The sequence below is a fragment of the Arthrobacter sp. FW306-2-2C-D06B genome, assembly GCF_021789175.1.
In the GTDB taxonomy this organism is placed as follows: Bacteria; Actinomycetota; Actinomycetes; order Actinomycetales; family Micrococcaceae; genus Arthrobacter.
Genome location: NZ_CP084560.1, coordinates 2,682,716 through 2,740,386 on the forward strand (window position 1 = coordinate 2,682,716; position 57,671 = coordinate 2,740,386).

Here is a 57,671-nt window from a genome sequence, read left to right on the forward strand (position 1 = left end):
CGTGATCCCCCTGGCGGGATTCCTCTCGGACCGTTTCGGACGACGGCTTAGCTACCGCATATTCTGCCTCCTGTTGGTTCTTTACGCCGTGCCCGCTTTCGCGTTATTGGACACCCGCGAGCCGGCGATTGTCATGGGCGTCATCATCGTGGGCATGTGCCTGGCCTCGTTGGGAATCTTCGGCGTCCAGGCCGCGTACGGCGTCGAACTGTTCGGGGTCAACCACCGCTATTCTCAGATGGCCTTGGCCAAGGAACTCGGCTCCATCGTTTCCGGCGGCACGGCCCCGTTGGTGGCGGCCGCATTGCTGGCAGGTTTCGGGCACTGGTGGCCCATCGCGGTGTACTTCATCCTGATGGCTGGGATCGGCTTGGTCACGACCTTCTATGCCCCCGAGACCAAGGGCCGTGACCTCAACGAGTTCGAAGACGCCATCTGAACGATTGCTAGAGTAACCGCCGGAGGGACATGAAACAGTCAGGTGCTATGGGACTAAATATCGGCAAGGTAACCCGCAGGGAAGTTGCGCTTGCAGCCGGGACGTCGGAAGCGGTTGTGAGTTACGTGGTCAATAACGGACCCCGTCCGGTATCGGCCTCAACGAGGCAGAAAGTATTGGACGCTATTGCCGAAACCGGTTACCGCCCGAACACCATAGCGCGGTCTTTGGCTGCGGGTTCGACCAAGACCTATGGCTTGATCGTCCCCAATATCCGCAACCCCTTCCTGGCGGCGCTGGCCCACGCATTACAGCAGGAAATGTTCTCCACTGGCAGGGTTCTCCTGCTTGGCGATTCCAATGACAACAAGGAACGCGAGCGAGAGATTTTGCGGACCTTCATCGAACGCCGGGTTGACGGCATTATTTGGTACGGCGTCGACAGGGATGTGGATATGCGCGATGCCCATGCTGCGGGAGTTCCCATCGTTGTCCTCGACAAAGCACCAAGCGGCTCGGAGGCTGCCTCGGTTTTCATCAATGAGACCGAGGCGGCCTTCGCAGCCACGAAGCATTTGCTTGAACACGGCAGGAATTCAGTGGGCATCATTTCAGGGCCACGGAAGAATTTGAATTCCCAAGACCGCATCGACGGCTGGAGGCAGGCATTGACGCTGAACAAGATCGCAGCATCCGATCGTCTGATCTTCGAGGCTGGCTACACACGGGGCGGCGGATATGCTGCGGGGAAGGCAATGTTTTCCGGTGCGGTCCAAACGGACGCTGTTTTCGTGTCAAACGAACTACAGGCCCTCGGCTTGCTCGCGGCTGCGACAGAATTCGGGGTGCGTATCCCCGAGGATCTGGCCATTGTTTGCTTCAACGGCACGATCAATTCCGCTTTTAGCAATCCCACGCTGTCGGCCATAGAACAACCCATTGAAACCATCGCCAAATCCTCCATCAATTTACTTCTACGATCTGCCCCTTTCGCGGGGGAATCGATCGAATGCGATTTCCGTCTGCGGAGACGGGCATCATGCGGGTGCGATTACGAAAGAGACACTTTTGACAGAGATGAATGACAACCGGATCCGCGTCATCTTGGACTGCGACCCCGGGAACGGCGTTCCCGGGGCCAACGTTGACGATGGCCTGGCCATTGCCCTGGCCATCGCCGCAGAAACCCGGATCGACCTAGCGGCCATCACCACCGTTTCAGGCAACACGCCCAGCCGCACGGGGTATTCAGTGGCACGCACCATGTTGGAGGACCTCGGCGTGGACATACCGATCTGTTGCGGCGCCGAACGCGCCCTTCAGGAGCCGGACGGTCCGTGGAGGTCACTCCTTGACGCCCCCATTGCCGACCCGTCCCTGGCCGGGCTATGGGATGGCGTCCCCCCAGTTCGGGACTTCGAGCCACAGGGGTCCGTCTCCGCCGCCGCCGTCATTGCTCAGCTCGCATTCGCAGACCCCGGCAACGTCACCATTGTTGCGATCGGTCCGTTGACCAACATCGCCCATGCAATGCTCGTCCACCCACAACTGGCAAGCGCCCTCAAAGAGATCGTCGTCATGGGCGGCTCATTCAACATCGACGGCACTCTCAAAGACACCAATTTCGGGGTAGACCCCGAGGCTGCCCGCATCGTTCTCAGGAGCGGGGCCCCGATCACCTTGGTTCCCCTGGATGCCTCGGAGCAGACGATGCTCACCCCCGACGACCTGACGGAACTGGAAAGCATCGATAACCATCTCTCACGGTGCATTCTTCCCTGGACGCGAGCCTGGCTGCAATACTCTTCAAGAACCCGCGGCATACCCGGCTGTTGGCTCCACGACCCCCTCGCTGTCGCAATCTTGCTTGACAGATCCATCGCGCATAGCAAGGAATACATGGTCGACGTCGAATTGAGTGGCACGCTGACCCGCGGACGAAGCATTCGCTGGGTACGCGACACTTTGCGGACGGCCGTAGGCGTAGATACAAGCGGCGCCCACCCAATCAATGTTCTGACTCAAGTGGACAACAGGAAACTCGTCAAAACGCTCATCGACGCAATCAGGGGCTACGGAACATGAACAAGAACCGGCTCGAGGCATTCAGCGACGGCGTCCTCGCCATTGTCATCACCATCATGGTGCTTGAGCTGCGCGTGCCCGCGGAACCGAGCTGGCATGCGTTGCTCAGCGTCTTTCCCACGTTCCTCAGCTACTTGCTCAGCTTCGTCTACGTGGGGATCTACTGGAACAACCACCACCACATGATCCATCTGGCGGATCGGGTCAACGGCAGAATACTGTGGGCTAACCTGCACCTGTTGTTCTGGATATCCCTCTTCCCGTTCAGCACACGCTGGATGGATGAGTCGAGCTTCGCCGAGGTCCCGGTGCTGGCTTACGGGTTCAACCTGCTCTGCGCCGCGATTGCCTACTTCGTCCTGCAGCAGTCGTTGATCCGGCACCAGGGGCGCCAGGGTGCACTCGCTCAAGCGATTGGCCGGGACTGGAAGGGAAAGACGTCGCCGCTCATCTACCTGGCCGGTCTTGGCCTCTGCCTTCTGCATCCCTTCCTCGCTGTCGTCGCCTACACCGTCGTGGCGCTGATCTGGCTGGTTCCCGACCGACGGGTGGAGCACTTTGTCACCCGCGCGCACGAGGACAGGGCAGGGTAGCGCTTCAGACCCGGCGTGAGCGCCGTTCAAGCAGGAGCGTGTCCCGCCATTGGCCGTCCAGGGGCCCGGCACTCATGCGCCCGATGCGTTCGCGCCGGCCAACGATGGTGAAGCCATTGGCTTGGTGAAGGCGGATGCTGGCCTGGTTTTCGGGGAAAATGCTGGACTGGATGGTCCAGATGCCCTGCTCTTCGGTCGACGCAGCCAGCGCTTTCAGCAGCAAACTTCCGACACCCTGTCCGCGGGCAGAACCGGCGACATAGACGGAGTGTTCGACGACCCCGGCATAGGCCTGGCGCGCGGACACGGGGGAAACGGCCGTCCATCCCACCACGCGGCCGGATACTTCGGCAACGAAGCGGTGATCAGGAAGGCGGCTCGCGTCGAATCGTTCCCAGTCAGGAGCTGCCGCCTCAAAGGATGCTTGCCCGGTCTCGATACCTTCGGTGAAAATCGCACGGACCTCGGGCCAATCCTCGGGACTCATGGGTCGGATCAGGACCGCTCTGGCTTCGCTGGACATTCACCCATTATGCACTCGGATTGTCGAGCCCTTGATTGAAGTCCTCGTCCTTGTTGCACTTGTCCCATGAGCAAAGAACAGCTGATCATCGTCGGATCCGGCCCTGCCGGATACACCGCGGCAATCTACGCCGCGCGGGCGGGCCTGAGCCCCCTCGTCCTTGCGGGATCGGTCACCGCCGGCGGGGCGTTGATGAACACCACGGAGGTGGAGAACTTCCCCGGCTTCCCCGCTGGAATCCAGGGCCCCGAGCTCATGGACGGCCTCCAGGAGCAGGCCGGGCGCTTCGGCGCCAAGATAGCGTTCGACGACGTCACTGAAGTCCAGCTGCATGGCCACCTCAAGCGCGTGGTCACCGGCTCGGGCGACACCCACGAGGCCCCGGCCGTGATCCTTGCGACCGGTTCCGCCTACAAGGAACTCGGCTTGCCCGAAGAGAAGAGGTTGAGCGGGCACGGCGTTTCGTGGTGCGCCACGTGCGACGGCTTCTTCTTCCGCGATCAGGAAATCATCGTGGTGGGTGGCGGTGATTCGGCCATGGAAGAAGCGATTTTCCTGACCCGGTTCGCGAAGACCGTGACCGTCGTCGTCCGCAGGGAAGAGCTCCGGGCCTCCCGGATCATGGCCCAACGGGCCAAGGACAATCCGAAAATCCGCTTCGCGTGGAACTCCGCGGTCACCGCAATCCACGGCGACACCAAGGTCACCGGCGTAACCCTGGCTGACACACGTTCCGGCGAACCGCGCGAACATGCGGCTACGGGAATATTCGTGGCCATTGGACATGTCCCCCGGACGGAGCTGGTTGCGGGACAGGTGGAGCTCGACGCCGAGGGCTACATCAAGGTCGACTCCCCCACGACGGTCACCAATCTGTCTGGCGTCTTCGCTTGCGGTGACGCCGTGGACCACCGCTATCGCCAGGCCATTACGGCCGCCGGCACGGGTTGCGCCGCAGCCTTGGATGCCGAACGCTACCTCGCCGCGCTCGAGGATGCGGACAGCATCGCGACCGCGCTGGTGGAAGAACCCACCCACGCCTGAACCCACCCAACCGACTCGCAGTTAATGTCGTTTAGAGGGCTCAGAACGACATCTAGTGCTAGTCAGTTGGGCCAGCATGTGATCAAGCTATACCTAAAAACGACTTTTCGGCGTGCCTAACTTAACGGTATCCTCATCATGTCCGTATCCCCGATGTTGAGGAAACCATGGCTGCGACTATCGCGGAGCGACCGGCGAGCAAGACCCGGTGGAAGTCCCGGCTGCTTTTTTTGGGTCCGGCTTTCGTGGCTGCGATCGCATACGTGGATCCGGGAAACGTCGCGGCGAACCTCACTGCCGGAGCCAACTACGGCTACCTGCTCGTGTGGGTCCTGGTAGCGGCAAACATCATGGCGGTCCTGGTGCAGTACCAGTCCGCAAAACTTGGCTTGGCCACCGGACATAGCCTTCCGGAACTCCTGGGCAAACGCTTGGGAACCCACCGCCGCAGACTGTTCTGGGTCCAGGCAGAGGTAGTTGCCGGGGCTACCGACATGGCCGAAGTCATCGGCGGAGCGGTAGCCCTCAACCTTCTCTTCGGACTGCCGCTCCTCATGGGCGGAATCATCATCGGCGTGGCATCCATGTTGCTCCTGGCGCTCCAGTCGTCACGGGGCCAGAAGTCCTTTGAGTACGCCATCATGATGCTCCTGGCGGTCATCGCCGTCGGTTTCGTTTCGGGCCTCTTCGTCAATCCCCCCGAGACCGGTGGAGTATTGGCTGGTTTGGTGCCGCGGTTCCAAGGCACGGACACTGTCCTCCTCGCTGCGAGCATGCTCGGCGCCACCGTCATGCCGCATGCCATCTACCTGCATTCGGCCCTCGCCCGTGACCGGCATGGCTTCTCGGAAGATCCCGCTGTGCGGACAAGGCTCATCAGGACCACTCGCGTTGATGTCGCGGGCGCTTTGATGCTGGCCGGAGTCGTGAACATCGCCATGCTCCTTTTGGCCGCGTCCAGCCTGCGGGGGGTCGAAGGAACCGACACCATCGCCGGGGCCCATGCCGCCGTGACATCTGCCCTTGGCCCAGTCATCGGAGTGGCTTTCGGCGTCGGCTTGCTTGCCTCGGGCCTCGCTTCGACCTCCGTCGGATGCTACGCCGGCGCAACGGTCATGGGCGGACTCCTCAAGATCCGGGTGCCCTTGCTGCTCCGCCGGGTAGTCACGCTGGTCCCTGCCCTCGCCGTTCTCGGCGCCGGCATAGAACCCACCCTGGCGCTCGTCTTGAGCCAAGTCCTGCTGAGCTTCGGCATCCCTTTCGCCTTGATTCCGCTCATCCGGCTCACCGGCAAGCGCGAGGTCATGGGCATCCACACGGATTCCACGGCATTGAAGATCGCCGGGTGGACCAGCGCCGCATTGATTGTGGGCCTCAACTGTGTCCTCATTGTCTTGACCGTCACAGGGAAGTCCTAGGTCCATGAGCAGCCCCCAGGCCCTGGCCCGTCGGCTGGGTACCTTTGACGCGGTTGTGATCGGGTTGGGCTCCATGATCGGCGCCGGCGTGTTCGCGGCCTTCACTCCGGCCGCTGCCGCCGCGGGATCAGGATTGCTGGTTGGACTCGTCATCGCTGCGGCGGTGGCATTCTGCAACGCGACGTCCTCCGCCCAGCTCGCCGCCGCATACCCGACGTCGGGCGGGACCTACGTTTACGGTCGTGAACGGCTAGGACCGTGGTCCGGATATCTGGCCGGTTGGGGATTCGTCATCGGGAAGACCGCCAGCGCGGCGGCCATGGCCATGACCTTCGCCGCCTATGCGGCCCCTCCGGGGTGGGAACGTCCCGTGGCGATCGCCGCCGTCGTCGTCCTCGCCACCGTGAACTACCACGGGGTGACCCGCACAGCCGGCCTCACACGCATCCTGGTTTTCGCAGTACTGGCGGCCCTCGCCATTGGCGTGGCAGCCTGCTGGGGCGGTTCCGCTCCGTCCCCGGCCAACATCCCCGGCGATGGACTGCTTGCACACGGCTGGTACGGGATCCTCCAATCCGCCGGGTTGCTGTTCTTCGCCTTCGCCGGCTACGCGAGGATCGCGACCATGGGAGAGGAAGTCCGCGACCCCCGGCACTCCATTCCACGGGCCATAGGGATCGCGCTGGGCATCGCCGTCGTCCTCTATGCGATCATCGCGGTGACCCTTCTCGCCACTCTCGGCCCGGACCGTGTGGCCGGCACCCCGACGCCGCTCGCTGCCGCAGTTGGAGGCGGGATTTTCGACTGGGCCGTTCCGGTGGTCCGCGTGGGAGCCGCCCTCGCCTCCCTCGGGGCCCTGCTGGCACTCATCGCCGGGTTGGGCCGGACCACCCTGGCAATGGCCAGGCACCACGACCAGCCGCACTGGCTAGCCGCGGTCCATCACCGCTACCGTGTCCCGCACCGCGCCGAAGTCACCCTCGCTGTCGTGATCTGCGTGATCGTCGCGGTCGCAGATTTGCGCGGCGCAATCGGCTTCTCTTCTTTCGGTGTGCTCATCTACTACCTGGTCGCCAATATTGCGGCGTTCACCCAGCCGGCCGAAGACCGCCGATACCCCAAAGCGCTCCAAGTGTTCGGAGCACTGGCTTGCGTGGTCCTCGTGGCGACGCTTCCGCCGCTATCGGCGGCCTTGGGCGTGCTCATGTTCGCGGCGGGCATCATCCTGCGCTTGGTCAGGCTCAAGCGATAGCGTCATGTGCGGGCGCGGAGGCAGCAGGCCGTTCCTTCCGCGGTATCCGCCGTGGCGGCCGCCCGGCCAACCCAATGACAAGCAGCGCCAGCACAGTGAGGACTGCGCAAGCGGCGAAGACGCCTTGGTAGCCGAACGCCGTCGTCGATCCCCAAGCGATGATCGGGCCAGAAACGATCGCGCCGACGCGCCTCGTGTTGGTGTAGAGCCCGGAAGCCAGGCCCGGACGCGGAATCAGCCGCTGGAACAAGGTCAGCCCCACACCCGCCACGATCCCGAAGAACCAGGCATTCAGGACCTGGAGCGCAATCAGGGTGGCCGGGTTGGAGACAAACGCCATGGCCGCGTAGTAGGCGATCCCGGCTGTGCATCCCGACGCAATGAGCGCCCGGCTGGAGTAGCGGCGCGAGAGCCGCCCGATCAGGAAGAGCGCCGGGATCTCGAGCGCGGCAGACACGCCGAGCGCGATGCCCGCCCAGATGATGTCCACGCCGAGCCCCTGGGTCACGAAAAGGCCCATGATGGACACAGCGGCGCTGTTGGTTGCCTGCAGGGCGATAAAGCCGAGGACGACGGCGGCGACCCCCGTTTTCGAGAACGGGTGCCCGTCCTCTTCGCCATGAGCCTTGGGCCCATCCTCGACGGCGCCAGCGCGCCGCCGGGAAATCATGGCAGCAGTGGTGGCGACATTGAGGACGGCGACCGCACCGAGGGCGAGCAGGATGGCCCGGTTGCCCAGCGCACCCATGATGAATGTCGCGAGGGGCGGCCCGGCCACCCAGGCGAAGGAGACAATCGCGCGCGTGTTCACCACGTCGCTCGCTCCGGCACCAGAGTGCCTGAGGTGCGCGAACAAGAGCGAGCTGCCGACCCCCGCCGGGCCGCCCAGGACGATCAAGCCCACGACGGCGATCGGCAGCGAGGTGCTCACGGCCAGGAGGGCTGACAACGCCAAGGTCAGGACGCCGCAGGCCAGCATGGGACGCAGGTAGTCGTTTGCGCGGTCCGCATAAGCCGGCACGACAAGGGACGCGACGAAGCCGCTGGCATTGTAGACGGCGAGGACCCACCCCACCTCGGCCGGGGTGGCGTCAAAGAGGGCCACCAGCAGGAGTGCCAGGGCAGGGTTGAGGAACGCGAACTGGAGCCCCCATAACAGCGCCGCAGAGGGGACGAGCAAACGCTTCATGCTTCCATTCCGTTTATCCACGCCCTCAACCATAGAAGCCTTCCTGGCCGCGAGGGAGGCCCTGCCGTTACCTGTATCAGCAGGTCTTCCGGCTGGTCAGGGCTGATTTTGGACGTCCGCCCGATCAGATCCGGCGGACGGGCGAGCTCTGACAAAACCCGAATCAGGGGTGGACGGCGGAGGTCGCACAGAGCAGGATTGAGCCATGAGCATCCATGAGGCACTTCTGAAGCAGGCCAGCATTACCGCCACGGAAGCCACGCTCGTGGCGAAGTTCGAGATCGAGGGCAACATCCCTGGTTCCGGCGCCTTTGTCGTCGGCCTGGTCGCGGCGACTCCGGACTATTCCTCTCAACGAAGACTGGGCATCGAGTTCATGAACGGGGAGGCGATTGCCTTCTTCTCGTTCAACCATGACCAAAGCGCCGAAGAGAACTACGACCTCAAGGGTGTTGAACACTCGGGGAACACCATTACGGGCCATTTCCCTCTCTCTGCGATCAATGGCCTTGGCAAGGGACACGTGATGACGGCCTTCAGCGAAGCCGACGGCCGCGAGTTCCAATCGGGCGTCGCCGTCGAGGAGTCGCTCTAGCCGGGCGGCCAAATCCATGCCCGATTCGCCCTTGCGTGTCATGTGACACATGCGCGCGAAGGAATAGTGCCTGCCGGGTTACCGTTGACGCGAGTAGTTCAAAACAACGACGGCAGGAGAATCCGTGGACTTCACTCCCGAATCCGGCACTATCACTATGTTCTCGACCACTTGGTGCGGTTATTGCAACCGACTGAAGAAGCAGCTGGACGCCAAGGGCATCGGCTACAACGAGGTCAACATCGAAGAGGTTGAGGGCACCGCTGAACTGGTGGAGAAGCTGAACGGCGGCAACCAAACCGTGCCCACGGTCCTTTTCCCGGACGGCACCGCTGCCACCAACCCTTCCGCAGCCGAGGTCGAAGCGCGCCTCGCCGCCTGAACCCCGCAGCTGAGTTATCCCGGTGGTGCGGCTGGTTCCAGGCGCACCACCACGGACTTGGACACGGGAGTATTGCTGCCTTCGGCGGTCGAATCCAGCGGTACAAGGACGTTTGCTTCCGGGTAATACGCAGTCACGCAACCGCGGGCTGTGGGGTACGCGATCAACCGCAACTGACGCAGGACCCGGTCCACGCCGTCGCCGGCCTCGCTGTGGACGTCCACATAGCCGCCGTCGGCAAGGCCCAGGTCAGCCAGGTCGTCGCGGTGCGCAAAAAGCACCATGCGGCCTTTCTTCACGCCCCGGTAGCGGTCGTTCATGCTGTAGGTGGTCGTGTTGAATTGATCGTGGGAGCGCACGGTCTGGAGCAACAGGCGCCCCTGCGGGACGTGGATAGTCTCAAGGTCGTTGACCGTGAACATCGCTTTCCCGGTGGCGGTGGGAAACTTCCGCTCGTCCCTGGGGCCGTGGGGCAGGACGAAACCGTCACGGCTCCTGGCTTTTTGGTTGAAGTTCTCGAAGCCCGGCACCACATGGGAAATATGCTCGCGCACTGAGTCGTAGTTCGCCTCGAATCCTGCCCAGTCAACCGGGACTTTGCCGCCGAGTACCGTGCCTGCCATGCGGCACACGATCGCGACTTCGGACAAGGCTTTGTCGGAGATCGGCTCGAGCCTTCCCGCCGAACGGTGTACCGCGCAGACGGTGTCTTCGACCGTGACGAACTGCTCGCCGCTGGCCTGGCGGTCTATTTCCGTGCGGCCCATCGTCGGCAGGATCATCGCTTGTTCCCCCACCACGGCATGGGAACGGTTGAGCTTCGTGGAGATCTGGACGGACAAACGGGTCTTGCGGACGGCTGCCTCAGCCGCAGTGGTGTCCGACATTGCGTGCACGAGGTTTCCACCGAGCGCGACGAGCACCTTGATCCGGCCGTCCCGCATGCCGCGGATGCTGTCCACGGAATCGACGCCCGGGTGCCGCGGCGGGTCGAAGCCGAATTCCTGCTGCAGGGCGTTGAGGAACGGTTCGGGCATTTTCTCCCAAATACCCATGGTCCGATCGCCCTGGACGTTGCTGTGCCCGCGGATCGGCGAAGGGCCGGCGCCGGGTTTGCCGATGTTCCCCCGGAGCAGGAGCAGATTGACGATCTCCTTGATGGTCGCCACAGCCTTCTTGTGCTGGGTCAGGCCCATGGCCCAGGTAATGATGACCTTCTCCGCACGCAGGTAGCGGGAGGCGAGCTCATCGATTTCCTCCGCCCTCAAGCCCGTTGCGGCGAGGACGTCCTGATCATCAAGCTTTTCGATGTGGGCTTGGAACTCCTCGAGCCCCTGGCAATGCTCCTCGATGAACGCATGGTCGAGGACTGCCCCCGGTGCCGCCTTCGCTGCCTCCAGGACCCGCTTGGAGACGGCTTGAAGCAACGCCATGTCACCTGCGAGGCGGATCTGCAGGAACTGGTCCGCCAAGTCCGTTCCCTTGCCCACCAGCCCACGGGGCCGCTGCGGGTTCTTGAAGTTGATGAGTCCGGCTTCCGGAAGAGGGTTCACCGCGACAATGCCGGCACCGGCGAGCTTTGCCTCTTCCAAGGCGGTGAGCATCCGGGGATGGCAGGTCCCCGGGTTTTGGCCCATGATGATGATCAAATCGGCCTTGGCGAAGTCCGTGTAGCTGACGGCGGACTTGCCCACGCCGAGTGTCTCACCGAGGGCCAGCCCTGTGGACTCATGGCACATGTTCGAGCAATCGGGCAGGTTGTTGGTCCCGAAGGCCCGGACGAAGAGCTGGTAGACGAACGCGGCTTCGTTGCTCGTCCGGCCGCTCGTGTAGAAGGTGGCTTCGTCGGGCGATTCCAGGGCATTCAGTTCACGGGCAACAATCCGGAACGCATTGTCCCAACTGATGGGACGGTAGTGGTTCGAACCGGCAGGTTTGTAGACCGGCTCCACGAGCCTGCCCTGCTGGCCCAGCCAGTACTCCGAGCGCTCGGCGAGGGAATCGACGTCGTTCTCGTCCCAGAAACCGGACGGAACCTTGAGCTGATCAGCCTCCCACCCGACGGCCTTCGCGCCGTTCTCACAGAACTCGGCCAGCTTCCGCTCCGGAGGATCCGGCCAGGCGCAGCTCATGCAGTCGAAGCCGTCCTTCTGGTTCATGGCCAGCAAGGACTTCCACGTGCGGGACGGCCCCATCTGGCTCAACGCATGGGGCAAGGAGTCCACCAGGCTGGGGAAACCCGCGGCGGATCGCTTCGGCGGTCCGACCGTGAGGTCCGCCTCGGAATCGTGGACAACGGATGGCTTCTTGTCCATTGCTCTACCTCGGTCCGCTTGGTTGTGGCCTCAAGCGTAGTCCCGGCGGTATTCGTCTACAACGGCGTGCTGGTGCTCGTCACAGGGAGCAGGCTCTGGAAATCGCCGTCGATGAGTTCGGCGTATTCTGCGTAAGCCGCGACGACGGCGTCTTCCACGGTGGGTACGTCCAGCTGTGGCAAGAGGTCATTGGCCGCCCCCGCCGTGGCGGGATCCCACTCCAGTCCGAGGGCGCCATAGCTGGCAGTGAGGACTTCGCGGATGGGCGCCGAATTCTCGACGACGATCACCGAGCTGAACAGCCATCCCCCGGAGACCACCCTCTGGGCGGTGCCGACGAGCTTGATCTGGTGTGTTGGAAAATCCGGATCCAGGCCGTGGACGCTGAACTCGCCCGGGCAGTACTCGCCGGGGATCTCCCCGACGGCGGCCTGGACGCCGACGCGGCGGAGCGCACCCGCGAGCAGCTCGCCAAAAAAGGAGAAACGGGCCTTCGCCCCGGCAATCGCGTCGGTGTGCGGCTCCACGTGGTCGATCACCAAGGTGCCCCGGTGGTAGGCCGCTGCCCGGCCCCCGGCCTTGCGGATCAACGGCTCGAAACCCAGGTCCCGGCAAGCCTCGGACGCGGCCTGGAATCCCGGCAGCTTGGCATCGCGTTGCCCGAAGGCCACGGTAGGGCGGGGCCGGTACAATCGCAGCGTCGGCGCCAGCAGCCCCCTGCGGGCACGGTTGAGGAGCTCGATCCCGAAGTCCAGGTCATCAGCGACGCCGAGCGACTCTTCCTGGCGCACCACCGTGAGCGTGCGCTGTGTCCGGGCGAGATCCTCAACCATCAGCTTTTCCTCAGCGTGAGGATTTGCTCCGCGCGGCCGAAGGGGCCGTTGATGTCGTGAAGCACCGTGGACGTCAGGCCGATGCCGTCATTGCCGAAGGAGACCATGTTGTCCAGGCCCAGCCATTCGCCTGCAGGTTCACGGTACATGTGGATCTGCAGGTCAAGGTTGGGGAAGATGTAGCTGTTCTTGCCCGGCGAAACGCGGGCGGCAATACCGTTGGCTGTGTCCACGAGTCCAACGAGCCTCGCGATATCGCGGCTGTCCGCCGCATCGGTGAGGGGATGCTCCGTGCGGATCCAGACTTTGCCCGAGCCTGCCCGGTGTCCCTCCGCCATCCGCATTTCCAAGGACCGGATATAGCCACCCGGCCAGACGCTCGCGCCGTCCCACGGCTTGCATTCGTCCGGGGCCGGCATTTCAACGTCTTCAATGGCGGCCACGGCACTCGTGTCGCTCGTCGCCATGCGCCAGGCGGTGGCACGGATAGCCACGCGTCCTGCCGCCGAGAGTTCCGCTTGGATCAGTTCAATGGTCCTGCCGGGGCGGACCGTGGCGGTGGTGATTTCGAATTCTCCGCCCGGGATCAATCCAAGGATTTCGTAGCTGAGGCGGGCCATCCGGACGTCGTCGCGCGGCTCATGGCGGAGCAAGGCATCAGCCATAATGCCCGACGCGGGCGCCATGTGCTGCTCGTGCGGATTCCATGCGCCTTGGGCGTGGATGGTGGAGCGGAACCGCCCGTTCCCGAGCGATTCGTAGTAGAAGTCGCCTTCCGCAAGGTCCGGAAGCTCAATACTCAACGCCTGCCCTTTCGCCGGTCCGGTAATGGAACTCAGACCACTGTATCTTCTGGCGCCACGGCCGTCCGACGTCGACGCCGCATGACCAGGCAGACTGCTAGTCCGGCAAGTGAGAGGGCCAGGAGAGCGGCAGCCAAAGGGGAGGCCGCCATGACTGCGAGCCAGGCATCTATCGCCGCCAGGCCGATGGTCGCGTAGGCGAAAGCCCAGATGCCCGAGCCGACTATTGCCGCAGGGAGATACCGGCTGAGCGGCATTCTCGCAGCCCCGGCAGCCAGGTTGACGGCGGTTTGGAGTCCGATCGTCAGGAACGTCAGCACGACGGCGTAGGGGCCAAAGCGCTGAATCAAGGCCTGCGCTTTGCCGGCTTGGGGGCGATGCAAGGCGCGTGCGAAACGCGTGCGTTCGAGTCCAGCCGCCGCGCCACGGCCGATCCAGTACGTCGCGTTGACCCGGACCATCACGATGGCGAAGAGTGCCACAAGTGCCACCTCAAAGGGGAGGTCCAGGATCTGGTCCACGCGTCCCTCCCTGGTCGTCTCCGCAGCTAAGTCTTACCTTAGCTGAACGCGGCGGCCGGTCCGCGGGTTACGAACTCCCGACTGCGCGGTCGATCGTGAAATCACCACCCGGATACAGGATGGTCTCGTGGCCATCGTCAAAGCGCACGAAATACGGCGGCGCACCGTTTGCACCGCGGACTTCGATGATCTCGCCGTGCCGGTCGGCCGCCCCGACCGTCCTGCCATGAATGATGATCCGATCTCCCTGGGCTGCTTCCACAGGAACCACCTCCCAGCATTCAGATTACGAGTGTTGGGCCGTCGTGGGAACAGGCCGCAGGCGACCCGAGGAACGGGCCGGGCGGTGGCACGCCGCGGCGCCTAAAGTGTCAGTCCCCTCCCCTAGCTTTGACGAAATGGTCGCCGTACCGGCGGCCGTAACTTAGTCGCTTAAGAAGAGGTTCGCCAGTGCAGAGTCAAGAATTGAAACCGGAACAGACCACGCCGGCGGCAGCAGCGTCGTCGTTCATGACTCCCCCGGCGCCAACCTCAATGCCGGACTGGTACCCCGAGCTGCTTGCAAGTGTCTCCAAAGAAGTCGGCGCGGGGCGTTCGCGGGCTATTTCCTCAGCGAACAAGGCTCTGCTTGCCTCCTATTGGTCCATCGGCCGGCAGCTGGCACAGCGGGAGTCAGAGCAAGGCTGGGGTTCCAAAGTCGTCACCCGCCTATCGGCGGACGTACAGGCCCGGTTCCCTGGTTCCAAGGGATTCTCGCCACGGAACCTCCGCTACATGAAGACTTTCGCCCAAGCTTGGCCGGAGTTCCCAATGTTGCAAGCGCCGCTTGCAACATTGCCCTGGTACCACCAGATCGCGCTGCTTGAGAAGCTCGACGACGCCGCGACCCGCCTCTGGTACGCAGCGGCCGCCGTCGAACACGGATGGTCGCGCAACGTTCTTGCCCATCAGATCGAAACTCGTCTCCACGAGCGCTCCGGGCAAGCGATTACCAATTTCAAAACCACCATGATGCCGGCGGACTCGGACCTTGCCCAACAAGCCACCAGGGACCCGTATGTGTTCGACTTCGTCGCAATGACTGACCGCCGCAACGAGCGGGAGCTGGAGCTTCAGCTCGTCCAGCATGTGGAGAAGTTCCTCCTGGAACTGGGACAAGGGTTCGCCTTTGTCGGCGAGCAAGTCAGATTGGAAATCAGCGGCGATGAGTTCTTCGCCGATCTCCTCTTCTATCACTTGAAGCTCCGCTGCTATGTGGTGATCGAGCTCAAGGCGGTGAAGTTCGAACCTGGATTTGTTGGCCAGCTAGGCATGTACATGTCAGCCGTGGACGATCTTCTGGCGCATCCCGATGACAAGCCAACCATCGGGCTCCTGCTCTGCAAGGAGAAGAACAACGTGGTGGCCGAGTACGCGCTGCGGGGAATCAACCTGCCCATCGGCGTCTCGGAGTGGCAAAGCAAAATCATCGAATCGCTGCCAGAAGAACTCGCTTCAAGCCTGCCAAGCATCGAACTCCTTGAGGCCGAACTGGCTGACGAACCGGCAAGCGTCGCGGCCACAGGACGCGCCCTGCCGTAGACGCCGAACGCAATCTGTGAATTCGGCCGATGCCCGTTTTTTGGGTTCAACCTCAACGATTCAAGGCGTATCCTGCACTCATACGCGTCTGGGGGCCCTCGTCTCGTGGAGGAGCCATGCGCAACCCAAAAAAGAACAAGCGGCTGACGTCCATTGTGGGCGTCCTGTTACTCACGGCGGGCGCCCTCGGCGGAATCACCGTTCCTGCCCATGCCGCAGCCCCTACTGTCGTGAGCCTGACGTTCGATGACGGCAACGACAATCAACTCGCTGCCGAACAGGTACTCAAGGCCCACGGGCTGGTGGGAACCTTCTTCATCACCACCAGCTGGATCGGATCTCCGGCGTACCTGACCCAGGAAAATCTGCAAACCATCGCGGGGGACGGAAACGAAATCGGCGGCCATACCGTCACCCACCCGGATCTGACGACGCTCGACCCCTCGGCCGCAAGCGCGGAAATCTGCAACGGCAAATCGAGGCTGGAAAGCTGGGGATTCCAGGTGAGCGACTTCGCCTATCCCTTTGCAGCGGAAAACGCCGCTGTCCAGGCTGCGGTCAAGAACTGCGGATTTGCGAGCGGACGGGGCCTGGGAGACATCCGTTCCCCGGCGAGCTGCCCGGACTGCCCGTTCGCTGAGACCCTTCCTCCGGCAAACCCGTTGGTCACCAAGGCCCCGGACGAAGTGGACAGCACCTGGACCCTTCAGAACCTTGAGGATCTGGTCACCAATGCCGAAAGCACGGGAGGATGGCTTGAACTGACTTTCCACCACATCGCGGTCGGAACCGATCCCACGCTGACCATCGACCCCACCCTCTTTGACACATTCGTCACTTGGCTGGCTGCGCGGACGGCTAACGGAACGACTTCGGTCAAGACCGTTTCCCAGGCCTTGGGCGTAACAAGCTCAAGCGGCTGACGGCTCAAGGGACTGGCGAGGGGAATTGAAGCTCAGGCCGTCGCTTGGCAACCTCGTTGAGAACGGAGGAAACCGCTTCTCTAACCACCTCGGCCTCCGTGGAAATTGCCCGAGCGGTGTCGAGCGCCACGGTGGCGCGGCGTACAAACGCTTCCCAGTCGCCTCCCCCGGCACGGAGCGCCCTCAGCGGCGACATCAGGGCGGCACGGCACAGCCACTCGTCACGCTCCCGCGCCCATCGATCCATCACAATTTCAGCCCGCGCCTTGGCCTGCCCTTCGAGCCCGGAAATCAAGGGTCCGATCACGTCGACCGCCAGCGGATCGACCAGTTCACGCAGCCTTCCTTCACGGACAAATCCCTCAAGGCGCGTCAGATCGGTATTCGCCAGCAAATGGACTTTGGACTGCAGAAGGACGATTGCCGCGAGCCGGCGCTCGAATACCGGAACCTCCCACAATTCCGAGCTCAACGCAGTGACCTCATCGTGCGCAAGCCTCGGGTGGCGGCGGAGGGCGTCCCGGACCGTTCCACGGATAGCCCCGATCGATGATCCGTAATGATGTAGCCCGATTCCCAGCCGCGCTTGTGCCTGTTCTGCCCGGATCCAAGAGCTTTCACGGCGCAAGGCCTCATCGATGAACTCAGCGGCGTCACTCATGCGAACATTCTTCCGCAAGAGCGTCCACTCAGACGTGCTCGCCAAACCAGGCCAGCATGTCTTGCCAGGCAGCTGTCGCCTGTGTTTCGTTGTACCGCTGACTGGTGTCGTTGTGGAAGGCGTGGTCGACGCCGGGATAGACAGTGAGCTTGTGGCGGACGTCGGCGGCTTCGAGCGCATCCCGAAGTGCCGGCATTGCGCCGGTGATGCGCTGGTCGAGTTCGGCATAGACCCCAAACACGGCCGGCTTGATGGATGGAACCTTGTCCAGCTCGGGTGCGGGGCCATAGAAGGCCGCCGTGGCTTTCAGGCCGGGTAACTCGGTCGCGGATTGCCAGGTGATGCCGCCGCCAAAACAATAGCCGTTCATCGCGATCCGCTCCCCGTCCACGAAATCCAGTGACCGGAGGTAATCGAGCGCCGCGGAAAAGTCGGAAACATGGCGTCCGGCCCCTGCCCTTGTCAGCGCTCCGGGCACGGCGTCGGCATCCACGCTCGGCGTGCCTCCCTCCCGGCTCAGGAGATCCGGTGCCAAAGCGACGTACCCGGCCTTGGCAAACCGGCGGGCCACGTCCTGGATGTGCGGGGTAAGTCCGCGATTCTCATGGCAGACGAGCACCGCCGGTCCCGCATCTGCCCCCTCAGGCCTGGCAAGGTAGGCGCTGATGCCGGTTCCGCGGGCGGGGAACCGGACGGTGGCGGTCACAAGGCCAGACGCTCCCTCAGGTACGGAAAGTGGACTCTTCGCCCCCGGTACCGGCCCGGCTGTCGCCGTCGCCGCGGGTCGGGCGGATGAAGGTTCGGGGCTTGGCATGGAGTCGGTGCTTCGCGGGACTTCATCCGGAGCACATCCGAGCTGCAGCATCGTCGAGGAGGCGGCGGCCATGCTCCCGGTGATGAATGCGAGCCGGCGAATGAACGCTCGCTGCGACATGTCCCCCGAGCGGTAGTCGTCGAAGAATTCCTCGACCAGGTACTTTTCAAATTTCCCGAGCTGGACCATCGCAGGCCTCCTGAGTGTGCCGCATATCCTCCTCCGAAGACCGTCAGCGGGCAAGGGTGGCCAGGATGGTGGGTACAGGCGCCAAGTAGTGAGACACTCGGTTCCATGCGTGAATTCGTGGTTCTCGGTACCGCCTCCCAGGTCCCGACAAGGACCCGCAACCACAACGGATACGTGCTTCATTGGGATGGCGAGGGCCTGCTCTTCGATCCTGGAGAAGGCACCCAGCGGCAGATGATCCAAGCCGGCGTCTCGGCCAGCCAGATCACGCGTATCTGTATTACCCACGTCCACGGCGACCACTGTTTCGGGCTGCCGGGCGTGCTCTCGCGCATGGCGCTGGACCGGGTGGAGCATGCAATCCATTTGCACTATCCCGCATCCGGCGAGGACATGATCCGCGCCCTCGTGGCTGTCGCGTCGCCAGGCATCGACCTTCGGCTTCATCCGCACGGCGCCCCCGGTCCTATCGCCGCAGGACTGGAGGTGCGCCCGCTGCTCCATCGAATCGAGACATACGGCTACAGGGTTGTCGAGCCCGAAGGCCGCAGCCTTCTGCCTGAGCGGCTTGCGGCAGCCGGGATTACAGGATCGGATATCAGCCTCCTGCAGCGGGACGGGAGCCTGGGCGGCGTGCGCTTGGAAGACGTGAGCGTGCCGAGGCCCGCTCAGAGCTTCGCCTTCGTCATGGACACGGCACCATGTGACGGTGCCGGGGAACTCGCCGAGAGTGTGGACCTTCTCGTGGCCGAGTCCACTTTCAGCGACGACGACGGCGCCCTGGCCGCGCAGTACCGCCACCTCACCGCCGGGCAGGCAGGTGAGCTGGCTGCCGCCGCCGAAGCGGGCATGCTCATCCTTACGCATTTCTCCTCGCGCTATCCCGACGTCGGACAGCTCGCGGAGCAAGCGCGGGCGCGGTCAGGCGCGGCTGCCGTCATGGCCGCGAACGACCTGGACCGGGTTCCCTTCCCCAAGCGCCAGCGGTGGTTGTAGGGGACTCGAAGTATCTGGCAATTTTGTGATGCTTTCGGGTAGGTTCCCGGATACTCTGTCCGTGGGGAGGGCCACGCCGGCACACCCACGCGTCCGCCGATGTGGGCGGGCTTGTCATCTATTCAGCTCTGGGGGCCGAAATGACAAACGAAATGCGGCCGCTGGATCACGTCGGCTCTTTCAGGGGCCTGTCTTTTAGCGGACTGGTCGAGGCCGTGCCGGATGCTTTGCTCGTGATCGACGCGGACGGTCAGATCACGTTCGGCAATGCCTATTCAGAGCAGCTCTTCGGTTATTCGCGTAGCGAACTGCTGGGCAAGCACTATGAGATGCTGCTTCCGGCGCGGTTCAAGGGCCAGGGTGGCGCCATCCGGGATCTCTTTGACCGCGATCCCGGGGTACGCAGGGCCGGGACTGACCTGAAACTGTTCGGCCGCCACCGTGACAGCACAGAGTTCCCTATTGAGGTCAGCTTCGCTTCCCTAGGCGACCCCCCGGGCATGCAACTCGTCGCCTCCATCCGGGAAGTAAGTGACCGCGTCCGCGTCGACGCCGAACTCCGCGATGCCCTCTCCCTTCTCAGTGCCACCCTTGAGTCCACGGCCGACGGCATTCTGGTCGTCGCGGCGGACGGGACTATCGCGGGGGCGAATGAGCGCTTTGCCGAGCTGTGGGGCATCCCCGCGGATCTCTTGGAGTCCCACGACGATGGCCGGCTGTTGGCTTTCGTCCTCGACCAGCTCACGGATCCCGCTGGCTTCATAGGCAAGGTCCAGGAACTGTACGCCGATCCGGGGGCGGAGAGCCTGGACATGTTGGAATTCCGTGACGGACGGACGTTTGAGCGGTACTCCCGGCCCCAAAAAGTCGGGGATGAGATCGTGGGACGGGTCTGGAGTTTCCGTGACGTCACTTCCCGTCAGCGCGCTCAGGACCAGGCGCGGGAGGCGCTCGCCCAAGTGGAGGGCCTGGCCGCCATCGTTGAGTCCTCGGCTGACGCGATCATCGGCATGACCCCCGAGGGCGTCATCACTAGCTGGAACCCGGGTGCGGAGAAGCTGTACGGATACGCCGCCGCCGAAGCGACCGGGCAGAACGTCCGGATTCTCATTCCGGACTACCTCCGGCCCGAGGACGAGGTGCTGGCCGCGGTCCAGAATGGCGGACCGGCCCGTAGCTTCGAGACAGACCGGATGCGTAAGGATGGCTCCATCGTGCCCGTGTCCCTGACGGTCTCCCCGATCCGCGGCAAACACGGCGTTATTGGACTTGCGACCATCGGGCAGGACATTACCGCCCGGCGTGCCACAGAAGCGGAACTGTTGGCTGCCCGGGAGGAGGCCCTGGAATCGAGCAGGTTGAAGTCGGAGTTCCTCGCGACGATGAGCCATGAGATCCGCACCCCCATGAACGGCGTCATCGGCTTGACAGCGCTCTTGTTGGACACGCCGCTGGATGAAACGCAACGCAAATACGCCGAAGGGGTTCAGACCGCCGCCGGAGCTTTGTTGACCCTGATTAACGACATCCTGGATTTCTCGAAGTTGGAGGCGGGGAAAATCGACCTGGACATCACGTCCTTCGATCCGCAATACCTGATGGAGGAAGTCGCCTCGCTCTTGGCCGAAGCAGCCCAGGGCAAGGGCCTGGAACTCATCGCGTACTGCCACCCCGATGTTCCCGCACAGCTGGCCGGTGATGCCGGCCGGATCCGGCAGATCCTGTTGAACCTGGCTTCGAACGCCGTAAAGTTCACCGCGTCCGGTGAAGTCGCCATCCGGGTGAACGTCGCGGACCAGGACGCAAGAACCGCGCTAGTGCGATTCGAAGTCAGCGATACCGGTATTGGCATCCATGCTGCGGATCATTTGCGCTTGTTCGATTCGTTTTCCCAAGCAGACGCCTCCACCACGCGTCGGTACGGTGGAACCGGTCTGGGCTTGGCCATCTGCCGGCGCCTGACGCAAGTAATGGGCGGCGACATTGGTGTAACCAGTGCCCCTGGCGAGGGAAGCACGTTCTGGTTCTCTCTGCGATTGCCGCTGGCCAAGGAATCCGGGCGGGTTCCCGACCGCACGGTCCCGAGCCTATTGGCGGGTCTGCGCGTGTTGGTGGTCGACGATAATGCCACCAACAGGTTCGTGTTGGAATCGCAGTTGAACACGTGGGGGCTGCGGCCGGACGCGGTAGCGGACGCGCGCACGGCCCTCGACCGCTCACGGACGGCAGCCTCCGCAGGGAAACCCTTCGACATTGCGGTGCTCGACATGTGCATGCCGGACATGGACGGCCTTGAACTTGCCCACGAGTTCTCGAGGGACCCCGCCCTGCGGGGCATCCCGCTCATGATGCTGACGTCCGCGTCCCAGGTATCCAAGACCGATATGGCTGATGCGGGAATCAGCGAATGGCTCACGAAACCTGTACGTGGCTCAGAACTCTACGACCGCCTGATGCGGCTGGTGGCTGGCAAGCCGGCGACCGACGCGGTGTCCGCACGTGCACTGCCCCTGAGGCTGGACAGGCCTTCCAAAGGAAGGATCCTTGTCGTGGAGGACAACGCGGTGAACCAGCTCGTCGCCCGTGAAATGGTTGCCAAACTGGGCTACGAAGCCGAGGTGGCCGCCGATGGCGCAGAAGCTGTCTCCGCCATCGGCGCCCGCTCCTATGCGGCTGTGCTCATGGATTGCCACATGCCCGTCATGGACGGCTTCGAGGCCACCAGAAGCATTCGCGCCAGGGAAAACGGCGGCGTCCGCTTGCCCATCATCGCCATGACCGCCGGAGCCCAGGACGAAGACCGCGAGCGCTGCATCGCAGCCGGGATGGATGATTACCTCAGCAAACCGGTCGATCTGGCTGCGCTGGATGAAGCCTTGAATCGGTGGATTGCCCGCGGTGGCCCTTCATCCGCCATTGGATGATGCGCTGCTTACGTAGGGTTCTCAGCGTGTTTGGCCGTCCGTGTTTGGAAAACGAGTAGGCGGCACTCGTGCCTCAGGGCCGGGAAAGATGTTGAATTAACACAGGAATACATCCGCGGCTTGAGACAGACCAGCCGGCCCTCCGGGACCGGCGTTGAACGGGGCCGACGGCGGGAGGGCCCCTGGAGCCCGGGGCTCGGGGCTCTCTACCCCAGACGCCGCCGGCCCCCCCCCGGGGTTGCCCAAAGGAACCCTCCCTCGCCGCATCGGGTTTGTGCGCCGTCTGTTCTTTTCCGCGCCTGCCGGAGCACAATTGAGAAATGTTGGACCGTGGGCGGTGCGGCATGTCAACTCCGTTACACTGTCCGGGCCCTCCTTTCATCAGCCTGTTGTGAAAGGACTCCGAGATGTTCCAGCCAAGCAAACGACTAACAGCGTTGTGTTCCGCACTCGTGCTGTTTCTGGGAATACCTGCGGTGGCGTCGTGTTCCGGGCCAAGCGGTACGCCTTCCCCGGCGACGTCCAGCGGGACGGCGACAGGGCCGACGTCGGGATCCGCCTCGCCGACGGCGACCTCTACAGTGACGTCGGACGCCGCAGAGTTCTGCGGGGCAGGGTCCGCCATCCACTATGACCGCTCCTCCTTCCAGCCGACGCCCAGGATTGACAACAAGTGGTTTCCGCTGAAGCCCGGCATGCAGTACACGACGAAGGGCACGGTGAAGAGTGCCGATGGCACCTCGGAGCGCACTGTGGTCCACTCCGTGACTGGACTGACAAAGGTAATAGACGGCGTGAAGACCCTCGTGATGTGGGACCGGGACTACTTCGACGGGCAGCTCGTGGAATCCGAACTGGCTTTCTTCGCCCAGACGGAAAAGGGCGCGGTCTGGCTCTTCGGGGAGTATCCGGAAGAGTACGAGAACGGCACTTTCACCGGCGCCCCCCGCACTTTCATTAGTGGCATTTCCAAGGCCCAGGCAGGGATCGCCATGCAGGATCAGCCGGTGACCGGTACCCCGGGGTACGTCCAGGCCCACGCACCCGACGTGGGCTTCCTGGATTGTGGAACCGTATTCAAGCAGAACGAGCGGGTATGCGTCCCCGCCGCGTGCTATGACGGAGTGTTGGTCGTTGATGAATACAACCCGCTGGAACCGTCTGTGGGCCACCAGCAAAAGCTCTATTCAGCGGGCACGGGGCTAGTGAAAGTGACAGCGGTTGGGGGTGTGGACCAGGAGTCGTTGGACCTCGTCAAAGCGGAGGCCCTCGGAGACTCCGCGCTGAGTGAGATCAATCGGCAGGCACTGGAATTGGACGGGCACGCCTACCAGGTCAGTGCAAGTGTTTACGGCACCACGCCCCACGCCGAGGTTGCGGCCCCGAGCTCCGGCGGCTAGGGCAAATACCACCATCACTCGCGAAAAGGCAGTAAATTCCCTGTCATTATCCTGAGAATCCTTGCGGTGAGCGTTGACCCGGGGTTTGCCGGAGGCTCATTATTGACGTACACGTCTGGGGGCGCTTTGGCACTGTTCCAGGGAGCGGCGTGGTGGACAGGTACCGGGGATCTAACGCTTTCATCAGGCACTCATCGGACATCGATTCTGGAGTGTCTCCTCCCCCCTACGGCTTCTCTACCGTCACACCCCAAGAACCGGGTGAGCTGCCGTGATGGGCACGATCCTCAAGTTGGTACTCCAGTTCCGGTTTCTGGTCCTTGCATTGGCAGTGGGGATCCTGGGTTTCGGCTTCACGAGCCTGCCGGGCACGGCAGTGGATGCCTTCCCGGAATTCGCCCCTCCACAGGTTGAAATCCAGACTGAGGCCCTGGGGCTCTCCGCCGCGGAAGTTGAACAGCTGATCACTTCCCCCATGGAGGCAGACCTGTTGAACGGTGTGGCGTGGGTGGAAGCCATTCATTCCAGATCCGTCCCTGGCCTGTCATCGATCCAGATGGTATTCAAGCCGGGGACCGACCTTTTTCGGGCCCGCCAGCTGGTGTCTGAGCGTCTGACCCAGGCACGAGCGTTGCCGAACGTGTCTGCCGCGCCCGTCCTGATGCAGCCGCTCTCATCGACGAGCCGGGTCATGATGATTCGGCTGACCTCGAAAGAGATGTCGGCCATTGACATGTCTGTTCTGGCCCGCTGGACCATGAAGCCCGGTCTTCTGGCGGTGCCCGGCGTCGCGAACGTGGCTATTTGGGGCCTCCGCGACCAGCAACTGCAGGTCCTGGTCGATCCTGGCGAACTTGAAGCCAAGGGCGTGACGCTGGACGAGGTCATCACTACCACCGGCAACGCCGTGTGGGTGTCGCCCTTGAGTTACCTTGAGGCGTCCACACCCGGCACCGGCGGCTTTCTGGAGACCGGCCACCAGCGGCTCGGAGTTCAGCACGTCCTGCCGATCACCACGCCTGAGGATCTGGGCCAAATCAGCCTGGAGGGGCCGGCCGGAAAGCTGGTGCTAGGCGATGTCGCCCACGTCGTGATGGATCACCAGCCGCTGATCGGGGATGCCCTTTCCGGCAAGGACGCCGAATTGCTCCTCGTCATCGAGAAGTTCCCGGGGACGAACACGATGGACGTGACCCGGGGCATCGATGATGCGCTCCATGCCCTCCAGCCAGGGTTGTCAGGAGTCACGATCGATACCACCGTCTATCGACAGGCGGCGTTCATCCAGGAAGAGGTCGGCACGCTTGGTGTCGCACTGCTTGTCTCGCTGCTGCTGATAGTCACGATGTTTGGCGGGTTGTTCCGTTCCTGGCGCGCTGCGGTCATCATCCTGGTCACGATTCCGGTCTCACTGACGGCGGCGGCCTCGGTGCTGTATCTGAGGGGCACCGGGATGAACATCATGGTCCTGGCGGGCATGATCCTGGCCTTGGCCGTCATCGTCGGAGACGTCGCCGAAGACCTCAATGGCGCAGCCCGCGCTGGCCGCGCTGGCAGGACCGGCGTCGGATCCGGCGTCGGGGAATCGAGCGGCACCTTGGTGACCGGGTCCCTGCGGGCAGTTCGAACGCCGATTCTCTACTCCCTGCTGATCATGGCGTTGTCTGTGCTACCCGTGTTCTTTGTCCAGGGTGAGGACGGAGCGCTCTTCGGCCCGCTGCTCGTTTCCTACCTGCTCACCCTGGCTGTCGCGATGATCGTGGCGCTGACTGTCACCGCCGCGCTGGTCTTCGTCCTGCCCGTCAGCCGGACCACCGCAAGGGAAGGACGCACCCTGAGCCGGGTCCACAGCGGATATGGCCGCACCCTGGGCCGGGTCCACAGTCGATACGGCCGTGCGCTGTCCCGGTTAGCCGGAAAGGGCCGGTGGGTATTCGCCGGCGCCGCGGTCATCGCCCTCGCCGGACTTGCACTCGCGCCCCAGCTGGCCACCGGCCAGCCGACGGTGCCCGTCCTGCCGGACAGGACCCTCGTGGTGCAGTGGAGCGCGATCGCCGGCACATCAGACCAGGAAATGAGCCGGATCAGTGATGCAGCCGCCCAAGAGCTCCGCGGACTTCCGGGTGTGGCCAATGTAGGTGGACACGTCGGGCGGGCCATCACCTCGGACCAGGTGGGTGACATCAGCGCCGGAGAGCTCTGGGTGACAGTTTCCGCCGAGGCCTCCTACCGCGATACGGCGGCGGCCGTCCAGCAAGTGGTAAGTGGGTACCCCGGGTTGACCAGCAAAGTATCCACGTACCCGCAGCAGAAGATCGACCAAATTCATCAGGCCGCCGACCCCGGATTCACCGTCCGGGTTTACGGCCTGGATATGGCCACGCTCCGCCAGAAGGCAGAGGAAGTGCGGCGGATACTGGCCCGGACCAGCGGCGTCGTCAATCTCCATGTCGACGCGCCTGCCCAACAGCCAATCGTGGAGGTCCAGGTTGACCTGGCGGCGGCCCAGAAGGCGGGTGTCATCCCCGGCGACGTCAGGCGCGCGGCCGCTGCCCTGCTGCAGGGGATTGAAGTCGGCAACATCTACCAGCAACAAAAAGTCTTCTCGGTGATCGTCAAAGGAACGCCGTCCACCAGGAACAGCCTTACCAGCGTCCGCGAGCTGCTGATCGACACCCCCGGCGGCGGGCATGTACGCCTCGGCGACGTTGCCCAGGTCAACATGGTCGGGAACGAGGCGGTCATCCTGCACGATGACACCTCGCGCAGGATCGATGTGACGGCTGAAATTCAGGGGCGCGCGCTCGACGACGTGCAGCAGGACATCGAGAAGGGCCTCCAGCAGCTGCAGTTCCCGCTCTCCTACCATGCGGAAATCCTCACCCAGTACGCAGAGCAGCAGAATAGCGCCCGGTGGCTGTGGCTGCTGGCGGCGGTCGCTGCGGCCGGAATCCTGGTGCTTCTCCAGACGGCGCTCGGGAGCTGGCGGCTAGGTGCGACCGTGTTCGTGGGCCTGATTGCGGCACTTTCGGGCGGGGTGCTCGCCGTCCAAATGACGGGCGGAATCAACTCCTTGATCTCGCTTCCTGCTTTCTCTGCCGTCCTGGGCATCGCCGTGCGTGGTTCCATTCTGCTGATACGGAACGCCCGAAGCCCGGGGTCCGACGACAGCGCGGCCTATGGACCCGCGCTCGTGATCCGAAGCGCCCGGAATCGGTTGATGCCCGTGCTGATGTCGGCCCTGATGACGGCTCTTTCCCTGCTGCCGCTCGTGCTCATCGGTGGCGTGGTCGGAAAGGAAATCGTCCAACCGCTCGCCGTCATCATCTGGGGCGGGATGCTCACCACGACTCTTTTCCTGCTATTTGTCTTGCCCGCGATGTTGCTTCGATTCGGACGGGGACGGGCGCCCAGGACCGCACCCCGGAACGATTCGCTGCTCCAGGCACAGAGCCAGGACGCACCATGAAAAAGTTAGCTTCCCGACGGGGCCACATCACCAATGTCCTGGTCGCCCTGGTGGTGGCCGCGTTCCTGACGCTGTCGCTGCCGGCCTGTTCCCAGCCGCAAGCCGATGCCGTGCCTGCCGCAGACACCCCCGCCACCCTGGAAGAAGTCCCGGGGACGGACCTGCACCGCATCACCCTGACGGAACACGCCGTCGAACGTCTTGGGCTGAAGACCGGGATGGCGGCATCGGGTCCGCAGGGGAAGCTGACCGTCCCGTACGGAGCGATCCTGTACGACAGCCAAGGCAGGACCTGGGTCTACACCAATCCGGAGCTCCGTGTGTATGTCCGCCAGGCGGTAACTGTCGAGCGAATCGCCGGCGAAGCCGCATTGCTGAGGGACGGTCCGCCGATCGGCACGGCCGTGGTCACGCTGGGGGCCGAGGAACTGTTCGGCGAGGAATTCGATACGGCCCACTGAGATGCGTTGGATCATAGGCATCAGCCTCAAATTCAGGACGGTGGTTGTTGCGCTGGCCTGCGCGGTGATGCTGTTGGGCTCCGTACAGTTGAGCTCAGCGTCCATCGATGTCTTTCCGGAATTCGCGCCCCCGCGCGTGGAAATCCAGACGGCCTGCCTGGGTCTGACCGCCCAGGAAGTGGAAGAGCTGGTCAGCGTCCCGATCGAGGCATCCCTGAGCGGCATGCCCGGGCTGGATGAGCTGCGCTCCAAGTCCGTGCCCCAGCTGTCTTCGATCGTGCTCGTCTTCAAGCAGGGCACAGATCTGCTGAACGCCCGTCAGGTGGTCTCTGAACGGATGGCGGCAGTGACCTCCGCCCTGCCCACCTGGGCGGCTCCGCCGGTCATGCTTCAGCCGTTGTCGTCGACGAGCCGCGTGATGAAGATCGGCATGACCTCCTCCAACCGGTCCCTCATCGAGATGTCCATGCTCTCCTACTGGACGATCCGGGCCCGGTTGCTCCGGGTGCCCGGGGTCGCCAACGTCGCCATCTGGGGTGAACGGCTCCAGATGCTGCAGGTCCAGGTGCAGCCTGACCGGCTCAAGGCTGAAAACGTTTCGCTCAACCAGGTCATGGAAGTCACCGCCGGAGCCGTGGACGCCGGACTGCTGAAGTATTCCCCCGGCAGGTTCATCGGCACGGGAGGCTTCATTGATAGTCCGAACCAAAGAATGGGCGTCCAGCATGTCCAGGCGGTCTCCAGCCCCGCGGACCTGGCACAGGTCACCATCAGGGAAAAGGACGGCGTCGCGCTTCACTTGGGCGACGTGGCCAAAGTCGTGGAGGACCACCAGCCGCTCATCGGTGACGCGGTCATCAACAACGGGCACGGGCTCATGCTCATCGTCGAGAAGCTCCCCTGGGGAAACACCCTCGATGTGACGAAGGGAGTTGAGGACGCCCTCCGCCAGCTCCAGCCAGGGTTGAGTGGAATCACCTTCGACACCACCATCTTCCGTCCGGCGAGCTTCATCGAAGAGGCGATTTCCAACCTCAGCCTCGCGCTGCTCCTGGGCTGCCTGCTCGTCGTCATGATCCTCGGCGCCTTCCTCTTCCAGTGGCGCACAGCGCTGATCAGTCTTGTGGCCATTCCGCTCTCCCTCCTGACGGCGGCGCTCGTGCTGTACTACACAGCGAGCTCCATCAACACCATGGTCCTGGCGGGTCTGGTTATCGCCGTGGGTGTCGTCGTCGACGACGCGATCATCGACGTCGAAAACATCATGCGCCGGCTCAGGCAACATCGGGCTCTAGGCAGCGAGGAACCAACGGCCTCGGTGGTGCTCAGGGCCTCCTTGGAAATGCGGAGTCCCATTGTCTACGCGACCTTGATCATCGTCGTCGCGGCCGTTCCCATTTTCTTCCTGGACGGACTGACCGGCGTCTTTTTCCGGCCGCTGGCTGTCTCATATACCTTGGCGGTCCTCGCCTCGATGCTGGTCGCGCTCACAGTGACACCGGCGCTGGCCCTGATTCTGCTCGGCACGGCGAACCTGGAGCAACGCGATCCTCCCTTGGTCCGGGTGCTCAAACGCGGATATCATGCCGCCTTGTCCCGGACCATGAACCGGCCGCGCTACGGCTATGCCGGTTTCGGCGCCGTCGCGCTGGCGGGTCTGGTGATCGCTCCCCTCCTGGGCCAGTCTTTGTTCCCCACCTTCAAGGAACGGGACTTCCTGATGCACTGGGTTTCAGAGCCCGGCACCTCGGCCGCCGAGGAATACCGCATCTCCCAAAGGGGCTGTGAGGAGCTCCTCAAGGTGCCCGGAGTCCTGAACTGCGGAACACACATCGGCCAGGCGTTCACCGCAGACGAGATCGTCGGCGTCAACGCCGGGGAAAACTGGATCAGCATCGACCGCCACGCTGACTACGAGAAGACGGTGGCAGCTGTCCAGGAGGTTGTCGACGGCTATCCGGGGCTGCACCGCGACGTCCAGACCTACCTGAAAGAAAGAATCGAAGAGGTCCTGACCGGCTCCAGCGAACCAATCCTGGTCCGGGTCTACGGGGATGACCTCAACGTGCTTCGGGATCAGGCCCAGAAGATCAAGTCCATTCTTGACCACATCCAAGGCACCAATGAGCCCCATGTTTCCCTGGAAGTCGAGGTGCCGCAGATCACGGTCAAGGTGGATCTTGCCGCGGCGCAAAAGTACGGGCTGAAACCCGGCGACGTCAGGCGGGCAGCCGCGACACTCGTGGCCGGGGAAGAGGTAGGCGACGTCTTCCGGGACGGACGTGCCTATGACGTCCAAGTCTGGAGCACACCGGAGACCCGCGCCAGCGTCACCAGCATCGAAGACCTGCCGATCGACACCCCCGGCGGACAGCGCGTCCGGCTGGCCGACGTCGCCGCTGTCAGTGTGCAAGCGACACCCAACCTCATTGACCGTACGAACGGATCCCGCCGCGTTGAGGTCGGTTCCTTCATCGATCAGGGGGCTGACCTCGGGACAGTTGTCCGCACGCTGCAGGATCGCCTCGAAGAGATGAACCTGCCGCCTGGTTACAGTGTCCAACTCCTGGGTGAGTACACGGAACGCCAGGCGGCCACCGAACGCCTGACGATCTTCGCCACAGCGGCCCTTGCCCTGATTTTCCTGTTCATGCAGGCATCGTTCCGAAGCTGGCGGCTGGCCCTACTCGCGCTGCTGACGCTCCCGATAGCCCTGGTCGGCGGAGTGTTCGCCGCCTACGTCACCGGCGGGGTACTCTCGCTTGGCTCACTCGTCGGGTTCCTCACGGTCATGGGCATCGCAGCCCGCAACGGAATCCTGCTCATCAGCCACTGCCAGCATCTGGAAAGGAACGAGGACGAAGCCTTCGGCCGCGCGCTCGTGATGCGCGGAGCTGCGGAACGGCTTTCCCCGATCCTCATGACCACCTTGGCTACCGGACTTGCCCTCGTGCCCTTGGTAGTCATGGGCAATATCCCGGGCCATGAAATCGAACACCCTATGGCCGTGGTCATTCTGGGCGGGCTCGTCACGTCCACACTGCTCAATTTGTTCATTGTTCCTTCGCTCTACCTCCGCTTCGCAAAAGCAGCGTCTACCCCGAGCGGATCTTCACGTGTGGCGCGTCCGGGATTAACGTTCCTTTTCCGGAGATTCAGGCGGACGGTTCGTTCCCGAGCGCAGGAAACTAGTTAGTCAAGGGTGTCCGCCTCGCGAACGCGCCCAGCGGCGCCAAGCGGCGCCCAGCGGCGCCCAGCGGCGCCCAGCGGCGCCAAGATTAAATTGTCGGCGCCTCCTGCGATGCTGTGGGTATGGATGGAAGGACAGCCTGGGCCGTGGACAACGGTGCCGACAGCAGGGCGGCCGTGGCGGCCGTTGCCGCGTCCGTTGCCGCGCTGACCGGCCTCGCCGGCGGCGCTGGTTCCTCCGAAAACACCCATCCGCTCCATGACTCCGATCCGCTGCGGGCTCTGGCGGATGGTTGCCTGGACGGCCTCGCCGAAATCGCCCGGCTGGAAGCCCGGACCGCCGCGCTGAAAGCGAAACTCGCAGCGGACTACGCCCGGGCGGCCAGGGCCCTGACGCCACCGGCCGCCTCACCGCAGGAAGCCACCGCCCACGAGCTCTCCCTCATCGCCGAGGTCGCCTGCATCCTGACCGTCAGCGAACGCACCGCCGGCGCCCTCCTGGCCGCATCCCGGTCCCTGACCACGGGCCTGCCCCTGACCCTGGCCGCCCTGCAGTCCGGGACGATCTCCTGGCAGCACGCCCGGATCATCATCGAGGAAACCGACGGCCTGGACCCCGCCGCAGCAGCGGCCCTGGAAGCGCACTTCCTGGACCCCGACGCACCCAACCCCGCCCGCGGCTGCCCGGCCGGAGACCTCGTCCCCTCCCGGTTCCGGGCCACAGCACGCACCTGGCGCGAACGCCACCACCCCGTCAGCATCGAAGAACGCCACACCGCCAAATCCGCGGACCGGAGGGTCGAATACCTCCCGGACCGCGACGGCATGGCCTGGCTCTCCGCCCACCTCCCCGCCGACACCGCAGCAGGGATCTGGGACCGCACCACCGCCGCCGCCCGCGCCCTCCAAGGCCCCGCCGAGACCCGGACCCTCGCCCAGCTCCGCGCCGACCTCACCGCCACCTGGCTCCTCACCAACACCGGCGGTGCAACCCCCGACGGCGGTGTGCCGGGCGTTGTGCCCGACGGCGGCGTGGAACCGGACCGGGCGGGGCGTGTTCCGTCCCCCAGGGCGCAGGTCCTAGTCACCGTCCCGGTCCTGTCCCTCATCGGCGCCACCGAGGAACCGGCCATGCTCGACGGATACGGCCCGATCCCGCCCTCCATGGCCCGGCGCCTCATCGCCGACGGCGCCGATTCCTTCCACCGCGTCCTGACCGACCCCCGCGACGGCGCCCCGCTGGAAATCGGACGCACCAGCTACCGCCTCACCAAAGCCATGCGCCAATGGCTGCGGCTCCGCGACGGCAAATGCCCCTTCCCCGGCTGCAACAACCACTCCCTGGACAACGACGCAGACCACCTCCTGGCCTGGGCCGACGGCGGCACCACCGGCATCACCAACCTGGCCCAGCCCTGCCCCAAACACCACCGCCTCAAACACCGCACCGCATGGACCCCCACCCCGGCCAGCAAAAACCACCCACCCGGGTGGACATCACCATCCCACCGGCACTACCCCAGCGAACACCAGGACTGGGAACCACCCCACTGGCCACACCACATACCGATCACGGACACGGACGCAGGCACCCCACCGGACCAAGACCTGCCCGGGAATCCCGAACCGGAACTGCCCCCGGATCCCTTCCCGGACTGGTACGCCTTCACAGCCGCGCACCCATGGCCCGACGACGACGACAAGGACGCCGACGCACCGGACTGGCCGGTGCCCGTGAACGACCCCTTCCCGGAATGCGGCGCGTTCCACGGCACCTGATCGACAGAACCTCGGAAAAGGGACACAGGCCCCGCCCCTGAACGCCCTCGTAAACGGCGCAGCACAGGCGCGCCTGCTAGTAGGCTCGACCCCACAAGTGATCAACAGGAGGCTATGGTGACCGAGACGACCGTGCACGAGATAGTCGCAGAGCTGGCCGCGCTCGAGGATCCTAGAGCCCGCGAGGTGAATGAGAAACACGGCGACGATCACGGTGTTAACCTCGGCAAACTGCGCGCGCTCGCGAAGCGGTTGAAGACGCAGCAGGAACTCGCACACCAGCTCTGGGCGACGGGTGACACGTCAGCGAGACTGCTGGCGATCCTGATCTGCCGTCCGAAGGCGTTCGAGCACGACGAGCTGGACGCCATGTTGCGGCAGGCGCGCACTCCGAAGGTTCACGACTGGCTCGTGAACTACGTGGTGAAGAAGAACCCGCACTGCGAGGACCTGCGCCTTGCCTGGTTCGCCGATCCGGATCCAGTGGTCGCGAGTGCCGGCTGGGCACTGACCACTGAACGCGCGGCCAAGAATCCCGAGGGCCTGAACCTCGCAGGATTGCTCGATGTCATTGAGGCGGAGATGAAAGACGCCCCGGACCGCCTGCAATGGGCCATGAACCACTGCCTGGCCCAGATCGGGATCGAACACGCCGAGCACCGCGTCCGCGCCGTCGACATCGGTGAGCGCCTGGGGGTGCTCAAGGATTACCCGACTCCCCCGAACTGCACCTCTCCGTTCGCGCCCATCTGGATCACTGAAATGGTTCGCCGAAAGGACGGTGAGTAGGCGAGGTTGATGCTGCCTGAATGCTGGCCCCTACGATGCCAGCATCGTTTCTGAGCTTCGCCGGGACGACTGGAGCCCTCAACGTGAGGAGAGGCAGGTAGTCATCGGTTCTTTGGGAGATGCCTCCGCCAACAATGATGAGTTCGGGCGAGAACATGAACTCAAGCTCAGAAAGGTAGCGTTGCAAGCGAACGCTGTATTCTTGCCAGCCCAATCCGTCGCGTTCACGGGCGACGGCGGATGCTCGGGTTTCAGCGTCGTAGCCATCGATGGAAATGTGGCCGAGCTCTACATTGGGCACGACGTTTCCGTCGAAAATCAGGGCTGATCCGATCCCTGTGCCCAAGGTAATGACCAAAACAGTGCCGCTTGTTCCCTTGCCGGCGCCGTAGCGGGCTTCCGCGAGTCCTGCAGCGTCGGCGTCGTTCAGGACGGCGACGGGCCGCCGAATGCGATCGAGAAGTGGGTGCCGATGTCGAAATCGATGAAGGTCCTGTCCATATTTGCCGCAGATCGGGACGTGCCCTGCTGGACGATGCCCGGAAAGGTAACTCCAACGGTTGAATCAAGTCCCGCTTCGCTTCCTGCGGTGAGTTCGTCCACAAGCTGCCGAACGACATCTGCGACAGACTCTGGATCCGCTGGTCGGGGCGTGGCTAGACGAACGCAGCTTCCCAGGATTTCGCCCATTTCGAGGTTGACGATCCCGCCCTTGACGCCGGTGCCACCGATGTCGACGCCAATGAAATGGCCCGCTCTTGTCATGTTTACAGGCATGTTGGTCCGATTCTTTGATCTCTTAGGGGGCCCAGCTTGTTATCGCTGCTGCCGTTATGGTGCTCAAGGCCTGCTGTGGCAGCTATCGACCTTTCGAGGGTCACGTTCGATGACGGGTTCGAGGATTTCATCGATCTCCTTCAGGAGTGCGTCCTCCAGCGTCAGCCCGGCGGCCTTTGCGTTTTCCTTGATCTGTTCTGGCTTCGAGGCCCCGACGACGGCAGTCGATACATTCGGGTTCTGAAGCACCCATGCCAGGGCGAGGGTTCCTAGCGGAAGCCCCACGCTTGCTGCCAGGGGCCGAAGGCGTTGGACCGTTGTGAGAACCTCATCGCCAAGCCACCTGGCCATCGTGTCCTTGCCTCCGTTTTGGTCGGTGGCGCGGGAACCGGCAGGGGCGCCCTTTCCTGGTGAATATTTTCCAGTCAACACTCCTTGGGCAAGCGGCGACCACACGATCTGGCTTATCCCGAGCTCTTCGCAGGCCGGGATGATTTCTGGTTCAACAACCCTCCACAGCATGTTGTACTGGGGTTGGTTGGAGACCAGCTCGATGTTGAGTTCTTTTGCCAAAGCCGCGGCTGACCGAATCTCATCCACCGTCCATTCGGAGACGCCGATGTAGTGGGCCTTCCCCGCGCGCACGATGTCAGCAAAAGCCCGCATCGTTTCCTCAAGGGGTGTTTCGTAGTCGAAGCGGTGTGCCTGGTACAGGTCTACGTAGTCGGTTTTGAGCCTGCGGAGACTTCCATGGATCGCCTCCATGATGTGCTTCCGAGAGAGTCCGCGATCGTTCTTTCCGGGCCCAGTGGGGAAATACACCTTGGTGAGGATCTCCACACTTTCGCGCCGAACCCCGGAAAGCGCCCAACCGAGGGCGGCTTCTGCACGCGTCTCGGCGTACGCATCGGCGGTGTCGAAGGTGCTGATGCCGGCGTCGAGCGCAGCATGCACGCACTGTGCTGCGGTGTCGTCCTCGATTTGCGATCCGTGCGTTAGCCAGTTGCCGTAGGCGATCTCGCTGACATACATGCCGCTTCGGCCAAGTTTTCTGTATTCCAAGGATTTCCTTCGGGGTAGCTGGTCCTGTTCAGTTCTTGATTACGCCGTCGGAAGGAAAACGTCCTTCATCTCGTTCCAGGCTTCCGCCCTGACGAAGACAGGAACACGGTTCAGGGGCGCGGATACCTCGACCGTTCGCTGGCCGGCGTATTTTTCCGCCGTCCAGGCGTCGACCCAGTTGCCGCCGGGAAGGTACGCCGTCCAGGTGCGGACCGCCTCATCGGTGACGGGAACAACAAGTAGGTCCTCACCGAGCATCCATTGCAAGGGGTGCTTCCATACCTCTTCGTCTTTGACGTGGTCGAAGTACAGCGGGCGCATGAGGGGGGCTCCGGTGTCGATAGCCTTCCGCGCTTGCTCAGCCAGGTAGGGAATGAGGCGTTCGCGCAGCTCTACGAGTTCCCGGAAAACAGGAATGACAGTCTGATCCCCGGTTCTTTCCTGAATGTTCCAGGGAGTGCGATCCCTCGATGGCATCCGGTGGTGGTTGAACTCGGAGTGATACTGCATGATGGGCACGAATACTGCTGCGGCGGCCGACCGCAGGTATAGTTCCGCGCTCGGGACGTCTCCAGAGAAGCCCGCGAAGTCCCAACCCCAGTACAAGACTCCGCATGCTGACGCGGAGAGTCCGGCAAACAGGGACCAACGGAATGCATCCCATGTGGAATTCTCATCCCCGGCCCAGAATGCCCCGTGTGCCTGGGAACCGGTGAATCCGGCGCGGCTGAAGGTGACGGGGGCCTTGCCTGCGGATTCAAGAAGGTCACCGTAGGCCTTGGCGTACACGACCGGGAAGAGGTTGTTTCCTTCGTCTCCGCGCATTCCGTTCAGGTACTGGAGCTCTTCGCCCCAAGCGTGTTCTCCGCCGTCGGTCTTGAATCCGTCGATGCCGATTTCTTCGACGAGATAGCGTCGCTTCTCCGTCCACCATCGGGCGGCCTCCGGATCGGTCAGGTCCGGCATCAGGCTGAGCGGGAACCACCACCCTCGGTTACGGTATGGACGCAGGCTGCCGTCCGGGGCCTCCTCACGGATGAGCCGACCGTCACGAATCGCGGCTTCCGCGTCGAACCGGGCCTGTCCTTGTGGGTGTGGTCGCATTTTGATAAGCGGAATCTGCCACAGAACCACGCGGATGTCCCGGGCATGAAGGTCATCGACCATAGCCTTCGGATCCGGCCAGGCACCATGCTCCGGGAAGGTGAAGTCGCTGAGATGGTGCGGTGAACCGTCGGGATTCGGCTCGTATTCAGCGTCGCGGAATGCCGTGAACGTAGACTCGTCGCTCCACGCTTCGACGACGACGGACCCGACCGGAATCCCGGTGTCCCGGTGCCGATCCATCTGTCGCATGACTTCCGCCTGGGTATTCCACTCGTTTCCGCTCGCCCAAAGCTTGAATACCCAGTCCGGAAGCTCCTTGGCGCTGCCGGCGACGGACAGGAAGGACTTCAGGACCGCCGTCGGAGTTCCTTCGAAGAACCTCAGGTTCAGAAGAGTGTCCCCGTTCAGGGGTTCGGGGCCGACTTCGGCTTCAATGACCAAGCGGTGTTCGTCGGAGGCACCGACGTCGTACCACGTACGTCGGGACGTTTCGACGTGAAATCCCCAGCCATCCCCGCCTACTACATGGGCAAATGGCATCGGCAAGTAGGTTTTCCGCTTCGCTCCTTGGCTCTTGTATTGCTCGAAAACGACCGCGTCCAGCTTGGACCCCCGGTGGTCGAGGGCATCAAAACGTTCTCCAAAGCCGGTGACACGCTCATTCAAGGCCAACGGGAGTGCGAAACGAACACGCAAAGGCCGGACACCGTCATGCAGTACCTCAACGGAGTCGGCGATCATGCGGTCAGCTCCAATGACGTTAACAGCCTGGCTGGTGGGCGCCCAGGTGGCGGCACTATAGCTGAACCACTGCGTCTTTTGAGTTCCTCCACTTGGGGTCTGCGCCGTGAAGCGGTATTTGTATGTTGTCTGGGGCTCCGCCGGCGCGAGGGTTACCTGCCAGCCGCTCGCCGAACGGGCGAGTTTGGCTTGGGCGGATGCTAGGTGGCCGCCGTCGATGACCTGTCCGCGGGATGCCGCCGGTACCCGTTCGAGGGTCTCGGTCAGTTTCGTGACAGCGCCGTCGCGACCGGTGACTTCGAGTTCGCAGATCACCTCGGTCAGTTCCGGGGAGGTTCGAACGCCCAGGGTGACGGGCTCCCCCGCGACAGGATGGGACGGGCTGCGCTGATCGGTATCGTCCACATACGGGTGGCCGGAACCGAATGGCTTGTGGCGGATCATTTAGCGCTCTCTTTCTCTGTTGGAGCCGGAGCCAGATCGGCGGTGTCGTACGGGACGCCGAGTGCGATGGCGAGACGGATGAACATGGCGTGGCTCCACAGCAGCGGACTTGCCGAGGAACCCCAGCGCTCGTTCCAAGGTTGAAGGTAATCGGGGTCAAGAAGGTGATGGTCGACCTGCTCGGGAAGCTCGTCGTTCGCGGCGGCGGTCGACGCGGCCCATTCCAAGAGCTCAAGGGCTCTGATCCTGTTTCCGGAAGCGGCATGGGCCAGGCCGAGGAAGCAACTAAGCAACGGCCATTGGCCACCGCCGTAGTAGGTGTCAGCAAGATACCGGTGAACTCCGTTGTCGACGGTGAGCTGCTCCTCGATGACCGCGATGGTCCCTGCGCTCAAGGGACTGTGCGGGGCCAGGAAGTCCATCGGGGCAATCAGCGAGACGAGACTAGCGTCTACCGTGTCTGTTCCCAGCCATTTCGTGAGATGGGCGTCGTGGACACCTTCGTCTTGGACTCGCCGGCGGATCTGGTGAGCGGTCGAGGCGGCCCGTTCTGAGAGTGACTCCTCGATCAACCCGGTTTGGGCGATGCTCGACAACCCGGAGGCGATGCAACCCAAAGTGCTCACGTGCACGTGCTGGGCCGACTCTTCCCACCAGTCATAGCAGGGCCGTTGCCAGGAGACAGAAAGATAGTCGATGGTGAGGTCAATGGCATCAGTCCAGCGGTCGAGTGGCCGGTCATGGCGGGCGCTATGCTCAGCCAGGGCCCAAAGCCATGTGCCGTATCCGTCGAGCTGGAAATCCCACCAGTCATCGCTTCCTTCGGCCCCGTCGAGAGTGAAACGCGTGGGCAGCATTTGCTCGCTGGCCACCGGCCTGCCGGCCAGGCTTTCAGCCACGATACGGCGGATCCTTCCCGCACGGGAAGTCAAGGCATTCGAGCACCAGTCGAAGAATCGTTCGGCGGATTCGATGTGCCCAGCGGCGGACACGGCGTCAGCGATATATGAGCCGTCGCGGAACCAGCAGTACCCGGCGTAAGCGGAAAACGACGGGCTTGCCGGGTAGGCGCCCCCGGGGGTTTGCTGTTCCAGGATGAGGCGGATGCCGGCCTGGACTATCGAGCGAACCGCCGGATCTCCGCTGCGCATTACCGTTGAACCTTGCTTTGATTTGTCGATCATTGGCTTCTCTTTCAGATGGTGAGCGGGTCGCCGTGCCGCCAGCAGCTCACGGTGTTACCGCGGCCCGCTCACCGGCCTTCTTCGGGCTATGCCCGGCTATTTCAGCAGAGCGTTGATTTGGTCCGCGGCGCCCTTCAGGGCATCGGCCGCGCTGGAGCGCTTCGCTTCGACTTCGCCAAGAGCATTGGTGATGATGTCGACCATCTTTTGCTGGTTGTCGCCGATGACCGGCGGGAGGGCGACGTTGTCAAGGGCATCGAAGATGGCCTTGCGGTTTGCCGGCTTGTCCTTTGCGAGATAGGGCTTCAGGACTGAGTCATCGGAGGTGGCGGGGAGTTCCCATGCTGCGCTGATGCGGGTCTGTGCCATGACGTCTGAGCTGGTCATGTATTCGGCCCATTTCTGGGCTGCGGCCTTGTTCTTGGAGTTGGCGGATACCCCAATGGCGTTGGAGAACTCCGCGCTTGCCTTCTGCGTGTCTCCGGGTTCGACGGCGATGTCCCAGCTCTTGGGTGAATCGGCGAAACTGCTGGCCACCCAGATGCCGCTGTGGAGCATGCCAAGTTTGCCGTCTTTGAACAGTTTCGTGTCGAAGTCCGGGGTTCCGGCGCCTTGCGCGGGTGTAGGCATGGTGGTTCCGCTCTTACCTGCCAGCCATTCGGCAGCTTTAATGCCCTGGGGCGAGTTGAAGGCGACCGATTTGCCGTCGTCGTTGAGGAATTTGCCGCCGGTTTGGGCCAGTGCTTTGTAGAACTCGTAGAAGCTCACGCTCTGGTAGTCCCCGTAGACACCCGTGGCGCTGTCCGTGATTTTCTTTGCTGCGGCCGTTTCATCAGCCCATGTCCAGCTGGACGTGGGGTAGGCGACCTTGGCAGCGTCGAAGAGTGCTTTGTTGTAGTAGAGGACGACGTCGGAGAAGGAACTGGGCAGCGCGTACTGCTTGCCGTCTGACTGGTAGGACTGCAGGAGGGACTGCTTGTACTTGGAACCGTCGACTCCGTCGAGGGGAGCGACAGCCCCACTGGCCACGTAGGAGCGCAGGTTCGCGTATTCGATATCGAAAGTATCGGCTTGGGTCCCGGCGGCCAGGTCTGTCTGGAGCGCCGTGGCGTAGTCCTTGTAGGGCAAGGTAGTGACTTGGACTGTGATGTTCGGGTTGGCCTTTTCGAAGGCCTGAACGATGGTGTCCAGGTTCTTTTCGTTGCCTCCGTTCGAGATGAAGTTTGAGTATTTGATGGTTACTTTTTCGGTGCTTGAAACATTTGAGCTTGCCGCCGTTCCACAGCCGGACATGGCCAGGATTGCGGTGAGTGCTAGACCCAGCGATGCCAGGGGCTTCTTGTTCATGTGTATCTCCATTGATAGGTGAGGAAACTGGCCGATCCGGTCTATTTGAGTCCGGTGCCCGCAACCCCTTGGATGATGTACTTCTGGGTGAAGATATAGAGGGCGAGCATTGGCAGGACGCTGACCACTGATCCGGCCATCACGATGTCCCACTGGGTGGTGTACTGGCCTTGCAGTCCTGCCAACGCCACGGGAAGGGTTTTCATTGCGGGAGTGCGCAGGATAATCAGCGGCCAAAGGAAGCTGTTCCAGCTGTTGAGGAAAGCGAACACCGTCAGAGTCGCCAGCGCCGGACGGACCAAGGGAAGCACAATGAGACCGAAGATCCGGAAGTGGCCGGCACCATCCAATGTCGCGGCCTGATCCAGGTCCTGCGGCACAGAATTCATTGCCTGCCGCAGGAGGAACACCCCGAAGGCGCTGGCGATCCCCGGCATCAATACGCCGAGATAGGTATCGATAAGGCCCAGGCTTTTCATCTCCACAAACAACGGGACGACCAGCACCTGCATCGGGATCATCATGGTGGCCAGATACACGGCGAACACTGCATTTCGCCCCTTGAACGGCATCCTTGAAAAGACATAGGCGGCCAGTGAGCTGGTGACAAGCTGGAACACCGTGGTGAGGATGGCGAGGATCAGGCTGTTGAGCACGATCTGGGCGAACGGGAGCCGTTGGAGCAACTCAGCGTAAGCGGACAGGGAAGGGTTCTCCGGGATAAGTTGCGGCGTCGCGGAGAGGCCTGCGCCGGGGCTGATGGACGTTACGAACGCCCAAAGAAATGGGAAGACCATCATGAGGGCGCCAACGAGGACGAGGATGTTCAGGGTGATCGAGGGACGCTGCTTACGCATAGTGCACCCATTTCTTTTGACCGCGCACCTGAATCAGAGTGATGACCAGGATGAAAAGGAACAGCAGCCATGACAGAGCCGATGCTTCACCGGCCCGGCCGTAGCGGAACGTGAGGTCGTAAATCTGCTCGACCACCACCTGGGAAGAGTTGTTGGGGCCGCCTCCGGTCATGGCATAGACCTGGTCAAAGACCTGGAATCCGTTGATCAGCGACAACACGATGACAAAGAAGGTCGAGGGGGAAAGCATGGGAAGCGTAATGCTGAACAGCCGCCTCCACCGGCCAGCGCCGTCGACGGTCGCGGCCTCATACAAGTCCTCCGGAATGGCCTGGAGGCCGGCGAGCAGAATCACCATGACAAAGCCGAGGTCCTTCCACGCAGAAGCCACGATGATCGAAGGCATGGACCATGCCGGATCTGTCCACCACCCCGGCCCTGTCACGCCGATGAGTCCAAGCAGCCAGTTGACGATTCCCGTGCTGGGATTCAGTAGCCAGCGCCAGACCAGGGCAACGACGATCCAGCTCGTCACCACTGGGAGGAAGTAGAGTCCGCGCATCATGCTTCGTCCCCGTATTCGGGAATTGAGGGCTAGCGCTATTGCCAGCCCGCCGATGTACACAAGCGGCAGGTATCCGACGATGTAGTAGACAGTGTGCAGGAAGGCTCCCTGCGTGCTCGGGTCGCCGATGAGCTTGCCGTAGTTCCCGAGGCCCACCCATTTCATCGGACCGACTAGATTCCATTGGTTCAGGCTGATCCAAAACGCGGAAAACATGGGAATGATGGTGAAGAACAAGAGTGGCAACGCGCTCGGGATGAGGAACGCTGCGACAGTCAGCCCGTATTTGAGACGCGGGCCTGTGGCTTTGCGCCGAATCCCTGGTCCCCGGAAGCGCTTCGTAGTTGCCGTGGGTCCGGGATTGCCGGACCTCGAGTCTTGTAGAGCGGTCACAATCCTCCGACCTCCGCCGGTACGTGGGTGAGCCGGGCACGAACCCGTCTCCCCTGCTCACCTGAGCTTTCTTCGCTGTAGAAGGGTGCAGACGCGACGAGCGCGGCTGCTCCGCGCGCCCAGGCCTCGTCGTCCCAGGACTCGACGATCACGGGAATGCTCCGGCGATCTGCCGTCAGGGCACCCCGGAAAGATCGCTCGAATTCTGCTGCCCAGTGGCGCCATGCGCGGGTTCCTTCCCCGCTGACAATGACAATTTCCGGATCGAGGATCTGCACGAGACCAGCGACGATTCGACCCAGCGGCTGACCGGCTTCCCGGAAAATATCTTGCGCGAGGGGGTCGCCGTCGTTTGCGCGCTCTTGCAGGTCTGCCATGGTGGCAGACGACGAAATGATTCCGGATTGCCGCGCCTGCGTGACGAGTGTCTTTTCCCCGATCAGGGCTTCAATGCATCCGTGGTTGCCGCAGGTGCAAAGAGGGCCATCCGCAACTGCTGGTATGTGACCAATTTCGCCGGCACCGCCCCTGCTGCCGCGCACCACGGCGCCGCCGGTAACGAATCCAGCACCGACGCCTTCGCCGATCGTCACAACCAGAAACTCGGCATGATCGCGGCCCGATCCATAGAGCCGTTCGGCTACAGCGAGGGCGTTGACATTGTTTTCCACTAGGACCGGAACATGCAGTTCCCGGCTCAGAACGGCTCCAAGCGGTACCTGCCGCCACCCGAGGAGGCTTGAATCAACAACACCACTACCTTGCGCGTCCACCGATCCGGGAACACCTACACCTATTCCCAGGAGGGGGGTGACACGGTCTTCGCCAACGAATGAATGGACGAGTGAGACGACGTCCGAAAGCGAAGTCATCGAGGAAGCGTCGTATGCCCTATTGTCTGACCGGACTACATGCCCGCTAAGTTCCGTTTCAACGAAAGCGACATGGTCTTTCGAGATCTTCATCCCCACCACGCGCCCGGCGGCGGTGGCCAGGCCCAGCATCCGGGCAGGACGACCCCCGTTGGAGGGAGACATTGACAGCTCCCTCACGAGGCCATCCGCGATGAGCTCTTTGATGAGCTGGGTCATGAGAGCCGGGGAGACGCCGAGCGCCCTTGCCAGGTCAGCCCGGGAAGCGCCTCCGGATGTACCAAGAAATGCCAGGATCGCAGACCGCGTAACGTCAGCGTTGCCGCTCGGCCGAACCATTGTATTCTCCTTTATTTACGACTAAATGAAGATTAGAACTATGATGCAGCTCACGTCAAGTGTGAGCGGTTCTGGCCATCCGGCGGAATGGAGCCGGGAGGGCGCCCCGGCCACCGCGTGGTACGTCCCTACCGAAATTCTGGGACGTATGGGGGTCCGGGTTTACGACGGGTCCTGGGCCGAATGGGGTCTTATCCGCGACACCCCGGTCGAGACCCAACCCGCTTCAGCACTCCAGGGAAAGCATGTCGTGAACTCCCCCAGGACGGCCTGAACAGCAGGACAACCCTCGGGTCTTCCAGTGACTAGCTTCCGGTCTCAACCACAACAACGCACAAAGCGGCCCTGCACGATGTGCCGTGCAGGGCCGCTTTGTCGCAGCTACTTGGAAGACTTCCAACTAGACGATGCGTTTCTTCCAATGGAAGTGACTTCTCACAAAAAGCTAGAACTCCCAGTCCTCATCCTCGGTATTGACGGCCTTGCCGATCACATACGACGACCCCGACCCCGAGAAGAAGTCGTGGTTCTCGTCAGCATTGGGTGACAGGGCCGACAGGATGGCCGGGTTCACGTCGGTGACGGAGGCCGGGAACATAGCCTCGTAGCCGAGGTTCATGAGGGCCTTGTTGGCGTTGTAGTGCAGGAACTTCTTGACGTCTTCGGCCAGGCCGACGCCGTCGTAAAGGTCGTGCGTGTACTGGACTTCGTTTTCGTACAGCTCGAAGAGCAGCTCGAAGGTGTAGTCCTTGATTTCCTGACGCTTCTCCTCGGAGACCTTTTCAAGGCCCTTCTGGAACTTGTAGCCGATGTAGTAGCCGTGCACGGCCTCATCACGGATGATCAGGCGGATGAGGTCTGCCGTGTTCGTCAGCTTGGCACGGGAAGACCAATACATCGGAAGGTAGAACCCGGAGTAGAACAAGAACGATTCCAGCAGCGTGGAAGCGACCTTGCGCTTGAGGGGATCGTCGCCTTGGTAGTAATCCATGACGATCTGGGCCTTCTTCTGCAGGTTCTCGTTCTCGAGGGACCAGCGGAAGGCGTCGTCGATCTCCTTGGTGGAGCACAGGGTCGAGAAAATCGACGAATACGACTTCGCGTGCACCGACTCCATGAAGGCGATGTTGGTGTACACGGCCTCTTCGTGCGGGGTGACGGCGTCCGGGATCAGCGAAACAGCGCCGACCGTGCCCTGGATGGTGTCCAGCAGGGTCAGGCCCGTGAATACGCGCATGGTGAGCTGCTGCTCGTCCGGCGTCAGCGTGTGCCAGGACTGGACATCGTTGGACAGCGGCACCTTCTCCGGCAGCCAGAAGTTGTTGACCAGGCGGTTCCAGACCTCCACGTCCTTGTCATCCTGGATGCGGTTCCAGTTGATCGCTTCGACGTGGCTAAGCAGCTTGACCTTTTCGGTCATTTCGTCCCCTTAACGTATGTGTTCTTTAAGGTAAGCGTACGACGCCGGGCGCTCACCCGGCGTCGTACTCTTCAGTTTTGAGGCGCGGCGGCTGCCGCAAATAAACAACCGTTATCGGTTACAGCATGCAGGAAACGCAACCCTCAACTTCGGTCCCTTCCAGCGCGAGCTGGCGGAGGCGGATGTAGTAGAGGGTCTTGATGCCCTTGCGCCATGCGTAGATCTGCGCCTTGTTGATGTCACGCGTCGTGGCGGTGTCCTTGAAGAACAGCGTCAGGGACAGGCCCTGGTCCACGTGCTGCGTGGCGGCGGCGTAGGTGTCGATGATCTTCTCGTAGCCGATCTCGTACGCGTCCTGGTAGTACTCCAGGTTGTCGTTGTCGAGGTACGGAGCCGGGTAGTAGACGCGGCCGATCTTGCCTTCCTTGCGGATTTCGATCTTGGCGGCCACCGGGTGGATCGACGACGTCGAGTTGTTGATGTAGCTGATGGAACCCGTGGGCGGCACGGCCTGCAGGTTCTGGTTGTAGATGCCGTGCTCCATGACGGAAGCCTTCAGCTCGCGCCAGTCGTCCTGCGTCGGAATGTGGATGCCGGCGAAGAGCTCGCTAACGCGCTCGGTCTCCGGGGTCCATTCCTGCTCGGTGTACTTATTGAAGAACTCGCCGCTTGCGTACGTGGAGTTCTCGAAGCCGGCGAAAGGCTGACCGGTCTCGATGGCAAGCTTGTTCGAGGCCCGGAGAGCGTGGAACAGCACCGTGTAGAAGTAGATGTTGGTGAAGTCCAGGCCCTCTTCGGAGCCGTAGTGGACGTGCTCACGGGCAAGGTAGCCGTGCAGGTTCATCTGGCCAAGGCCGATGGCGTGGCTCTGGGCGTTGCCCTGCGCGATGGACGGCACCGAGTTGATGTAGGACATGTCCGACACCGCGCTGAGGGCACGGATGGACGTCTCGATCGACAGGCCGAAGTCCGGGGAATCCATGGTCTTGGCGATGTTCATCGAACCAAGGTTGCAGGAGATGTCCTTGCCGACCGTCTCGTAGGTCAAGTCCTCGTTGTAGATGGAGGGCGTGGAAACCTGCAGGATCTCCGAGCACAGGTTGCTCATAGTGATCTTGCCGGCGATCGGGTTGGCCCGGTTCACGGTGTCCTCGAACATGATGTACGGGTAGCCGGACTCGAACTGGATCTCCGCGAGGGTCTGGAAGAATTCGCGGGCGCTGATCTTGGTCTTCTTGATCCGGGAGTCGTCCACCATCTCGTAGTACTTCTCGGTGACCGAGATGTCGGAGAACGGCACGCCGTAGACGCGTTCGACGTCGTACGGGGAGAAGAGGTACATGTCCTCGTTCTTCTTGGCCAGCTCGAACGTGATGTCCGGAACCACGACGCCGAGGGACAGCGTCTTGATGCGGATCTTCTCGTCGGCGTTTTCGCGCTTGGTGTCCAGGAAGCGGTAGATGTCCGGGTGGTGGGCGTGCAGGTACACGGCCCCCGCACCCTGGCGGGCACCGAGCTGGTTGGCGTAGGAGAAGCTGTCTTCGAGGAGCTTCATGACCGGAATGACGCCGGAGGACTGGTTCTCGATCTGCTTGATCGGGGCGCCGTGCTCGCGGATGTTGGTCAGCGAGAGGGCCACGCCGCCGCCGCGCTTGGACAGCTGCAGCGCCGAGTTGATGCCGCGGGCGATCGATTCCATGTTGTCTTCGATGCGCAACAGGAAGCAGGAGACCAGCTCGCCTCGCTGGGCCTTGCCGGCGTTGAGGAACGTGGGCGTGGCGGGCTGGAAGCGGCCGTCGATGATTTCGTCGACGAGGCGGCTGGCCAGTTCTTCGTTGCCGCGGGCAAGGTGCAGGGCAACCATGCAGACACGGTCTTCGTAGCGCTCCAGGAAGCGCTTGCCGTCGAACGTCTTGAGCGTGTACGAGGTGTAGAACTTGAAGGCGCCGAGGAAGGTCTCGAAGCGGAACTTCTTCTTGTAAGCGCGGTTGAAGAGCTCACGGATGAAGTTCATCGTGTACTGATCGAGGGTTTCGCGCTCGTAGTACTGGTTCTTGACCAGGTAGTCCAGTTTCTCTTCCAAGTCGTGGAAGAAAACGGTGTTGTTGTTCACGTGCTGCAGGAAGTACTGGTGCGCGGCCTCGCGGTCGGCTTCGAACTGGATCTCCCCGTTCGGACCATAGAGGTTCAACATGGCGTTGAGCTCATGATAGCCAAGGCCCTTATAGGCCTCCGGCAATGGCTTCTTGACCTTGGCGGTGTCCAAAGCGCCCTTGGTTACTTCTGTATCTGCGACAGTCGTGTCCAAAACTTTTCCAATCCTTGATTGACCCGGTCAACATCTTCCGGAGTCCCCATGAGTTCGAATCGATAAAGAAGCGGAACCCGGCATTTGGTGGCGATGATGTCTCCCGCCATGCAGTAGTTTTCCGCGAAGTTGGTGTTTCCTGCTCCGATGACGCCGCGGATCAGTTCCCTGTTCTGCGGGTTGTTCAGAAACCTGATGACTTGCTTGGGCACCGATCCTTCGCCATTCGTGCCGCCATACGTGGGCAGCACGAGGACAAAGGGTTCCAGTGCGAGCAGCGGCGCGTCCTTGGCATGGAGCGGAATGCGTGCCGCGTCGACGCCGAGCTTCTGGACGAAGCGCTTGGTGTTCTCAGATGTGGAGGAAAAGTAGATGAGGTGACTCCGCGTGCTGACAGCTTCAGTCATTGCTTGAGCAGGTGCTGTTGCCAGCGCTGCCATGGGAGTCACCTCGACTACATTGGAATACTTTGTTGTTGTGGCGGAGTCACGGAAGACTAGGCCACCGAAGCGGCAGCCAGTGCCAGCTCTTCGATCTTGTCCGGGCGGAATCCCGACCAATGGTCCTGCTCGGTCACCACGACGGGGGCCTGCATGTATCCGAGGGCCTTCAGGCGCTCGAGGGCCTCGGCATCCTGGGAGATGTCAACGCTCTGGTAGGCGATGCCCTTCTTGTCGAGTGCACGGTAGGTTGCGTTGCACTGAACACAGGCCGGCTTCGTGTAAACCGTAACAGTCATGGTTCCTGTCCCCTTTGTTGAAGTCTTTGCTCTTCGTTCGGCAGGCCCCGCCGGTTCTGGTTCCGACTCCGATGCTGGCCCGCTGGGCCGCCGAGGCGGCCAAACTATCTATTCACGTCTTGCATTCATGTCTTGTGCTGGTTTCCCGCTCAATCCGTAAATCGATACTACATGTAGTGCAAGCGCCTCAGCGGAACCCCAAGATGATGTATTACAAGTATGTCATTTTACGCACCGGTAGTCCACAGGCCAAGGGGGTAAAAATGTCCGGGAATCCGCCAAATCCGGAGACGTAATCCACACCCTGTGGACTACTTAGCCACAATTTTTCGTCAGCGTGTCGCTTGGATCCCGGCGTGTCGCGGCATCCTGCAAACACGGTTCGTGGAGCCGCCCGGGCGCCAGCGGAGACCGAATTCACACAGCTATGCTGGCTTCCACGGCCTTTCGGCCGGCCCCGAGCCTAAGGATCACTGATGGTCAACCTTCTCCACCTGCGGACGCTGCTTGAAGTCACGAGGCTCGGTTCCTTCGCGGCAGCCGCCGGGCGGCTCGGATATACCGCCTCAGCCGTATCCCAACAGATGGCGGCGCTGGAACGGGACACCGGCGTCGAACTCTTCCAGCGTTCCGCACGCAGCGTGGTTCCCACCGAAGCCGCCCTCACCATGGTGCGCCATGCCTCCAAGGTGCTCACCGACGTCGAGACCCTGCTGGCGGCCGCCTCACGGAGCACGGACTCCCCCGTCCAGGAGCTGCGGCTTGGCATCTTCCCGAGCCTGGCAACCTACATCCTTCCGGACATCCTCCGGAATCCGCGCTGGAAGAAGCTGGGCATAGAGCTGCGCGTGTGGGTGGCCGAACCTTCCCAGACCATCCAAGGGCTGCGCACAGGCGGCGAACTGGACCTCGCACTCGTGTACCAAGTGGGCCAGTCCGGGCTCGCATGGCCCCACACCTTGGACCGGCAATGGATCGGCGACGACGACTTCCGGGTGGTGCTCCCCGCGTCGTGGGGCATCCGGGAGGACGCCGAAATGCAGGCCTCGCAACTCTCGGACATGCCTTGGATCATGCACCATCCGGGCACCAGCGACGCCGTGGTGATCGAGCGCCTGTTCGCCAGTTGCAATCTGCACCCGCGCGTCGTGGCCTACAGCGATGACTTCCACGCCAGCCTCGAGATGGCGGCAGCGGGGCTCGGCGCCGCCCTCGTTCCGGAACTCGCGCTGCGGCACCGGCCGCCCGGCGTCGTGGTTCTCGACGTTCCGGACATCCGGCTCGCCCGCAACGTGTTCGCCCTGCTCCTCAACGAGAAGCGCACGGCGCAGGTGCAGCTGTTCACGGAATTGCTGGCCGACACGCTTCGCGGGAGCACCGCAACGGTCCGGGCGCACAGCGCCGCGGCGATGCCCAAAACGACTCAAAAGTCAACGCCCAAACCGCGTACCTGAAATCTTCCAGGATGCTGGAACACGCCGCTTGTTTGGGACTATCTTGAAGACATGAGCAAGGTAGCGAGCAAACATTTTGGGGAGATCGAGCTCAACCACGGGCGGGAGCACTGTTACGTGGCTTCGCACGAGCTCGCCGGAAATCCCCTCGAACTGGACCTGAACGTCACGGCGCATGACCACTTCGACGAGAAGGCATTGCACAAGGTGGACTATCGCCTGGGCTACCTCCCCGAGTTGGTGGACCAGGTCCGGGACATGATCGCCGAGGAGCTGGACCAGGACGGCACCAACTCCCAGCAGTTCCTCCACTTCCACTCCAACCAGCTCAAGGAAGAGCAACTGGAGGCGGTGTTCGGCGTCCGCGACAAGACGCAGCTCACCAAGGACGTCTTCCTCAGGGCCCTCAAACTAGGGCATGTAGCGATCTACCCCGGCCAGCCGGAGCGCTATTTCGTCCTGGACTTCACCTTGGGCTCGCACTTCACCGACGAACTCCTGGTAGTGGCGGCGGATGAGGACGGCGTGGTGGACGACGAAATCCTCTGGGAGTCCTGAGCACCTTTCGACGGTTAAAATACGACGTCGGCCGGTCACCTTTCGAGGTGACCGGCCGACGCCGTTTGTACTGTCGGGGTTTTACTTGGCTGCTTCCAGCAGTCCGGCGCGGACCGTCTTGGTGGCCTTGACCAGGTTGCGCAGGGACTCTTCGGTCTCGGCGTAGCCGCGGGTCTTCAGGCCGCAGTCCGGGTTGACCCAGAGCTGGCGGGACGGAACGTGCTTGACGGCAGTGGACAGGAGCTCGGTGACTTCGGCCTCGCCCGGAACACGCGGCGAGTGGATGTCGTAAACGCCAGGACCAACGCCGCGGCCGAAGTGGTGCGCCTCGAGGTCGTGGACAACCTCCATGCGTGAACGTGCTGCTTCGATGGACGTGACGTCGGCGTCGAGGCCGTCGATCGCGTCGATGATCACGCCGAACTCCGAGTAGCAGAGGTGGGTGTGGATCTGGGTGGCGTCGCCGGCACCGGCGGTGGCCAGGCGGAAGGAGTCAACTGACCACTTCAAGTAAGCGGCGTGGTCGGCCTTGCGCAGCGGCAAGAGTTCGCGCAGTGCGGGCTCGTCCACCTGGATGACCTTGATGCCGGCAGCTTCGAGATCGGCGATTTCGTCCCGCAGGGCCAGGCCGACCTGGTTGGCGGTCTCGCCCAGCGGCTGGTCGTCGCGGACGAAGGACCAGGCCAGGATGGTGACCGGACCGGTGAGCATGCCCTTCATCGGCTTGCTGGTGAGGGACTGCGCGTATTCGGCCCAGGCAACCGTGATGGGAGCCGAGCGGGTGACATCCCCCCAGAGGATGGACGGACGGGTGCAGCGGGAGCCGTAGGACTGGACCCAGCCGTGGACCGTCACGTCGAAGCCTTCGAGGTTCTCGGCGAAGTACTGGACCATGTCGTTGCGCTCGGGCTCGCCGTGCACCAGGACGTCGTAGCCAAGCTCTTCCTGCAGCTCGACGACGCGCTTGATCTCGTCCTTCATGAGCTGCTCGTACTGCTCGTTGCTGAGCTCGCCCTTGTTGTTGCGGGCGCGGGCGGAGCGGATTTCCGAGGTCTGGGGGAAGGAGCCGATGGTGGTGGTGGGCAGCGGCGGCAGGTGCAGCGCTGCTTCCTGGGCGGCTTCGCGGACCGAGTACTCGGAGCGGTTGAAGTCGGCCTCAGTGAGGGCCGCGGTACGGGCACGGACGTCGGCGCGCTGGACGCCTTCGGCGGTGGCGCGGGAGGCGATCACTGCGGAGGCTTCGTCGATGGCGGCCTTCGCGGAAGCCGGGTTGGCCAGGTAGTCCGCGAGGACCTTTACCTCGACGGCCTTCTGGTCAGCGAATGCGAGCCAGCTGCGGAGCTGCGCGGAGAGCTGGGTTTCCTCGGCTGTGTCGTGCGGAACGTGCTGGGTGGAGGTGGAGGTGCTGACGGCAAGCTTGCCGGCCGCGGCCTTCAATTCGTCCAGCTTGGCGGCCGAGACCGCGAGGTCGTTGCGCCAGATGTTGTGGCCGTCGACGACTCCGGCAACCAGGGTCTTGTTGCCGAGGCCCGCCAGGGCCGCTGCGGACGGTACCGCGCCCTTGAAGACGTCGATGTGCAAGGCGTCGATGTTGGTCGCGGCAAGGGTGCCGAGCTGGCCGTCGAGTGAACCGTACGGGGTGGAGACGAAGAGCTGCGGGCGCGCTGCGGCACCCGAGAGCACTTCGTAGGCACGGGCGGTGGCGGCCTGGATTTCCGCGGCCGGGGTGTCCTGGTCGACAACGAGGGCGGGCTCGTCCAACTGGATCCAGCTGGCGCCGGCGGCGGCCAGCTTGCCGAGAAGTTCAACGTAGACCGGGAGGATGTCCTCGAGGCGGGACAGCGGAGCGAAACCCGCAGGGGCGTCGTCGGAAGCCTTGGAAAGCAGCAGGTAGGTGACCGGGCCGACGATGTACGGGCGGGTCTCGATGCCGTTGGCGAGGGCGAACTCGAATTCCTCGACGATGCGGTTGGAGGCGAGCTTGAAGTCGGTCTCCGGGCCGATTTCCGGAACGAGGTAGTGGTAGTTGGTGTCGAACCACTTGGTCATTTCCAGCGGCTGCTGTTCCTTGTTGCCGCGGGCCAGGGTGAAGTAGCCATCGATGTCGAGCTGGCCTTCGGCGTTGAGCAGCTGGCCGAAGCGGGCCGGGACGGCGCCCAGGTGAGCCGTGGCGTCGAGCACCTGGTCGTAGAAGGAGAAGGTGCCCGGGACGGCGGCGGCTTCGTTGAGGCCGAGTTCCTGGAGCCGCTTCGCGGTGGTCAGCTGGATGTCCTTGGCGGCGGCGTCAAGGGCAGCGGCGTCGATCTTGCCGGCCCAGTAGGCTTCGACGGCCTTCTTGAGTTCGCGACGGCGGCCGATGCGCGGGTAGCCGAGCAGGGATGCAGCGGGGAACGCTGCGTTGGTCTTCTCAGTGAGATTCTGTTCAGTCATGGGATTTCCTTGGGGCAGTAGGTGCAAATCGATGTGTCTAGGGGTTTGCGGACCAGCGTTGGCTGATCAGCTGACGAGTTCTTGCCGGCGGGCGATGGCGCTGAGCCTGCTGGCAGGCCGGGCCGGCCGGGGCAAGGCAAGCTTGTCGAGCACGTCCAGCGCGCAGGCGTGCTCGTTGAAGGTGTACAGGTGGATGCCCGGAGCACCAGCCTGGAGGGCGGCGTTGGCCAGGTCCACAGTGGCGCGGACTCCGATCTTGCGCCGTTCGGCGTCGCTGTCCGCCGCGGCTAGGCGTTCGATGAGCTCCGGTGCCGGTTCGACGCCGGTGAGCTCGCCGAGGCGCTTGAGCCGGCGAAGGCTCGTCAGCGGCATGACGCCTGGAATGATCGGGATGGTGACGCCGGCGCGTCGGGCACGTGAGATCAGATCCGCATATTGCTCGGTGTGGAAGAAGACCTGCGTGATGGCGAAGTCGGCGCCCGAGCGTTGCTTCGCGAGCAGCACCTCGACGTCGTGCTCCACGCTCGGGGACTCAGGGTGGCGGGTGGGATAGGCGGCCACGCCAACCGCGATCTTGCCCGCGCACAGGAGGGCCGAACGTCGCTGTTCCACGCGGCGGATCAGTTCGATCAGGTCCTGGGCGTAGCGCAGCGAACCGTTGACCGGCTGTCCACTGTCCTTGGGGAGGTCGCCGCGCAGCGCAAGGATGCCGCGCACGCCGTTGTCCAGGAGTTCACCGATGATCTCGGCCAACTCCTGCGGGGTGTTTCCGACGCAGGTCAGGTGCGCCAGCGGCCGCAGGGTCGTTTCAAGCAGCAGCCGGTTGATGAGCTCGACGGCGGTGTCCCGGTTGGAGCCGCTCGCGCCGTAGGTGACGGAGACGAAGTCGGGGTCCGTGGCCTCAAGCTCCCCGATGGTCGTCCAGAGGGACTCGGCGGCGGCCGGAGAGCGGGGCGGGAAAAGCTCGTAGGACAGGGCAACAGGAGCGGCGCCGGTCAGGTTTGGATGGGTGTCGATGAGGCTTGGTGGTGACATTTGCGTCCTTGGCTTTGTGTCAGCGGGCCTGCGTTCACGGACTTGAAAACCAGGTCCTTGGACTGCAGAATCGGTGAATTGAGTTTGGGGATACACGCAACGAACTCCAGCAGGGCGCAGCCGCGACTGTTACGCCTGGAATGAAGTTGTCCGTGTGCAAATGTCAGGCCCACATGGGGGCACCCACACCCTCCTGCCTGCCTTCAAGAGGCAGATCCGGCGGAGGATCGCTGACACGTTACCGCGGTAACTTGAATACGACTCTAGATCGGGCCTTCGGGCGCCACAAATCCCCCGCCGAATTAAGACGCATTTTTACGCTAGGTTTCGGCTGATTTCTGAAGATTGTTCGTTTTGGTCGTCGTCAGGGTTAAAGCCGCAAACAGTACGCCACGGGGAACCCCGTCGCGAGCCCTCCCCATGACGGTCCTGCAGGACTATTCTTTTGCCATGATCCAGCTTCCAGCCAGTTATCAGGAATACCTCGACGGCAAGGACGAGCGGTTCATCCAAACCGTCCGCCCCATCTTGATGCAATCGGCCGCGGACAAGCTTCACGGCGTGCGCGTACTTTATAACCGCGGCCTGACAGGCCACCAAGCGCACCTGGATGATTCCATCCCGTACGGCACCATCGTGGAGGACATCGACTGAATTCCGGCTGCTGGGTCCCGGCGGTCGGCCGATCAGCCCTTCATCGCGCCGGACAGCGCAAATGCGCTGCCGGACCCTCTGGCAACCACCGTGTAGAGGATAAGTACCGGGACTGAATACAAGATGGAGAACGCGGCGAGTTCCCCATAGGCAATGGCTCCGTGCTGGCCGAAGAAGCTGAAAACAGACACCGCGGCAGGCTGCTTGGAAGTGGACAACAACAGGATGAACGGGACGAAGAAGTTCCCCCAGGCCTGGATGAAGACGAAGATGAACACCACGCCCAGCCCTTGCCCCATCAGGGGCACGACGATTCTCCGGAGCGTGGCCAATCCCGAGGCACCGTCCATCCAGGCAGCTTCCTCCAGCTCAAGCGGCACGGAGTCCATGAAGTTCTTCGTCATCCAGATGGCCATGGGCAAGGTGGTGGTTGCCATGAAGAAGATGGTTGCCGGCATCGAGTCCAGCAATTGCAACTGCACGAACAGGCCATAGACCGGCACCATGATCGCGGTGACCGGGAGGGAGGTGCCGAACAGGATCGCGTACAGGAACGGCTTGTTGAATCGTGATTGGTAGCGGGACAGCGGATAGGCCGCGAGCACGGCGGCCACCAGGTTCACGAGCGCCGTTCCGGTTGAAAGCAGGAAGCTGTTCACGAGTGGCTGGAAGAGCAGCCCAGGCGTTAGTACGGCGGCAAAATTAGCGAACGACGGCGATTGCGGCCACCGCGTCTCGTAGCCGGCGTGCGGATCAAGGGAAGCAAGAATCAGCCACGCAAGGGGCAGCACAAAGCACACCCCGATCACGGCCAAGGCCGCGTTGGCCGCCAAGCGGACGCGGAGCCGTCCCGCGGCCACCGCCGTCGGGCTCTTCGCGGCGAGCAGCGGCGCGCGGCGCAGGGAGCTCACGATTTTGCCCCGCGGATCAGCCTGACGTAGACGGCACCGAAGACCATGCCGATCAGGATCAATACCGAAGCGATCGCGGTGCCGTAGCCGATGTCTCCGAGCTTGAATGCTTCCTGGTACGCCAGCACGGGCAAGGTGGTGCTCGCGTTGGAGGGACCACCGGCCGTCATCACCCAGATGAGGGTGAAGACTGCGAGGGTTTGGAGGGTGATCAGCATGAGGTTGGTGGCGATGCTGCCGCGGATGATCGGAAGGGTGATGAAGGCCAGACGTTGCCAACCCCCGGCGCCGTCCATGAGTGCGGCTTCGGAAATGTCGCGCGGGACCTGGGAAAGCGCCGCCCTGTAGACCAGCATCGAGAATGCGGTGCCGCGCCAGACATTGGCCAGGACGATGGCGGCCATCGGAAAGGCATAGAGCCAGTTGGCGCCCTGGACACCTAACATTCCCAAGAGCTGGTTGAGCGTGCCGTCCTGGCTGAAGTACGCGTAGGCCGCGAAGGCCGCCACGATCTCCGGCAGTATCCACGATGCGACCACCGCCGTGCCCACCAGCGACGCCGTGGCTCCCCCGGATCTGGTCATCAACAGGGCGATGCCCAGGCCCAGCGCGTTCTGTCCGAGGATCGCGGAAACCACCACGAAGACTACCGTCAGCCATGCCGAGAGCGGGAAGACGGAATCCGTCAGCATCCGGGCGTAGTTGTCCAGGCCGACCCATTGGGGGTTCACGGCAGCCTTGCCGGACAATGCGGCGTTGGTGAAGGAGGCGTAGAAGGACCACGCCACAGGTGCCAACATGAAGAGTGCCAGCAGCAGGATTGACGGTACTACCGGCAGCAAGCGGAGCCTGCGACGCAGGGACCTCTGGATTGGAGATCTGCGTCGCAGCAAACCGCGACCGAAGGAATCAGGGACTGCCATGCGTCATTTCTGCATGACCTTGGTGTCGCCGACGAGTTTCTTGACCGAAGCGTCGTATTCGGCTGCCGCCTCCGCCGGGCTTTGTTTGCCGGTGATGACGGCCTCGGTCGCCTGTTGGACGGCGAGGGAAATCTTCGGATAGTCAGCGGTCGCCGGGCGATAGTGCGTGACGCCCACCAGATTGGAAACATCCTTCACGAAAGGGTTGGCCGCTTGGTAACCGGGATCGGACGCAACATCCGTGCGGACGGCGATCTGGGAATTGTTGACGTCGAAGGCCAAGGCGTTTTTCTTGTTCACGGCAGTGGTCAGGAACTTGAAGGCCAGGTCCGGGCTTTTGGTCTTCGCACCAACGGCGAGCGTCCAACCACCGGACATGCTCACACCGCCGGGATCCTGCCCGAACTGGGTGGGGAACTTGGCTACTCCCATATCCTGGGCATACCCGGCCCATTCGTAGGAACCGCCCTTCTGCCAGAACGACGGCGCGTACGAGCCTTCCACGGTGGCGCCCATTTTGCCTTGCGGCAGCCACTGTCCAAAGACTTTCTTCCACACATTCGAATCGAGGGCGTCCGCGGGGGTCACGGAAAGCTTCTCGTCGTAGAGGGTCTTGAGGAACTGGAGTGAATCGGTGAATCCCTTGGATCCCACCACCCACTTCTTGTCGCTTTCCGAATAGAGGGAGCTTCCCGTTCCATAAAGCAGTTCGTAGAAGCTCTGCATGACCGTTCCCTCACCGGTGCCTTTTCCGGCGTACATGCTGAAGGGAATCACACCCGGATCCGCGGCCTTCATTTTGCGGGCCGCGGCGAGGATGTCATCCCAGGTTTTCGGCTGCCAGGGCAACGGGATCCCGGCCTTTTGGAGGACTGTCTTGTTGTACCAAATCGCCCTGGTGTCGGTGCCGAGCGGGACGGCATAGAGACTTCCGTCGTCACCGCGTCCCGCGGCTTTGGCACCCTCGTTGAACTTGGACCACTCATCCCAAGCGGCTAGTTGCGAGTCGAGTTTGAACAAGTATCCGGCGTCGACGTCCGATCGGACCTTGAAGGTGTCCTCGTAAAAGACATCCGGAGCGGTGTCCGGGGATCGCTGGGACAGCGCAAGCTTGGTGCCGTAGTCGTCGTCGTTGGCTTGGATGGGCTCGAGGTCCACCGTGACGCCGGCGTTTGCCGCCTCGAATTCCTGCTTCGCGTCCTGGAAGACCTTGTCCAGGGCGGTGAAGGAGTCCGTCTTTTGATAGACGATCTTGATGGTTTGTTTGCTGACAGCTTGCGGTTGAGTGGAACAGGCGGCCGAGGCCAAAAGACCTACGACGCCGAGCAGTGCTGCTCCGATCCGGACTGGGCGACGCATGACGCTCCGATCTTCAAGCGGCTGCAGCCCCCCACACTTCAGCTGGCCCAGCCTGTTGCCGATATTGATAATGCAGCCCTGCAACGCAGGACGTCGAGAAGGCCTCAGCCTTCCAACAGGAGCCGCTGGGCGCGCGGCGCAAGCGTATGTTCCAGCACCAGGCAGGCCGCCCCGATGGCGCCGACGTCCTCGCCCACTCCGGTCCCCACAACCTCGATGCCATGGATGCTGTTGGCGGCACTGTTGGCGGCGAGCAGGGGAGGAATGCGATCCAGGTAACGTTCGGACATCCGGCCCCAGAACGGACCGCCGAAGACGACGCGTTCGACGTCGAGCGTGTTGGTCACCACCGCGACCGCCCGGGCAACCAGCACGGCTGACTTGTCTATGATCGCGATGGCGCGTTCGTCACCCGCATCCGCGGCATCGCAAAGCCGGGCGAAGCCTTCCTGGACTTCCGGGCCCTCGGTGCCTTTGCGGCCGCCGTTCAGGACACCTTGCTCTTCGGCTTCGGCCACGAGGACCTGCGGGATGCAGGAAGACTTGACGCAACCGCGCAGGCCGCAATCGCAGGGGGGTCCGTCCGGATCGACAATGATGTGTCCGATTTCACCGGCGTTGCCGGATGTTCCGCGGACAACTTCGTCGTTCAAGACGATGCCGCAGCCGATGCCGGTGCCCATATACATGAAAATGAAACTTCCGGTGCCGCTGGCCCCGCCGGCCCAGGTTTCGGCGACGGCCGCGCTGGTGACGTCCTTGTCGACAAGGGTCTCGAGCCCGGTGGCTTCGGCGAGGGCGTCCCTGAGGTGCACCCGGTCCCAGCCCGTCAAGAGGGGCGGATCCACGACGGTACCCTCATCAAGGTCAATTGGCCCCGGCGCCGCGACGCCAAGTCCCGCGATCTTGGCCGTATCAACACCGGAATCTTCGATCAGCGCCTTGATTTCCTCCGCTATTGCGGCGATGATGCGCTGTGGATCGCTTCCGGTCGGCGTGGGAATCCTGGAGTGCTTCACAACGTC

At 62.9% G+C, this 57,671-nt stretch carries 48 protein-coding genes and 1 pseudogene (2 of these 49 running past the window's edge); 22 read left to right on the forward strand and 27 right to left on the reverse strand.

Annotated features, from left to right (window positions below; all coding sequences use genetic code 11):
- The 4 genes in view from LFT47_RS12520 to LFT47_RS12535 are tightly spaced (at most 47 nt apart) and all read left to right on the forward strand, a layout consistent with a single transcriptional unit that may run on beyond the window.
- Positions 1–439, forward strand: partial view of an MFS transporter gene (locus tag LFT47_RS12520; RefSeq protein WP_236811214.1) — the end only. 923 nt of this gene lie to the left of the window's left edge; the window shows 439 of its 1,362 coding nt (coding positions 924–1,362); its start codon lies off the left edge, out of view; its stop codon occupies positions 437–439.
- Positions 440–486: 47 nt separating this feature from the next.
- Positions 487–1,524: a LacI family DNA-binding transcriptional regulator gene (locus tag LFT47_RS12525; RefSeq protein ID WP_236811216.1), complete on the forward strand. Its 1,038-nt coding sequence runs from the start codon at positions 487–489 to the stop codon at positions 1,522–1,524.
- Positions 1,517–2,524 carry a nucleoside hydrolase gene (locus LFT47_RS12530; protein WP_236818546.1) on the forward strand — a complete coding sequence of 336 codons (1,008 nt, stop codon included), beginning with the start codon at positions 1,517–1,519 and terminating at the stop codon, positions 2,522–2,524. Before LFT47_RS12525 ends, LFT47_RS12530 begins: the two co-directional genes overlap by 8 nt.
- Entirely contained in the window at positions 2,521–3,117 is a 597-nt protein-coding gene (locus tag LFT47_RS12535; protein WP_236811218.1) for a TMEM175 family protein, read from the forward strand. Before LFT47_RS12530 ends, LFT47_RS12535 begins: the two co-directional genes overlap by 4 nt.
- Before the next feature lie 4 nt (positions 3,118–3,121).
- Here LFT47_RS12535 and LFT47_RS12540 read toward each other — a convergent pair whose 3' ends face one another.
- Positions 3,122–3,640 (reverse strand): GNAT family N-acetyltransferase, encoded by a 519-nt coding sequence (locus LFT47_RS12540; protein ID WP_236811220.1) that lies wholly within the window; start codon positions 3,638–3,640, stop codon positions 3,122–3,124.
- A gap of 66 nt (positions 3,641–3,706) precedes the next feature.
- Here LFT47_RS12540 and trxB point away from each other — a divergent pair, with 66 nt between their 5' ends.
- The 3 genes from trxB to LFT47_RS12555 all read left to right on the forward strand — a co-directional run bounded on the left by trxB (position 3,707) and on the right by LFT47_RS12555 (position 7,354).
- Positions 3,707–4,684: a thioredoxin-disulfide reductase gene (gene trxB / locus LFT47_RS12545; RefSeq protein ID WP_236811222.1), complete on the forward strand. Its 978-nt coding sequence runs from the start codon at positions 3,707–3,709 to the stop codon at positions 4,682–4,684.
- Positions 4,685–4,851: 167 nt separating this feature from the next.
- Positions 4,852–6,102: an Nramp family divalent metal transporter gene (locus LFT47_RS12550; RefSeq protein WP_236811224.1), complete on the forward strand. Its 1,251-nt coding sequence runs from the start codon at positions 4,852–4,854 to the stop codon at positions 6,100–6,102.
- Between the two features lie 4 nt (positions 6,103–6,106).
- A complete protein-coding gene (locus LFT47_RS12555; protein WP_236811226.1) occupies positions 6,107–7,354 on the forward strand; it encodes an APC family permease in 1,248 nt (415 codons plus the stop codon).
- Here LFT47_RS12555 and LFT47_RS12560 read toward each other — a convergent pair.
- Positions 7,344–8,543, reverse strand: a complete 1,200-nt coding sequence (locus LFT47_RS12560) for an MFS transporter (protein WP_236811228.1) — start codon at positions 8,541–8,543, stop codon at positions 7,344–7,346. The genes LFT47_RS12555 and LFT47_RS12560 overlap by 11 nt on opposite strands.
- A gap of 205 nt (positions 8,544–8,748) precedes the next feature.
- Between LFT47_RS12560 and LFT47_RS12565 the strand changes: the two genes are divergently transcribed.
- Together LFT47_RS12565 and LFT47_RS12570 are read left to right on the forward strand one after the other, a co-directional pair.
- Positions 8,749–9,138: a hypothetical protein gene (locus tag LFT47_RS12565; RefSeq protein WP_184735461.1), complete on the forward strand. Its 390-nt coding sequence runs from the start codon at positions 8,749–8,751 to the stop codon at positions 9,136–9,138.
- Between the two features lie 124 nt (positions 9,139–9,262).
- The gene (locus LFT47_RS12570; RefSeq protein ID WP_236811230.1) at positions 9,263–9,520 is read left to right on the forward strand and encodes a mycoredoxin; all 258 of its coding nucleotides are present in this window, start codon (positions 9,263–9,265) and stop codon (positions 9,518–9,520) included.
- 14 nt (positions 9,521–9,534) lie between these two features.
- Here LFT47_RS12570 and LFT47_RS12575 read toward each other — a convergent pair whose 3' ends face one another.
- The 5 genes from LFT47_RS12575 to LFT47_RS12595 form a co-directional block, all read right to left on the reverse strand.
- A complete protein-coding gene (locus tag LFT47_RS12575) occupies positions 9,535–11,835 on the reverse strand; it encodes an FdhF/YdeP family oxidoreductase (protein WP_236811232.1) in 2,301 nt (766 codons plus the stop codon).
- A gap of 56 nt (positions 11,836–11,891) precedes the next feature.
- On the reverse strand, positions 11,892–12,668 hold the full coding sequence (locus LFT47_RS12580; RefSeq protein ID WP_236811234.1) for a lipoate--protein ligase family protein: 777 nt from the start codon (positions 12,666–12,668) through the stop codon (positions 11,892–11,894).
- Positions 12,668–13,471 (reverse strand): thioesterase family protein, encoded by an 804-nt coding sequence (locus tag LFT47_RS12585; RefSeq protein ID WP_236811236.1) that lies wholly within the window; start codon positions 13,469–13,471, stop codon positions 12,668–12,670. Before LFT47_RS12585 ends, LFT47_RS12580 begins: the two co-directional genes overlap by 1 nt.
- Positions 13,472–13,503: 32 nt before the next feature.
- Complete coding sequence (locus tag LFT47_RS12590; protein ID WP_236811239.1) at positions 13,504–13,992, reverse strand: DedA family protein; 489 nt, start codon at positions 13,990–13,992, stop codon at positions 13,504–13,506.
- A gap of 67 nt (positions 13,993–14,059) precedes the next feature.
- Complete coding sequence (locus LFT47_RS12595; protein ID WP_236811241.1) at positions 14,060–14,254, reverse strand: DUF1918 domain-containing protein; 195 nt, start codon at positions 14,252–14,254, stop codon at positions 14,060–14,062.
- Positions 14,255–14,457: 203 nt separating this feature from the next.
- On the opposite strand from LFT47_RS12595, the gene LFT47_RS12600 reads away from it, so the two are divergent.
- A complete protein-coding gene (locus LFT47_RS12600; RefSeq protein WP_236811243.1) occupies positions 14,458–15,573 on the forward strand; it encodes a PDDEXK nuclease domain-containing protein in 1,116 nt (371 codons plus the stop codon).
- 116 nt (positions 15,574–15,689) lie between these two features.
- Positions 15,690–16,496: a polysaccharide deacetylase family protein gene (locus LFT47_RS12605; RefSeq protein ID WP_236811244.1), complete on the forward strand. Its 807-nt coding sequence runs from the start codon at positions 15,690–15,692 to the stop codon at positions 16,494–16,496.
- Between the two features lie 4 nt (positions 16,497–16,500).
- On the opposite strand, the gene LFT47_RS12610 is transcribed toward LFT47_RS12605, so the two are convergent.
- Together LFT47_RS12610 and LFT47_RS12615 are read right to left on the reverse strand one after the other, a co-directional pair.
- Positions 16,501–17,157, reverse strand: a complete 657-nt coding sequence (locus LFT47_RS12610; protein ID WP_236811245.1) for a DNA alkylation repair protein — start codon at positions 17,155–17,157, stop codon at positions 16,501–16,503.
- 28 nt (positions 17,158–17,185) lie between these two features.
- Positions 17,186–18,160, reverse strand: a complete 975-nt coding sequence (locus LFT47_RS12615) for a dienelactone hydrolase family protein (protein ID WP_236811246.1) — start codon at positions 18,158–18,160, stop codon at positions 17,186–17,188.
- A 105-nt stretch (positions 18,161–18,265) separates the two neighbouring features.
- Between LFT47_RS12615 and LFT47_RS12620 the strand changes: the two genes are divergently transcribed.
- The 8 genes from LFT47_RS12620 (at position 18,266) to LFT47_RS12655 (ending at position 33,167) form a co-directional block, all read left to right on the forward strand.
- Positions 18,266–19,156: a ribonuclease Z gene (locus LFT47_RS12620; RefSeq protein WP_236811247.1), complete on the forward strand. Its 891-nt coding sequence runs from the start codon at positions 18,266–18,268 to the stop codon at positions 19,154–19,156.
- 140 nt (positions 19,157–19,296) lie between these two features.
- The gene (locus LFT47_RS12625) at positions 19,297–22,080 is read left to right on the forward strand and encodes a response regulator (protein WP_236811248.1); all 2,784 of its coding nucleotides are present in this window, start codon (positions 19,297–19,299) and stop codon (positions 22,078–22,080) included.
- Positions 22,081–22,487: 407 nt separating this feature from the next.
- On the forward strand, positions 22,488–23,480 hold the full coding sequence (locus LFT47_RS12630) for a hypothetical protein (protein ID WP_236811249.1): 993 nt from the start codon (positions 22,488–22,490) through the stop codon (positions 23,478–23,480).
- A 274-nt stretch (positions 23,481–23,754) separates the two neighbouring features.
- Positions 23,755–26,949: an efflux RND transporter permease subunit gene (locus tag LFT47_RS12635; RefSeq protein ID WP_236811250.1), complete on the forward strand. Its 3,195-nt coding sequence runs from the start codon at positions 23,755–23,757 to the stop codon at positions 26,947–26,949.
- A complete protein-coding gene (locus LFT47_RS12640) occupies positions 26,946–27,410 on the forward strand; it encodes a hypothetical protein (protein WP_236811251.1) in 465 nt (154 codons plus the stop codon). Before LFT47_RS12635 ends, LFT47_RS12640 begins: the two co-directional genes overlap by 4 nt.
- Position 27,411: 1 nt before the next feature.
- On the forward strand, positions 27,412–30,606 hold the full coding sequence (locus LFT47_RS12645; protein ID WP_236811253.1) for an efflux RND transporter permease subunit: 3,195 nt from the start codon (positions 27,412–27,414) through the stop codon (positions 30,604–30,606).
- Between the two features lie 116 nt (positions 30,607–30,722).
- Complete coding sequence (locus LFT47_RS12650) at positions 30,723–32,378, forward strand: HNH endonuclease signature motif containing protein (RefSeq protein ID WP_236811255.1); 1,656 nt, start codon at positions 30,723–30,725, stop codon at positions 32,376–32,378.
- Positions 32,379–32,492: 114 nt separating this feature from the next.
- Positions 32,493–33,167: a DNA alkylation repair protein gene (locus LFT47_RS12655; protein ID WP_236811257.1), complete on the forward strand. Its 675-nt coding sequence runs from the start codon at positions 32,493–32,495 to the stop codon at positions 33,165–33,167.
- Here the strand turns inward: LFT47_RS12655 and ppgK are convergent.
- The 12 genes and pseudogenes from ppgK to nrdH form a co-directional block, all read right to left on the reverse strand.
- Positions 33,133–33,944 (reverse strand): annotated as a pseudogene (gene ppgK / locus LFT47_RS12660) (polyphosphate--glucose phosphotransferase). The gene LFT47_RS12655 and the pseudogene ppgK overlap by 35 nt on opposite strands.
- Before the next feature lie 63 nt (positions 33,945–34,007).
- Positions 34,008–35,006: an aldo/keto reductase family protein gene (locus LFT47_RS12665; RefSeq protein WP_236811258.1), complete on the reverse strand. Its 999-nt coding sequence runs from the start codon at positions 35,004–35,006 to the stop codon at positions 34,008–34,010.
- Between the two features lie 39 nt (positions 35,007–35,045).
- Entirely contained in the window at positions 35,046–37,298 is a 2,253-nt protein-coding gene (locus LFT47_RS12670) for a glycoside hydrolase family 31 protein (protein ID WP_236811260.1), read from the reverse strand.
- A complete protein-coding gene (locus LFT47_RS12675) occupies positions 37,295–38,482 on the reverse strand; it encodes a glycoside hydrolase family 15 protein (protein ID WP_236811262.1) in 1,188 nt (395 codons plus the stop codon). The genes LFT47_RS12670 and LFT47_RS12675 overlap by 4 nt, the downstream gene beginning before the upstream one ends.
- 96 nt (positions 38,483–38,578) lie before the next feature.
- Entirely contained in the window at positions 38,579–39,829 is a 1,251-nt protein-coding gene (locus LFT47_RS12680) for an ABC transporter substrate-binding protein (RefSeq protein ID WP_236811264.1), read from the reverse strand.
- A gap of 41 nt (positions 39,830–39,870) precedes the next feature.
- The gene (locus LFT47_RS12685; protein WP_236811265.1) at positions 39,871–40,686 is read right to left on the reverse strand and encodes a carbohydrate ABC transporter permease; all 816 of its coding nucleotides are present in this window, start codon (positions 40,684–40,686) and stop codon (positions 39,871–39,873) included.
- Complete coding sequence (locus LFT47_RS12690; RefSeq protein WP_236811271.1) at positions 40,679–41,644, reverse strand: carbohydrate ABC transporter permease; 966 nt, start codon at positions 41,642–41,644, stop codon at positions 40,679–40,681. The genes LFT47_RS12685 and LFT47_RS12690 overlap by 8 nt, the downstream gene beginning before the upstream one ends.
- On the reverse strand, positions 41,641–42,855 hold the full coding sequence (locus tag LFT47_RS12695) for an ROK family transcriptional regulator (RefSeq protein ID WP_236811272.1): 1,215 nt from the start codon (positions 42,853–42,855) through the stop codon (positions 41,641–41,643). The genes LFT47_RS12690 and LFT47_RS12695 overlap by 4 nt, the downstream gene beginning before the upstream one ends.
- 445 nt (positions 42,856–43,300) lie before the next feature.
- Positions 43,301–44,275, reverse strand: a complete 975-nt coding sequence (gene nrdF, locus LFT47_RS12700) for a class 1b ribonucleoside-diphosphate reductase subunit beta (RefSeq protein WP_236811273.1) — start codon at positions 44,273–44,275, stop codon at positions 43,301–43,303.
- Positions 44,276–44,393: 118 nt separating this feature from the next.
- Positions 44,394–46,514 (reverse strand): class 1b ribonucleoside-diphosphate reductase subunit alpha, encoded by a 2,121-nt coding sequence (nrdE, locus tag LFT47_RS12705; RefSeq protein ID WP_236818548.1) that lies wholly within the window; start codon positions 46,512–46,514, stop codon positions 44,394–44,396.
- Between the two features lie 38 nt (positions 46,515–46,552).
- The gene (gene nrdI, locus LFT47_RS12710) at positions 46,553–47,023 is read right to left on the reverse strand and encodes a class Ib ribonucleoside-diphosphate reductase assembly flavoprotein NrdI (protein ID WP_442863393.1); all 471 of its coding nucleotides are present in this window, start codon (positions 47,021–47,023) and stop codon (positions 46,553–46,555) included.
- A gap of 56 nt (positions 47,024–47,079) precedes the next feature.
- Positions 47,080–47,322, reverse strand: a complete 243-nt coding sequence (gene nrdH, locus LFT47_RS12715) for a glutaredoxin-like protein NrdH (RefSeq protein WP_028267421.1) — start codon at positions 47,320–47,322, stop codon at positions 47,080–47,082.
- 476 nt (positions 47,323–47,798) lie between these two features.
- Here nrdH and LFT47_RS12720 point away from each other — a divergent pair, with 476 nt between their 5' ends.
- Together LFT47_RS12720 and LFT47_RS12725 are read left to right on the forward strand one after the other, a co-directional pair.
- Positions 47,799–48,776 (forward strand): LysR family transcriptional regulator, encoded by a 978-nt coding sequence (locus tag LFT47_RS12720; RefSeq protein ID WP_236811280.1) that lies wholly within the window; start codon positions 47,799–47,801, stop codon positions 48,774–48,776.
- A gap of 51 nt (positions 48,777–48,827) precedes the next feature.
- Positions 48,828–49,334: a DUF2004 domain-containing protein gene (locus LFT47_RS12725; RefSeq protein WP_236811282.1), complete on the forward strand. Its 507-nt coding sequence runs from the start codon at positions 48,828–48,830 to the stop codon at positions 49,332–49,334.
- 81 nt (positions 49,335–49,415) lie between these two features.
- Here the strand turns inward: LFT47_RS12725 and metE are convergent, their stop codons facing one another.
- Together metE and LFT47_RS12735 are read right to left on the reverse strand one after the other, a co-directional pair.
- Entirely contained in the window at positions 49,416–51,764 is a 2,349-nt protein-coding gene (metE, locus tag LFT47_RS12730) for a 5-methyltetrahydropteroyltriglutamate--homocysteine S-methyltransferase (RefSeq protein ID WP_236811284.1), read from the reverse strand.
- A 66-nt stretch (positions 51,765–51,830) separates the two neighbouring features.
- Positions 51,831–52,799 carry a methylenetetrahydrofolate reductase gene (locus LFT47_RS12735; protein WP_236811286.1) on the reverse strand — a complete coding sequence of 323 codons (969 nt, stop codon included), beginning with the start codon at positions 52,797–52,799 and terminating at the stop codon, positions 51,831–51,833.
- Positions 52,800–53,249: 450 nt separating this feature from the next.
- Here LFT47_RS12735 and LFT47_RS12740 point away from each other — a divergent pair, with 450 nt between their 5' ends.
- Positions 53,250–53,453: a hypothetical protein gene (locus LFT47_RS12740; RefSeq protein ID WP_113990700.1), complete on the forward strand. Its 204-nt coding sequence runs from the start codon at positions 53,250–53,252 to the stop codon at positions 53,451–53,453.
- A 32-nt stretch (positions 53,454–53,485) separates the two neighbouring features.
- Here the strand turns inward: LFT47_RS12740 and LFT47_RS12745 are convergent, their stop codons facing one another.
- From LFT47_RS12745 to LFT47_RS12760, 4 genes are all read right to left on the reverse strand, one after another.
- Positions 53,486–54,340 (reverse strand): carbohydrate ABC transporter permease, encoded by an 855-nt coding sequence (locus LFT47_RS12745; RefSeq protein WP_236818555.1) that lies wholly within the window; start codon positions 54,338–54,340, stop codon positions 53,486–53,488.
- Between the two features lie 20 nt (positions 54,341–54,360).
- Positions 54,361–55,287: a carbohydrate ABC transporter permease gene (locus LFT47_RS12750; protein ID WP_236811287.1), complete on the reverse strand. Its 927-nt coding sequence runs from the start codon at positions 55,285–55,287 to the stop codon at positions 54,361–54,363.
- Positions 55,288–55,290: 3 nt separating this feature from the next.
- Positions 55,291–56,646: an extracellular solute-binding protein gene (locus LFT47_RS12755; protein WP_236811288.1), complete on the reverse strand. Its 1,356-nt coding sequence runs from the start codon at positions 56,644–56,646 to the stop codon at positions 55,291–55,293.
- Between the two features lie 104 nt (positions 56,647–56,750).
- Positions 56,751–57,671: the 3' portion of an ROK family transcriptional regulator gene (locus LFT47_RS12760; protein ID WP_236811289.1), read on the reverse strand. The gene runs 333 nt beyond the window's last position; 921 of the gene's 1,254 nt are visible here — the last part of the coding sequence; the start codon falls outside the window, past its right edge — the gene reads right to left on this strand; it ends in the stop codon at positions 56,751–56,753.

Bases quoted from the DNA above. Each gene is read 5' to 3' on its own strand.
- LFT47_RS12615 (WP_236811246.1), bottom strand. From the start codon at position 18,160: ATGGTCCAGCTCGGGAAATTTGAAAAGTACCTGGTCGAGGAATTCTTC.
- LFT47_RS12655 (WP_236811257.1), top strand. From the start codon at position 32,493: ATGGTGACCGAGACGACCGTGCACGAGATAGTCGCAGAGCTGGCCGCG.
- LFT47_RS12670 (WP_236811260.1), bottom strand. From the start codon at position 37,298: ATGATCCGCCACAAGCCATTCGGTTCCGGCCACCCGTATGTGGACGAT.
- LFT47_RS12680 (WP_236811264.1), bottom strand. From the start codon at position 39,829: ATGAACAAGAAGCCCCTGGCATCGCTGGGTCTAGCACTCACCGCAATC.
- LFT47_RS12565 (WP_184735461.1), top strand. From the start codon at position 8,749: ATGAGCATCCATGAGGCACTTCTGAAGCAGGCCAGCATTACCGCCACG.
- LFT47_RS12605 (WP_236811244.1), top strand. From the start codon at position 15,690: ATGCGCAACCCAAAAAAGAACAAGCGGCTGACGTCCATTGTGGGCGTC.
- LFT47_RS12650 (WP_236811255.1), top strand. From the start codon at position 30,723: ATGGATGGAAGGACAGCCTGGGCCGTGGACAACGGTGCCGACAGCAGG.
- LFT47_RS12525 (WP_236811216.1), top strand. From the start codon at position 487: ATGGGACTAAATATCGGCAAGGTAACCCGCAGGGAAGTTGCGCTTGCA.
- nrdF (WP_236811273.1), bottom strand. From the start codon at position 44,275: ATGACCGAAAAGGTCAAGCTGCTTAGCCACGTCGAAGCGATCAACTGG.
- nrdH (WP_028267421.1), bottom strand. From the start codon at position 47,322: ATGACTGTTACGGTTTACACGAAGCCGGCCTGTGTTCAGTGCAACGCA.
- nrdI (WP_442863393.1), bottom strand. From the start codon at position 47,023: ATGGCAGCGCTGGCAACAGCACCTGCTCAAGCAATGACTGAAGCTGTC.
- LFT47_RS12635 (WP_236811250.1), top strand. From the start codon at position 23,755: ATGGGCACGATCCTCAAGTTGGTACTCCAGTTCCGGTTTCTGGTCCTT.
- LFT47_RS12675 (WP_236811262.1), bottom strand. From the start codon at position 38,482: ATGATCGACAAATCAAAGCAAGGTTCAACGGTAATGCGCAGCGGAGAT.
- LFT47_RS12740 (WP_113990700.1), top strand. From the start codon at position 53,250: ATGATCCAGCTTCCAGCCAGTTATCAGGAATACCTCGACGGCAAGGAC.
- LFT47_RS12720 (WP_236811280.1), top strand. From the start codon at position 47,799: ATGGTCAACCTTCTCCACCTGCGGACGCTGCTTGAAGTCACGAGGCTC.
- LFT47_RS12620 (WP_236811247.1), top strand. From the start codon at position 18,266: ATGCGTGAATTCGTGGTTCTCGGTACCGCCTCCCAGGTCCCGACAAGG.
- LFT47_RS12735 (WP_236811286.1), bottom strand. From the start codon at position 52,799: ATGTCACCACCAAGCCTCATCGACACCCATCCAAACCTGACCGGCGCC.
- LFT47_RS12550 (WP_236811224.1), top strand. From the start codon at position 4,852: ATGGCTGCGACTATCGCGGAGCGACCGGCGAGCAAGACCCGGTGGAAG.
- LFT47_RS12640 (WP_236811251.1), top strand. From the start codon at position 26,946: ATGAAAAAGTTAGCTTCCCGACGGGGCCACATCACCAATGTCCTGGTC.
- LFT47_RS12535 (WP_236811218.1), top strand. From the start codon at position 2,521: ATGAACAAGAACCGGCTCGAGGCATTCAGCGACGGCGTCCTCGCCATT.
- LFT47_RS12580 (WP_236811234.1), bottom strand. From the start codon at position 12,668: ATGGTTGAGGATCTCGCCCGGACACAGCGCACGCTCACGGTGGTGCGC.
- LFT47_RS12530 (WP_236818546.1), top strand. From the start codon at position 1,517: ATGAATGACAACCGGATCCGCGTCATCTTGGACTGCGACCCCGGGAAC.
- LFT47_RS12610 (WP_236811245.1), bottom strand. From the start codon at position 17,157: ATGAGTGACGCCGCTGAGTTCATCGATGAGGCCTTGCGCCGTGAAAGC.
- LFT47_RS12555 (WP_236811226.1), top strand. From the start codon at position 6,107: ATGAGCAGCCCCCAGGCCCTGGCCCGTCGGCTGGGTACCTTTGACGCG.
- LFT47_RS12725 (WP_236811282.1), top strand. From the start codon at position 48,828: ATGAGCAAGGTAGCGAGCAAACATTTTGGGGAGATCGAGCTCAACCAC.
- LFT47_RS12750 (WP_236811287.1), bottom strand. From the start codon at position 55,287: ATGGCAGTCCCTGATTCCTTCGGTCGCGGTTTGCTGCGACGCAGATCT.
- LFT47_RS12695 (WP_236811272.1), bottom strand. From the start codon at position 42,855: ATGGTTCGGCCGAGCGGCAACGCTGACGTTACGCGGTCTGCGATCCTG.
- LFT47_RS12575 (WP_236811232.1), bottom strand. From the start codon at position 11,835: ATGGACAAGAAGCCATCCGTTGTCCACGATTCCGAGGCGGACCTCACG.
- LFT47_RS12630 (WP_236811249.1), top strand. From the start codon at position 22,488: ATGTTCCAGCCAAGCAAACGACTAACAGCGTTGTGTTCCGCACTCGTG.
- LFT47_RS12560 (WP_236811228.1), bottom strand. From the start codon at position 8,543: ATGAAGCGTTTGCTCGTCCCCTCTGCGGCGCTGTTATGGGGGCTCCAG.
- trxB (WP_236811222.1), top strand. From the start codon at position 3,707: ATGAGCAAAGAACAGCTGATCATCGTCGGATCCGGCCCTGCCGGATAC.
- metE (WP_236811284.1), bottom strand. From the start codon at position 51,764: ATGACTGAACAGAATCTCACTGAGAAGACCAACGCAGCGTTCCCCGCT.
- LFT47_RS12540 (WP_236811220.1), bottom strand. From the start codon at position 3,640: ATGTCCAGCGAAGCCAGAGCGGTCCTGATCCGACCCATGAGTCCCGAG.
- LFT47_RS12685 (WP_236811265.1), bottom strand. From the start codon at position 40,686: ATGCGTAAGCAGCGTCCCTCGATCACCCTGAACATCCTCGTCCTCGTT.
- LFT47_RS12755 (WP_236811288.1), bottom strand. From the start codon at position 56,646: ATGCGTCGCCCAGTCCGGATCGGAGCAGCACTGCTCGGCGTCGTAGGT.
- LFT47_RS12625 (WP_236811248.1), top strand. From the start codon at position 19,297: ATGACAAACGAAATGCGGCCGCTGGATCACGTCGGCTCTTTCAGGGGC.
- LFT47_RS12645 (WP_236811253.1), top strand. From the start codon at position 27,412: ATGCGTTGGATCATAGGCATCAGCCTCAAATTCAGGACGGTGGTTGTT.